The organism is Congregibacter sp. (assembly GCF_045107095.1).
GTDB lineage: Bacteria > Pseudomonadota > Gammaproteobacteria > Pseudomonadales > Halieaceae > Congregibacter.
In genome coordinates, this window is record NZ_JBGCFU010000033.1 from 1 (window position 1) to 49,526 (window position 49,526).

51 protein-coding genes and 1 tRNA gene are annotated in these 49,526 nt (G+C 55.0%); 35 read left to right on the forward strand and 17 right to left on the reverse strand.

The genetic code is table 11. From position 1 onward, the window contains the following. The coding region (locus tag AB8B76_RS05775; protein WP_405271064.1) for a hypothetical protein at window positions 1-758 on the reverse strand (758 nt) is incomplete at its 3' end. 187 nt (window positions 759-945) lie between these two features. On the opposite strand from AB8B76_RS05775, the gene AB8B76_RS05780 reads away from it, so the two are divergent. Beyond that, a complete protein-coding gene (locus AB8B76_RS05780; RefSeq protein ID WP_405271065.1) occupies window positions 946-1,944 on the forward strand; it encodes a helix-turn-helix domain-containing protein in 999 nt (332 codons plus the stop codon). Between the two features lie 165 nt (window positions 1,945-2,109). Next, the gene (locus AB8B76_RS05785) at window positions 2,110-3,471 is read left to right on the forward strand and encodes an amidohydrolase family protein (protein ID WP_405271066.1); all 1,362 of its coding nucleotides are present in this window, start codon (window positions 2,110-2,112) and stop codon (window positions 3,469-3,471) included. Between the two features lie 891 nt (window positions 3,472-4,362). Here the strand turns inward: AB8B76_RS05785 and AB8B76_RS05790 are convergent. The 7 genes from AB8B76_RS05790 to AB8B76_RS05820 all read right to left on the reverse strand — a co-directional run bounded on the left by AB8B76_RS05790 (window position 4,363) and on the right by AB8B76_RS05820 (window position 12,763). After that, window positions 4,363-5,067 carry a DUF6498-containing protein gene (locus AB8B76_RS05790; protein WP_405271067.1) on the reverse strand — a complete coding sequence of 235 codons (705 nt, stop codon included), beginning with the start codon at window positions 5,065-5,067 and terminating at the stop codon, window positions 4,363-4,365. 150 nt (window positions 5,068-5,217) lie between these two features. After that, the gene (locus AB8B76_RS05795; protein WP_405271068.1) at window positions 5,218-5,433 is read right to left on the reverse strand and encodes a hypothetical protein; all 216 of its coding nucleotides are present in this window, start codon (window positions 5,431-5,433) and stop codon (window positions 5,218-5,220) included. A 94-nt stretch (window positions 5,434-5,527) separates the two neighbouring features. Next, a complete protein-coding gene (locus AB8B76_RS05800; RefSeq protein WP_405271069.1) occupies window positions 5,528-6,862 on the reverse strand; it encodes a ribonucleotide-diphosphate reductase subunit beta in 1,335 nt (444 codons plus the stop codon). 128 nt (window positions 6,863-6,990) lie between these two features. After that, a complete protein-coding gene (locus tag AB8B76_RS05805) occupies window positions 6,991-9,891 on the reverse strand; it encodes a ribonucleoside-diphosphate reductase subunit alpha (protein WP_405271112.1) in 2,901 nt (966 codons plus the stop codon). Between the two features lie 247 nt (window positions 9,892-10,138). After that, window positions 10,139-10,339 (reverse strand): hypothetical protein, encoded by a 201-nt coding sequence (locus AB8B76_RS05810; RefSeq protein ID WP_405271070.1) that lies wholly within the window; start codon window positions 10,337-10,339, stop codon window positions 10,139-10,141. Window positions 10,340-10,661: 322 nt separating this feature from the next. After that, entirely contained in the window at window positions 10,662-11,570 is a 909-nt protein-coding gene (gene argF / locus AB8B76_RS05815; protein WP_405271071.1) for an ornithine carbamoyltransferase, read from the reverse strand. Beyond that, window positions 11,567-12,763, reverse strand: a complete 1,197-nt coding sequence (locus tag AB8B76_RS05820; RefSeq protein WP_405271072.1) for an aspartate aminotransferase family protein — start codon at window positions 12,761-12,763, stop codon at window positions 11,567-11,569. Before AB8B76_RS05820 ends, argF begins: the two co-directional genes overlap by 4 nt. A gap of 227 nt (window positions 12,764-12,990) precedes the next feature. Here AB8B76_RS05820 and grxD point away from each other — a divergent pair, with 227 nt between their 5' ends. Next, entirely contained in the window at window positions 12,991-13,311 is a 321-nt protein-coding gene (grxD, locus tag AB8B76_RS05825; protein WP_405271073.1) for a Grx4 family monothiol glutaredoxin, read from the forward strand. Window positions 13,312-13,357: 46 nt separating this feature from the next. On the opposite strand, the gene bfr is transcribed toward grxD, so the two are convergent. Next, window positions 13,358-13,843 (reverse strand): bacterioferritin, encoded by a 486-nt coding sequence (bfr, locus tag AB8B76_RS05830; RefSeq protein ID WP_405271074.1) that lies wholly within the window; start codon window positions 13,841-13,843, stop codon window positions 13,358-13,360. A gap of 300 nt (window positions 13,844-14,143) precedes the next feature. Beyond that, the gene (locus AB8B76_RS05835; protein WP_405271075.1) at window positions 14,144-14,356 is read right to left on the reverse strand and encodes a bacterioferritin-associated ferredoxin; all 213 of its coding nucleotides are present in this window, start codon (window positions 14,354-14,356) and stop codon (window positions 14,144-14,146) included. Window positions 14,357-14,490: 134 nt separating this feature from the next. On the opposite strand from AB8B76_RS05835, the gene AB8B76_RS05840 reads away from it, so the two are divergent. The 12 genes from AB8B76_RS05840 to AB8B76_RS05895 all read left to right on the forward strand — a co-directional run bounded on the left by AB8B76_RS05840 (window position 14,491) and on the right by AB8B76_RS05895 (window position 26,234). After that, on the forward strand, window positions 14,491-15,765 hold the full coding sequence (locus AB8B76_RS05840; protein WP_405271076.1) for a glutamate-5-semialdehyde dehydrogenase: 1,275 nt from the start codon (window positions 14,491-14,493) through the stop codon (window positions 15,763-15,765). Beyond that, window positions 15,762-16,445, forward strand: a complete 684-nt coding sequence (nadD, locus tag AB8B76_RS05845; protein WP_405271077.1) for a nicotinate-nucleotide adenylyltransferase — start codon at window positions 15,762-15,764, stop codon at window positions 16,443-16,445. Before AB8B76_RS05840 ends, nadD begins: the two co-directional genes overlap by 4 nt. 63 nt (window positions 16,446-16,508) lie before the next feature. Beyond that, entirely contained in the window at window positions 16,509-16,892 is a 384-nt protein-coding gene (rsfS, locus tag AB8B76_RS05850; RefSeq protein ID WP_405271078.1) for a ribosome silencing factor, read from the forward strand. Next, on the forward strand, window positions 16,892-17,362 hold the full coding sequence (rlmH, locus tag AB8B76_RS05855; protein WP_405271079.1) for a 23S rRNA (pseudouridine(1915)-N(3))-methyltransferase RlmH: 471 nt from the start codon (window positions 16,892-16,894) through the stop codon (window positions 17,360-17,362). Before rsfS ends, rlmH begins: the two co-directional genes overlap by 1 nt. 27 nt (window positions 17,363-17,389) lie before the next feature. After that, window positions 17,390-19,231: a penicillin-binding protein 2 gene (mrdA, locus tag AB8B76_RS05860; RefSeq protein WP_405271080.1), complete on the forward strand. Its 1,842-nt coding sequence runs from the start codon at window positions 17,390-17,392 to the stop codon at window positions 19,229-19,231. Next, entirely contained in the window at window positions 19,231-20,370 is a 1,140-nt protein-coding gene (gene rodA, locus AB8B76_RS05865) for a rod shape-determining protein RodA (protein WP_405271081.1), read from the forward strand. The genes mrdA and rodA overlap by 1 nt, the downstream gene beginning before the upstream one ends. Before the next feature lie 67 nt (window positions 20,371-20,437). After that, on the forward strand, window positions 20,438-21,436 hold the full coding sequence (gene mltB / locus AB8B76_RS05870; RefSeq protein WP_405271082.1) for a lytic murein transglycosylase B: 999 nt from the start codon (window positions 20,438-20,440) through the stop codon (window positions 21,434-21,436). Then, the gene (locus AB8B76_RS05875; RefSeq protein WP_405271083.1) at window positions 21,433-22,227 is read left to right on the forward strand and encodes a septal ring lytic transglycosylase RlpA family protein; all 795 of its coding nucleotides are present in this window, start codon (window positions 21,433-21,435) and stop codon (window positions 22,225-22,227) included. Before mltB ends, AB8B76_RS05875 begins: the two co-directional genes overlap by 4 nt. 74 nt (window positions 22,228-22,301) lie before the next feature. Beyond that, window positions 22,302-23,534 carry a D-alanyl-D-alanine carboxypeptidase family protein gene (locus AB8B76_RS05880; protein WP_405271084.1) on the forward strand — a complete coding sequence of 411 codons (1,233 nt, stop codon included), beginning with the start codon at window positions 22,302-22,304 and terminating at the stop codon, window positions 23,532-23,534. After that, the gene (locus AB8B76_RS05885) at window positions 23,527-23,826 is read left to right on the forward strand and encodes a YbeD family protein (protein WP_405271085.1); all 300 of its coding nucleotides are present in this window, start codon (window positions 23,527-23,529) and stop codon (window positions 23,824-23,826) included. The genes AB8B76_RS05880 and AB8B76_RS05885 overlap by 8 nt, the downstream gene beginning before the upstream one ends. Further along, entirely contained in the window at window positions 23,823-24,458 is a 636-nt protein-coding gene (gene lipB / locus AB8B76_RS05890) for a lipoyl(octanoyl) transferase LipB (RefSeq protein ID WP_405271086.1), read from the forward strand. Before AB8B76_RS05885 ends, lipB begins: the two co-directional genes overlap by 4 nt. Before the next feature lie 165 nt (window positions 24,459-24,623). Next, window positions 24,624-26,234: a peptide chain release factor 3 gene (locus tag AB8B76_RS05895; RefSeq protein ID WP_405271113.1), complete on the forward strand. Its 1,611-nt coding sequence runs from the start codon at window positions 24,624-24,626 to the stop codon at window positions 26,232-26,234. A 38-nt stretch (window positions 26,235-26,272) separates the two neighbouring features. On the opposite strand, the gene AB8B76_RS05900 is transcribed toward AB8B76_RS05895, so the two are convergent. Together AB8B76_RS05900 and AB8B76_RS05905 are read right to left on the reverse strand one after the other, a co-directional pair. Then, window positions 26,273-26,755, reverse strand: coding sequence for a glutathione peroxidase (locus AB8B76_RS05900; RefSeq protein WP_405271087.1), 483 nt, complete (start codon window positions 26,753-26,755; stop codon window positions 26,273-26,275). Window positions 26,756-26,843: 88 nt separating this feature from the next. After that, the gene (locus AB8B76_RS05905; protein ID WP_405271088.1) at window positions 26,844-28,022 is read right to left on the reverse strand and encodes a fatty acid desaturase; all 1,179 of its coding nucleotides are present in this window, start codon (window positions 28,020-28,022) and stop codon (window positions 26,844-26,846) included. A 75-nt stretch (window positions 28,023-28,097) separates the two neighbouring features. On the opposite strand from AB8B76_RS05905, the gene AB8B76_RS05910 reads away from it, so the two are divergent. Then, window positions 28,098-29,444 (forward strand): MATE family efflux transporter, encoded by a 1,347-nt coding sequence (locus tag AB8B76_RS05910; protein WP_405271089.1) that lies wholly within the window; start codon window positions 28,098-28,100, stop codon window positions 29,442-29,444. On the opposite strand, the gene AB8B76_RS05915 is transcribed toward AB8B76_RS05910, so the two are convergent. From AB8B76_RS05915 to AB8B76_RS05930, 4 genes are all read right to left on the reverse strand, one after another. Next, window positions 29,441-30,787, reverse strand: coding sequence for a glutamine synthetase family protein (locus AB8B76_RS05915; RefSeq protein WP_405271090.1), 1,347 nt, complete (start codon window positions 30,785-30,787; stop codon window positions 29,441-29,443). The genes AB8B76_RS05910 and AB8B76_RS05915 overlap by 4 nt on opposite strands. A gap of 96 nt (window positions 30,788-30,883) precedes the next feature. Continuing rightward, window positions 30,884-31,729, reverse strand: a complete 846-nt coding sequence (locus AB8B76_RS05920; protein WP_405271091.1) for a helix-turn-helix transcriptional regulator — start codon at window positions 31,727-31,729, stop codon at window positions 30,884-30,886. Between the two features lie 92 nt (window positions 31,730-31,821). After that, window positions 31,822-32,478, reverse strand: a complete 657-nt coding sequence (locus AB8B76_RS05925; RefSeq protein ID WP_405271092.1) for a lytic transglycosylase domain-containing protein — start codon at window positions 32,476-32,478, stop codon at window positions 31,822-31,824. Continuing rightward, window positions 32,435-34,150 carry a proline--tRNA ligase gene (locus tag AB8B76_RS05930; RefSeq protein ID WP_405271093.1) on the reverse strand — a complete coding sequence of 572 codons (1,716 nt, stop codon included), beginning with the start codon at window positions 34,148-34,150 and terminating at the stop codon, window positions 32,435-32,437. The genes AB8B76_RS05925 and AB8B76_RS05930 overlap by 44 nt, the downstream gene beginning before the upstream one ends. Window positions 34,151-34,610: 460 nt before the next feature. On the opposite strand from AB8B76_RS05930, the gene AB8B76_RS05935 reads away from it, so the two are divergent. The 19 genes from AB8B76_RS05935 to AB8B76_RS06025 all read left to right on the forward strand — a co-directional run bounded on the left by AB8B76_RS05935 (window position 34,611) and on the right by AB8B76_RS06025 (window position 49,090). Further along, the gene (locus AB8B76_RS05935) at window positions 34,611-35,033 is read left to right on the forward strand and encodes an HU family DNA-binding protein (RefSeq protein ID WP_405271114.1); all 423 of its coding nucleotides are present in this window, start codon (window positions 34,611-34,613) and stop codon (window positions 35,031-35,033) included. Window positions 35,034-35,325: 292 nt separating this feature from the next. Next, on the forward strand, window positions 35,326-35,637 hold the full coding sequence (locus AB8B76_RS05940) for an FmdB family zinc ribbon protein (RefSeq protein ID WP_405271094.1): 312 nt from the start codon (window positions 35,326-35,328) through the stop codon (window positions 35,635-35,637). A gap of 56 nt (window positions 35,638-35,693) precedes the next feature. After that, entirely contained in the window at window positions 35,694-37,475 is a 1,782-nt protein-coding gene (aspS, locus tag AB8B76_RS05945; RefSeq protein ID WP_405271095.1) for an aspartate--tRNA ligase, read from the forward strand. Window positions 37,476-37,501: 26 nt separating this feature from the next. After that, entirely contained in the window at window positions 37,502-38,248 is a 747-nt protein-coding gene (locus tag AB8B76_RS05950; protein ID WP_405271096.1) for a YebC/PmpR family DNA-binding transcriptional regulator, read from the forward strand. 125 nt (window positions 38,249-38,373) lie between these two features. Further along, window positions 38,374-38,892: a crossover junction endodeoxyribonuclease RuvC gene (gene ruvC / locus AB8B76_RS05955; RefSeq protein WP_405271097.1), complete on the forward strand. Its 519-nt coding sequence runs from the start codon at window positions 38,374-38,376 to the stop codon at window positions 38,890-38,892. Between the two features lie 45 nt (window positions 38,893-38,937). Beyond that, entirely contained in the window at window positions 38,938-39,546 is a 609-nt protein-coding gene (gene ruvA / locus AB8B76_RS05960) for a Holliday junction branch migration protein RuvA (protein ID WP_405271098.1), read from the forward strand. A gap of 43 nt (window positions 39,547-39,589) precedes the next feature. Further along, window positions 39,590-40,660, forward strand: coding sequence for a Holliday junction branch migration DNA helicase RuvB (gene ruvB / locus AB8B76_RS05965; protein WP_405271099.1), 1,071 nt, complete (start codon window positions 39,590-39,592; stop codon window positions 40,658-40,660). Window positions 40,661-40,667: 7 nt separating this feature from the next. Further along, window positions 40,668-41,117: a tol-pal system-associated acyl-CoA thioesterase gene (ybgC, locus tag AB8B76_RS05970; RefSeq protein WP_405271100.1), complete on the forward strand. Its 450-nt coding sequence runs from the start codon at window positions 40,668-40,670 to the stop codon at window positions 41,115-41,117. A gap of 1 nt (window position 41,118) precedes the next feature. Beyond that, window positions 41,119-41,829, forward strand: a complete 711-nt coding sequence (gene tolQ / locus AB8B76_RS05975; protein ID WP_405271101.1) for a protein TolQ — start codon at window positions 41,119-41,121, stop codon at window positions 41,827-41,829. Beyond that, on the forward strand, window positions 41,829-42,248 hold the full coding sequence (gene tolR, locus AB8B76_RS05980) for a protein TolR (RefSeq protein ID WP_405271102.1): 420 nt from the start codon (window positions 41,829-41,831) through the stop codon (window positions 42,246-42,248). Before tolQ ends, tolR begins: the two co-directional genes overlap by 1 nt. After that, on the forward strand, window positions 42,245-43,012 hold the full coding sequence (locus tag AB8B76_RS05985; RefSeq protein WP_405271103.1) for a TonB family protein: 768 nt from the start codon (window positions 42,245-42,247) through the stop codon (window positions 43,010-43,012). Before tolR ends, AB8B76_RS05985 begins: the two co-directional genes overlap by 4 nt. After that, a complete protein-coding gene (tolB, locus tag AB8B76_RS05990; protein ID WP_405271104.1) occupies window positions 43,012-44,298 on the forward strand; it encodes a Tol-Pal system beta propeller repeat protein TolB in 1,287 nt (428 codons plus the stop codon). Before AB8B76_RS05985 ends, tolB begins: the two co-directional genes overlap by 1 nt. A gap of 116 nt (window positions 44,299-44,414) precedes the next feature. Continuing rightward, window positions 44,415-44,960 (forward strand): peptidoglycan-associated lipoprotein Pal, encoded by a 546-nt coding sequence (pal, locus tag AB8B76_RS05995; RefSeq protein WP_405271105.1) that lies wholly within the window; start codon window positions 44,415-44,417, stop codon window positions 44,958-44,960. Window positions 44,961-44,982: 22 nt separating this feature from the next. Then, window positions 44,983-45,873: a tol-pal system protein YbgF gene (gene ybgF / locus AB8B76_RS06000; protein WP_405271106.1), complete on the forward strand. Its 891-nt coding sequence runs from the start codon at window positions 44,983-44,985 to the stop codon at window positions 45,871-45,873. 8 nt (window positions 45,874-45,881) lie between these two features. Next, window positions 45,882-46,562 (forward strand): 7-carboxy-7-deazaguanine synthase QueE, encoded by a 681-nt coding sequence (queE, locus tag AB8B76_RS06005; protein ID WP_405271107.1) that lies wholly within the window; start codon window positions 45,882-45,884, stop codon window positions 46,560-46,562. Window positions 46,563-46,579: 17 nt separating this feature from the next. Next, window positions 46,580-47,260 carry a 7-cyano-7-deazaguanine synthase QueC gene (gene queC, locus AB8B76_RS06010; protein ID WP_405271108.1) on the forward strand — a complete coding sequence of 227 codons (681 nt, stop codon included), beginning with the start codon at window positions 46,580-46,582 and terminating at the stop codon, window positions 47,258-47,260. Then, window positions 47,250-48,425 carry a dipeptidase gene (locus AB8B76_RS06015; protein ID WP_405271109.1) on the forward strand — a complete coding sequence of 392 codons (1,176 nt, stop codon included), beginning with the start codon at window positions 47,250-47,252 and terminating at the stop codon, window positions 48,423-48,425. Before queC ends, AB8B76_RS06015 begins: the two co-directional genes overlap by 11 nt. Before the next feature lie 58 nt (window positions 48,426-48,483). Beyond that, window positions 48,484-48,930, forward strand: a complete 447-nt coding sequence (locus tag AB8B76_RS06020) for a Rid family hydrolase (protein WP_405271110.1) — start codon at window positions 48,484-48,486, stop codon at window positions 48,928-48,930. An 84-nt stretch (window positions 48,931-49,014) separates the two neighbouring features. After that, window positions 49,015-49,090: transfer RNA gene (locus tag AB8B76_RS06025), tRNA-Lys, on the forward strand. Window positions 49,091-49,244: 154 nt separating this feature from the next. Here the strand turns inward: AB8B76_RS06025 and AB8B76_RS06030 are convergent. Continuing rightward, window positions 49,245-49,526 (reverse strand): response regulator transcription factor (locus tag AB8B76_RS06030; protein ID WP_405271111.1); only part of this gene is annotated, 282 nt, incomplete at its 5' end.

Below are 49,526 nucleotides of genomic sequence, written 5' to 3' on the forward strand. Positions count from 1 at the left end.
TTAAAGTACTCACCCTCATTCACGAAGTTCTCGAAGCCGTCGAAGGGCCGAGACGGGTCGCCGTTGGTATCAGTGATGCCGCCGATAAGGTAGAAGTTGTCTCCGAGCATCGTGCCGTAGGCGACGCCGACAGCCGCGTCGCTAGGCAATCCGATTGCCGCACTTCCCGTGCTGAACGCCAGATTCATAAAGTGCAGCCAGGGACTTGCCAGCGCAAAGGCATCAACATAATCCGTAGCGTCCAGGACACCGGCGATCAGTACCGAGCGGCCATCGTTCATACGCTGGCGCCAGTACAGATTCTGCGTGCGAAAATTGCTGTCGTTGAAAGGCGCTTCCTGTAGGCCCACATATCCAAGCTCACCTAAAGAGAAATCGAACGGTGATACGTCGCCATAGGCGTGCCGGTGCTCGAACTTCCAAACAAGCGTTCCATTGTCTACATCGAACAAATCAAAGGTGCCGTACGCGCGGGCAATGCCGCCTGCTCCTTCGTTGTCGCCCAGGGTTTCATTAGCGGTGAGAACAACTGAGGTGTAGTCGACGCTCACAGTGAACCCATGATCATCTTTCAGATTTTGCTTCCAGGTATCCAAAGTCACACCAAAGTCGGTGTCGGTTTGATTCTCTACAGTGTTTGGTCCACCGAACGCCGGGGTGTTTTGCTCGTTAGCTGTGGCTGTGGCTGTGGCTGACAAAAACCCGGTCAAAATCCCAACAAAGATCGCGTTTGTGTGCAGCTGATTGAATGGTTTCACGCGATCGTACTCCAAGGTACTTGAATGAGCGGCAGCTTAATCGTCTTCAGGTGCACCAGCTTGACATATTTGGCGTCAACTGGTGTCAAGTATGGCAATATCGTCAACTATGACCACGACTTTGTTGATAAGTTTGCTCCGCCGTTAAGGCAAGCCTCAAATCCTTAAAACTATCGAGACCTAGCGAATGACTGGAAGTATGCCACTGATCCGGCTCGATACGGTTAACCCGTTCTTGATGGAAATGCGCAGAAGGGGGCTTGATGCCTCTGTGGCGCTGCGTTCCATGGAGTTGCCCGGGCGAACACCGGCAAGCGAAGACTTGTTCGTCGCGCCGCTCACAGTTTATGAACTGATAGAGCGTTGCGGAGATTTGTCCAAGGACCCGTGTTTTGGGTATGCGGTGGGTGCCAAGACCAGGCCAGATGCCTGGAGTCCATTGACCGCCGCGCTGTCTGTCTCAACTACCTTGGGTGAGCTTCTGTCACGCACTGTCGTCAACACCCACGATTACTCGTCTGCAACGCATTTTTTCGTCAACACGGGAAGTGCTAGAACGACCTTTGGGTTTGACCGTGCGATGGAGCCCGCGTTCACGCCAAGTCATTGCGACGCTTTTTATGTCGGCTTGATGACGCGTATCTTACAAAACGCCTTGGGCGACAAGTGGAGCGCGCACGAGGTGCTGTTCCATGTTTGTGATCCCAGCGCTGTGCCGCGCACAGCCGAAAGGCTACGTCTCGCAAAAGCCGATCGCCTGGGTGTCAAGATGAGTTTTCCCTCGGCCTGGTTGTTTGAACAACTGAGCTTCAGCGGTGTTAAAAGTAATGAAACAGATGCGCCGGTAGATGCTATGCCGGATAGTTTGGTCGAAGCAATGCGCATTGCTCTTCGTCCGCATGTTCACAAGCCCGATCTTAGTGCGGATGTTGCCGCCAAACTCTGTGGCTACAACCGCCGGCGACTGTCGAAAGACCTGCTAGGTAAAGGCACATCGATTTCCAGACAAATTGCCTTATTGCGTGCCGATGTCGCCAAAGGGCTTCTAGCGGACTCCGATGAGCGCGTGGCAGACATTGCTGAGTCCGTTGGTTATCTTGATGCGACTGTTTTTTCCCGGGCGTTTAAAAAGTGGACAGGGCAATCCCCCAAGGAATACAGGCAGTCACACCGTCTCAGCGCTTAAGCGTTCAAATGTGTTTGATGAGTGTGCAATTTGACGCCTTCGACCACGCTCAGGCGCTAAAAGTGCAAAGTCATCGTGTCTAACTGTGCATCGCCGTTATAAGCTTGTGACGCAAAAGTAATATTTTTCGAAGTAATCATTTGGGTTTGACCTACGGAGTAGTCAATGCGATCTCAACTTAAATTAGCCCTCTCGCTGGCACAGACCGCGCTGCTGAGCTGCGCAGTGTCGGTTAGTGCTCAGGACGACACAGCAACACAGACATTGTTTAAGAACGTTAACGTGTTCGATGGCTTTGCCGACGAGCTCGCAATGAACACCGATGTGTTGATCGAGGGCAATCACATTGTCGAAGTTGCGAAAAATATATCGGCGCCCGACGCAACGGTGATTGACGGCGGGGGCCGCACCTTGACGCCAGGTCTCATCGATATGCACACACACGTGACCTTTGAGACTACGGCTGGAACAAACGGCTTTAATGAGTATGACTTTGGCGGAGCGGGCGCCATGGGTGCACAGGCGCTGCGGGATAATATGTTGATGAGGGGCATTACCACTGCCCGGGATATTGCAGGTAATTCCCGAGGCATGGCCCGCTTGATTCAACGTGGCCAGCTTGTTGGGCCGCGCCTGTATACATCTGGGGGAGTGCTTTCTCCTACCGGTGGACACGGTGACTGGGGTGGTCCAACGGATACCAAGCGGAATCTCGATTATGGCGCAATGGTTGAGCAATCCTTCATCATCGAGGGTCGTGAGTCAGTCATCGAAGCCTCGCGCAGGAACTTTCGTAACGGAGCGCACTTCACCAAAGTCATGGCGGGCGGCGGCGTTGCCAGTCTCTATGATCCATTAGAAATTCTGTCGGCAACGCAGGATGAGGTCGAAGCTGCGGTTGAAATTGCGAGCGAGTATGGCACCTATGTAGCGGTTCACGCTTATACCGACGCTTCTTACAATCGCTCCTTGGATGCCGGGGTGCGGTCCTTTGAGCACGGTTTTCTGGTTTCTGAAGACATCGTCAAAAAGATGGCCAAAAAGAAACAGGACATCGCTTGGAGTTTCCAGTGTTTTATGAGCGTTGCCACCTTCGGTGACTACGATTCCATGCCCGGCTTTTTTACCCACGAGCAGAAATTGAAAGGCGTAGCCGTAGGCAAAGGCGCCAAAAATGCTGCTGCGCTTATGCTCAAGCACGATGTGTTCATGATTGGCGGGTCCGATATGTTTACACCTACATTCGGTCCTCGAATGAAGGAAGACATCACCTGCCGTACCAGTATGGTTGGCTATCCCGCTGCGCAAGCATTGAAAATGTCGACGGGCAACGCGGGCATTGTATTGAAGTGGTCTGATGTGCTGGATCCATACCCCACTTATGAGCTCGGCACTATTCGGCCGAATGCTTACGCGGACATCCTTCTGTGGGACGGTAACCCTCTGGACAACATCGATCTGATCCTTGATGAGAGCAAGCTGTCTCTGATCATGAAAGACGGCGTTATCTACAAAGATATTATGTAAAGAACTCCTAGGTGACAGGCTTGTATTGCCCGATTCCTAGCTGTGGTCAGGTGTGCACCAGTGTATCTATTCCCTGTTTCTGCCACGGCGAAGAGCATCGGCCGAGTCTGTCGTCATACAGGTTTGGTTGTGGCGTGATAGAGAGCTAGGAGCGTTCCGACGACCGAGATGCAGACGATTGCTTCGACCAGCATGAAACCAAGGTGTTGGTTCACCCAATGTGAATACAGACTAAAAAGAACAGTGAGGCCGTCCTCCAGGGGTAGGGGGACCAGGAATATGAGTAGCCCGGCTATTGAGGGATTCAAAAAACGCAGTAAAGTTGCCGCTGTAGTACTTGTATCGCCTGTTTTGCCGATATGCGTCATTGCCGGAGACTCAAACTCGTCTCGGAGTTTAGGAGGTAGAGTGCATGCGTGAAAAACTGCGGCAGGGCGGGAGATATACCGACACAGGCACTCACGCTTTTCTTTTTGACTCCCCTCACAGATGATCCGGGCGTGGAGAGACAAACGATTGGCCCTGGCCACCAGCTCCAGTCCAGGATCAGGCCTGTCCAGCGGATCGATGGCTGTGCTTTCGGTGAACCCTTCGAGGCATGTCGCAACACTCCCCGTTTTAGTGAAAATAACAGGGTGTTGCACTGATAAGGTGAATTCGCAACCCAAAGCGTAAGCGTGCGCTATTGTCTCCGATCTTCTGAGGATCAAGCGGGGTGATTCTGCCTCATAGCTGCCAAGCGTGCCGATGCCCTGTTTAGGAAATCGTAGCCCCTATTCTCGGGTTGCGTTTCTAGTTCATCGATTACTCTATCAATGAGGTCTGATAGCAGGAGGAATACGGCGTTATTCACATGTTAGCGGAAGTTCCATGATGAGCCAGTTGCTGCGCTCAGTTACCCCTCGCCCGCTGATGCTCCCGAACATGTAGAGCAACATCCAAACCGGTTTTTAGCCCGACAAGAACAATAAGTAAAAACAACGGCTGCCCCAGTGACAGGATCGCGAAGCTCCCTGCAATGATTGTTATGTGGAGGATTACTATGCGCTTGTAAGGTGCCGACATCAGACTTGTAACTGTCGCCGACTTCCGCTCTCCGGCGATCAAAAAATTACTGACGTAGGAATATCCGTGACTAATAAACAGGCCTATAAAGGCAATGATCCACTCCCGGGGCGCGAGGGAAAATACCTGCTCAATGACATCAAACAGTAGCTGCAGGAACACAAGAAACAAGGGCCAGGGTGGATCGTCGCCAAAGGACGCAGGGGCATCGAAGAGAAGGCTTAGGATGAAGAAACCGTGCACAGCGCAAAAGCCGCCATAGTGTATGGAGAAAAACATGGAGGGAAACACGGCGCTTAGGCCGCCTACGGTAGCCATTTTGAGGATGTTGTAGGCGCCAAGAACCAGGTTTTCGGACCAGTACAGAATGATGAGAGCCCCTACGTCCCAGTCAAATAAGATCACGCCGAGTAGCGGGAGCATGTTTGCCATCACCAGTAATGTGAGGCTTAGTCTTCGGCGGTGGCCTGCGTAGGTAGGGTAGGGGAGAGCTGTGTTGGGTGGGTCGTCCCGGGCTGTCATATTTGTCATTGGACGCCCGGCCTGTGTTCGTTGTTATAAATATGGGTTACTTATACGAGGGGGACAGTGTTCTTTCATGGAGGGGTTTGCCCCCACTCTCATTGTATGCGACGAGCACTTGTCGCGAGGCTCTCTTATAAAGAGCACTCGAAAAGAGTGCTAGTGCAGCGTTCTTCCGGGGCGCATGGCGTCACGAACTTCCATGTCCTCGGTGACTTCCTGTTCCTGAACAAAGTGACGGAGCCTGCCTACGACGCTGGTCATCACGTCGATGGTCTGACTGATCTGATCAAGAGCCATAAGAATGGTCTCGTTATCGTTTTGCTCCGGTTCTTGCTCGGGTTCTTGCTTTTGATCGAACTCTTTGTCGTTCATGCCATGCCTCGCAGAGAACTGCTGGAATGCTTCAAAGAGGCTGCCGGAACACCGTCACCGGCAGCCGTGTTGGTACTCAATCTCAAGTGAGCGCTCAATCCCAGGAAAGTGCGCCACCCGTTTGATACTCAATCACACGTGTCTCAAAGAAATTCTTCTCCTTTCGCAGGTCCATAATCTCGCTCATCCACGGAAAGGGGTTCTGTACGCCAGGGAATTGCTCAGGCAGTCCGATCTGTGAGAGGCGACGATTGGCGATGAACTGGAGATACTCTTCCATCATGGCCGCGTTCATACCCAGAACGCCGCGAGGCATGGTGTCTCTGGCGTACTCGATCTCAAGCTGGGTGCCTTCCAGAATCATCTGAATAGCTTCCTGCTTGAACTCTTCGGTCCAAAGGTGTGGGTTCTCAAGCTTGATCTGATTGATGACATCGATACCAAAGTTCAGGTGCATGGACTCATCACGGAGGATGTACTGAAACTGCTCCGCTACACCGGTCATCTTGTTGCGTCGGCCCATAGAGAGGATCTGAGTGAAGCCGCAGTAGAAGAAGATGCCTTCGGTTACCGCATAGAAGCCGATGAGATTGCGCAGCAGCGTTTGGTCAGACTCATGGGTTCCTGTGCGGAAGTTAGGGTCCGAAATCTCATGAGTATGGCTGATGCTCCAGGCCGCTTTCTTAGCGACCGAAGGCACTTCACGATACATATTGAAGACTTCACCTTCGTCCATGCCCAGTGACTCAATGCAGTACTGGTAGGCGTGAGTGTGAATGGCTTCTTCGAAAGCCTGTCGCAATAGGTACTGCCGGCACTCCGGATTGGTGATCAGGCGATAGACAGCGAGGACCAGGTTGTTGGCCACTAGGGAGTCAGCTGTTGAGAAGTAGCCGAGGCTACGCTCTACGATGCGGCGCTCATCATCGGTAAGGCCTTCGGGGTTCTTCCAGGTGGCGACGTCCGCGGTCATGTTGACCTCTTGGGGCATCCAATGGTTCGCGCAGCCATCGATGTACTTTTGCCACGCCCAGTCGTACTTGAACGGCACCAACTGGTTGAGATCTGCGCGACAGTTGATCATGGCCTTTTCGTCGATAGACACGCGTGCGGCGCCCATTTCGAGTTCTTCGAGGCCAGGCGCAACATCGAGATTACGCAGGCTTTCCGCCGCCGCATCGATGTTCGCCTTAACTTCGGGTGCTACTTCTTCGGTCGCTGCCGAGCTTGTGCTCGCCGCCGTGGTGGTTGCGGCTTCCGTTGCCGCTTCTACCGCTGGTGCTTCGCTTTGTGCTACCGCCTCGCTTGCTTCAGCGACCTCGGAGGCTGCGATTTCCGCTAGATTGGCGGCAGCTGCCTCAGCCATAGCAGGCTCTGGTGTGCTTATGTTGCCACCATCTTCTGCGTGGTAATCGTCCCAATTCAACATGTTGTCACTCCCTATTCTTTCTATGCTTTCTCTGTTTTTACAGGTTTGAAACCGTTAGTTGGTCGCCCCCACAGCGACCACGGCTCTTCTTTTATTAACGGATGCGGCTTCTCGGCGCGCTCCTGTGTTTACTGGCAGGCCTCGCAGTCCGGATCATCCAGTGAGCAGGCCAGTGGTACCGGTGCAGGTGTTGGCTCGGCGCTGGAAGATACGGCGTTGAGTTGCCCTGTATCGATGGTCGACTTCTCCGTTCCCGTGGCTGCCAAAGAGCGGAGGTAGTATGTCGTCTTGAGACCGCTGTACCAGGCCATGCGATAAGTGATATCCAGCTTCTTGCCGCTCGCATTGTTGATGTACAGGTTCAGTGACTGTGCCTGATCAATCCACTTCTGACGGCGGCTTGCGCACTCAACGATCCACTTGGGCTCTACCTCAAACGCATTCGAGTAGATGGCGCGCAAGTCAGCGGGGATTCGCTCAATAGACTGCACGCTACCGTCGTAATACTTGAGATCATTAACCATCACGCTGTCCCACAAGCCGCGGGCTTTCAGGTCGTTAACGAGGTAGGGGTTGACCACGGTGAACTCACCCGAGAGGTTCGACTTCACGTAGAGGTTTTGATAGGTCGGCTCAATGGACTGCGACACGCCAGTAATGTTGGCGATAGTCGCTGTCGGAGCGATTGCCATCACATTGGAGTTACGCATACCTCGAGTTTTTACGGCGTCGCGTAATGTGGCCCAATCCAGGGTCATGGAATCGTCTACTTTGATGTAGTCGCTGCCGCGCTCTTCGACGAGCTTGCTCAAAGAGTCGATAGGCAAGATGCCCTGGCTCCACAGTGAGCCCTCGTAGCTTGAGTAAGCACCACGTTCCTCGGCCAGCTTGCTGGAAGCATCGATGGCGTAGTAGCTAATCGCTTCCATGGAAAGGTCTGCGAAGGTAACGGCATCATCTGAGCCGTAAGCTATATGTTGCTTGTACAGCGCGTCCTGAAAACCCATGAGACCTAGACCAACTGGGCGGTGACGGAAATTGGAATTCCGCGCGGTATCCACCGAGTAGTAGTTAATATCGATCACGTTATCGAGCATGCGAACAGCGGTACGTACGGTCTCTGCCAGCTTCTCCAGGTTCAAGCCATTTTCATCAACGTGCTGTGGCAGGTTGACCGAACCCAGGTTACATACGGCGATCTCATCAGCATTTGTGTTGAGAGTGATCTCTGTACACAGGTTGGAAGAGTGCACTACACCGGCGTGTTGCTGGGGGCTGCGGAGGTTGCAAGGATCTTTGAAAGTCATCCAGGGGTGGCCCGTCTCGAACAACATGCCGAGCATCTTGCGCCACAGGTTTTGTGCTTTCACGGTCTTGAAGTACTTGAGGTCACCGCTGGCCGCCATCGCTTCGTAAGCGCTGTAACGCTCTTCGAAGGCCTTGCCGTAGAGGTCGTGGAGATCGGGAACGTCGTTGGGTGAGAAGAGAGTCCAATCACCATCGTCAAACACTCGCTTCATAAACAGATCGGGGATCCAGTTGGCGGTGTTCATGTCGTGAGTACGTCGTCGATCGTCGCCGGTGTTCTTACGCAGCTCGACAAACTCCTCGATATCCATGTGCCAGGTTTCAAGGTAGGAGCAGACCGCTCCCTTACGCTTGCCGCCCTGATTAACGGCTACCGCCGTATCGTTCACAACCTTGAGGAAAGGAACGACACCCTGCGACTTGCCGTTGGTACCTTTAATGTAGGAGCCCAGCGCGCGGACAGGCGTCCAGTCATTACCCAGCCCGCCAGCAAACTTGGAGAGCATGGCGTTGTCCTGAATTGCGCCATAGATGCCGTGAAGATCGTCGGGCACGGTGGTGAGGTAGCAGGAGGACAGCTGAGGGCGCAGTGTGCCGGCATTAAACAGCGTGGGTGTAGAGCTCATATAGTCGAAGGAGGAGAGCAGTCGGTAGAACTCTATCGCCCGTGCCTCGCGATCGTCTTCTTCTACGGCGAGACCCATGGCTACGCGCATGAAGAATATCTGCGGTAGTTCAAAACGCACTTCATCGCTGTGGATGAAGTAGCGGTCATACAGTGTTTGCAGGCCCAGGTAGGTGAATTGCAGATCCCGCTCAGGAAGAATAGCGGCGCCCATACGCTCAAGGTCGTAGTCAGCCAGTGTCGGGTCGAGTAACTCGAGCTCTACACCGCGCGCGATGTAGGCTGTCAGTGCCTGCCCATACAGGCGATCCATGTCGCCTTGGGTGGCGCTGTCCGCCACGCCGAGAAAGGTCAAAGCCTCGGTCCGCAGGTTGTCGCACAGTAGCCGAGCTGACGCGTAGGTGTAGTTGGGCTCTTGCTCGATCAGGGTTCGTGCCGTAATCACCAGTGAGGTAGAGAGCTCCTGCATGCTGACCCCGTCATAGAGGTTGCGCAGGGCTTCATCAAGGATTCGTGTTTCAGAAACATCGTCGAGTCCAGCGCAGGCTTCACTGACTACGATGTGCAGGCGTTCAAGGTCCAGTGGCGCCTTACTGCCGTCGGCCTGTACAACGTTGATGCGATCTGCGGCTTCCTGAGTCTCTGCTGAGAGAGATTGGCGAGCGGCGCGCTTGGTTGCCTGCTGCTCGCGGTAGATCACATAGTCCCGAGCAATTTTGTGCTCTCCGGCGCGCATGAGTGACAGTTCGACCTGGTCTTGTACATCCTCGATGTGGATTGTGCCGCCGGAAGGCATGCGCCGCTTGAATGTTGCGGTCACCATTTCAGTGAGCTTGGCCACTGTTTCGTGGATTCTGCTGGACGCTGCCGCGGTTCCACCCTCGACGGCTAGGAACGCTTTGGTGATTGCCACAGAAATTTTACTGGCCTCAAACGGTACTACCGTGCCATTACGCTTGATGACGCGTAGTTGGCCTGGTGCCGTTGCGGTGACTTCCGCAGTGCTTGCGCCGGCGGCATTGACTGCCTGTTGGGCCGATGCAGTATCAGTTACGTTCTCTGTGAGAGTTGCTTCCCCGCCCTGGCTGGTATGCATGGTCACTCGTGTTCACTCCTATAAACTCGGCTAACACCCATTGGGTTAACGCTTTTTGGTTTGTTGTTTTACGTTCTTTGACGCTTTTTACTAATTCGTCTTCTTATCAATTGGTCTTTTTTTTTGCTTCTCAGCTCGTTTCTAATTTCTCTGCTGTTCGCGTTTCTTCAAAACTTCTTCACATCGACTGCCACAAATCGGACGTTTCCGGTATTTAGGTGGCTTTTTGGTGACAATGGGTTCTTTTTTAGGGAAATACTTTTCCTTGACGAAGCAAGCTTTGAGGAAGCATCGCTGCGCCATTTATCTCGTTTTTAATGTTTTTCAGACCACGTTCCAGGTTTTTATGCTCTTTTTCGGAGACGATTCTGGCTTTTATCGGTGCTCGTTCTTCACTCGTTTTATCCCAATGCGTTGACTGAGCAAGCTTGGCGTCCTTTCTGCTCAAGCTGCGGACCGTTTTCGAATCGCTTGTCGAATCGCTTTTGGAATCACGGTCTGACCTGAAACGCTAGATATTGGGTTTGTCGTGCCGAATGGCTACAAGATAAAGCGGTCTTGGGGGGAAAGCAAGCGTATTAGCCTGAGTTTATCTTGTGGATAACTTGTTAGTTGCCGCTGATGTCTGTGCTTACTAACCCCAGAGGCCAAATAACTATCAAAATCTGGGGGATTGCCTGGTGTATTTTGTCCGATGGGGGCTTTGGACCGATTTCTTATAAGCCGTGCTTTGGCTATGCGCACTGGTTATTTGTCGACTCTCGCCGCGCCTATTTGTTCGTCAGTAGGTGTTCGATTAGCGCTTTCTGGGCGTGCAGGCGGTTTTCTGCTTCCTCCCAGATTACCGTTCCCGTCGCGTCCATCAATTCGGCGCTGATCTCTTCCCCTCGATGGGCCGGAAGACAGTGCATATAGAGAGCGTCGGGCGCAGCTTTACTCAGAAGTTCAGCGTTTAACTGAAACGGGGCCATAGCCGCCTCGCGACGCGCCTGTTCTTCTTCTTGACCCATCGACGCCCATACGTCAGTGACTAGCAAGGACGCGCCTGCCACAGCACCGAGCGGTTCATGAAAGACGGTAACCCGGTCGCTGTTGTCACGGAGCAGCTCTTCTTGGGGCTCGAAACCCTCAGGGCAGGCAATATGGAGTTTAAAGTCGAATTGCCGCGCGGCGTTGATGTAGGAATGGCACATGTTGTTGCCGTCACCGAGCCAGCAAACCGTTTTGCCCTGAATCGAACCGCGATGTTCTCGGTACGTCTGCATATCCGCCAATAATTGGCAGGGATGAAAGTCATCCGTGAGTGCATTGATGACCGGCACGCTGGAGTTGGCGGCAAAGCGCTCCACTATGTCGTGTCCAAAGGTGCGAATCATCACGATATCCACCATGGAGGAGATTACCCGTGCGCTATCTTCGATGGGCTCTCCGCGACCTAGCTGTGTATCACTGGGCGAAAGAAACATCGCGTGGCCACCCATCTGCGCCATTCCCGCCTCAAAAGACACGCGAGTTCGCGTCGATGACTTGGCAAAGATCATCGCCATCACGCTGCCTGAGAATTGCGGTGAGGGTTCGCCGGCTCGGTGTGCCGTTTTGAGCGCTATTGCTCGATCGATGAGGGCGTCGAGTTCCTTCGGCGATAAATCCAGAAGAGTTAGGAAATGCTGATTGCTCACGCGACACCTTCTTTGCTTGGTTTGTTAGTTAGCCAGTTGTCAACGACACCGGCGAGCGTTTCGCCCAGCTGATGCCCCTGTTCGTTGCTCATTACCAGCGGTGGTAGAAGTCTGATTGTTCGTCCGGCAGTGACATTGATGAGTAGACCCGCATCGAGGGCCAATGCTACTAATTCGGCGCAGTCACGCTGTAGTTCTATACCAATCATCAATCCCGCGCGGCGGTATTGAGCTACGGCGTCATCATGATTTAGGGCTTGTCTGAAGCTTGTCTCGATGAGCTCGCCCAGCGGTTGGGCGCGCTCCTGCAGCTGCTCTTCCTCCAGGGCCTGCAGTACAGCACCTGCAGCAGCACAGGCTAGCGGGTTGCCTCCGTAGGTAGAGCCATGGTGCCCCGGCGCGAAGGTATGTGCCGCCTCGCCCCGTGCCAGGCACGCACCAATCGGCATTCCGTTGCCCAGCGCTTTCGCGGTGCTAACTATGTCAGGCGCGATGTCAATCTGTTGGTGGTAAAAGTAACTGCCCGTGCGACCGTTACCGGACTGAACCTCGTCGAATATCAGCAGCCAACCTTGCTCTTTGCAGAGCTTTGCAGCTGCGTTGAGGTAGTCCAGATCCAGGGGGTGTATGCCACTTTCACCCTGCACCGGTTCGAGCATCAACGCAGCGATGTCGCCATGGTTGTGCGCGAGTGCTTGCAGGGCATGGAGGTCGTTGCGAGGCGCGCGCAAAAAGCCGCTTACCAGGGGGCCGAAGCCTGTCTGTATTTTTTCATTGCCTGTGGCCGACAGGGTGGCGAGCGTGCGGCCGTGAAAGGCGCCCTCTAAAACAACTATCTGCGGGCGTTCGATGCCTTTTTGATGAGCATGTAAGCGCGCCAACTTAATTGCGGCTTCGTTGGCCTCGGCGCCGGAGTTACTAAAGAATACTCGCTCCATACCTGCACGACGCGTGAGCGCTTCGCCCACGCGTTCCTGTAGATCGATTTGATAGATATTGGAGCAGTGCAGCAGCGAGGACGCTTGCTCTGTAATCGCAGCGGTGACACGAGGATGCGCGTGTCCCAGATTGGTGACAGCAATGCCCGACAGCCCGTCGAGAAAGCTCCTTCCTTCGCTATCGAACAACTCGGCGCCCCGGCCGTGAGAAAAGCTCACGGGAAGCGGGGAATAGGTACTCATCAAAGCCGACATGGCATTGTCCAGGTTAGGGTCGGTTGGCAGTTCGGTGGGTCTCGCAGCTGTGCTGGAAAATTCGCGAGTCCCAAAAAGCAAAAATGGCCGCTCTGACGCAGCCACAGCAAAACTATAGCTATTCTTTTCTGGCCTGACAATTTTTGGAGTATGGGTACGCCGTGGCACTGGCTATACTAAAAGAAGTAAAATGCTCTGCTATTGAGACAACTTAAAGGATCGACAGCATGGACGTAATGGAGCAAATCAAGGAACAGGTTGAGCAGAATCAGGTTCTGCTTTACATGAAGGGGTCGCCGAATCAGCCGCAGTGCGGTTTTTCTGCGCGGGTTGTGCAGGCTCTCATGGCCTGTGGTCAGCGTTTTGCTTACGTAGACATTCTCAGCAATCCGGAGATTCGTTCAAACCTGCCCACTTATGCGAATTGGCCGACGTTCCCTCAGCTCTGGGTAAAAGGCGAGCTGATTGGTGGTTGTGACATCGTCACCGAAATGCACGAAAAGGGTGAGCTTGAGCCTTTGGTACGTGAGGCGGCCGAAGCAGCCTGATATTTGCAAATTGCAGGGCCCCTTGGGCCCTGCAAATAGTTTGCCTTCAGGCGACGGGCTTGACGGTGTTCATTGCCGTTTGCAGATAGTTTTGTATACCCACCTTATCGATGAGACTTAGCTGGGTCTCCAGCCAATCGACGTGTTCTTCTTCTGCATTGAGAATGCTTACTACCAAGTCCCGGGAGACGTAGTCCCCAACACTCTCGCAATACGCGGCTGCATCCTTTAGATCTTTATGGGCGATGTGCTCGAGCTTGAGGTCGCACTCCATCATTTCCTGGGTGTTTTCCCCGATCATTAATCTGCCAAGATCCTGCAGATTAGGGAGTCCCTCCAAAAACAAAATGCGCTCCACTAGCTGGTCGGCGTGCTTCATTTCGTCGATGGACTCGTGATACTCGTGGTCTGCAAGCTCCACAAGGCCCCAGTCCTTGTACATTCGAGCGTGAAGAAAATACTGGTTAATCGCCACAAGTTCGTTGCCGAGGATGCGGTTTAAATGCTCTATGACTGTAGGGTCACCTTTCACTGTGGGGGGCTCCTTTTTCACTCTCTGAATGATGTCGTGAATCGTGTAGTAATGGTTTAGTCACTGTTTTCGCTACTGCCTTAAAACCTGTTGCAACACCAGGATTCTGAAGCGGCGATTTCTTGCTATCTGCTGACACGCCTTTAAGCGCCGCTTAAAGTCGGCATGTAACCAACGGAGAAATTGTAGCGTCTTGTTAAGAGCGGCTACCAGCTAAATTGTCGATAACACAAATGACACGCATTCCGAATCAAGAATACGTAGCCAACACAGATCAGCAAATGGGTTTGATGCGGGTCGTTAAGCGGGTGACGCAGCGGAATAGAAGAGACCATCGCTGATGGGTGGCGGGCTAGCGTTATCCTGGAGAAGACTGAGGGCGTGGTCAGTACAGCTTCCGCATTGACTCGCTACGCCAAGCTCGTCTCTGAGAGACTGCAAGGTGTTGGCGCCGCCGGCCACGGCTGAACGAATCTGCTTGTCAGTGATGCCATTGCAGATGCAAACGTACATGCTTTTCCTGCTCTTGATATGACTGGAAGCCGTAACGTATTCCAAATGAGAATAGTTGTCAATAGTGTTTGCAAGCCATTCTTGTGTCCTGAGCTCGGGTATAATTCGTCGGTACTTTTATTGAGACAAACGTCATGAATGCCGTGACCCCTGCAGATGTGAGCACTGAAGTGCGCGATATGGCCCTTAGCGCCCGTGTCGCGGCGCGAAAGCTCGTCGCCTCTGCGAGCGATGCCCGAAATCAAGCTCTGTACGCAGCTGCTGCTTTTCTTGACGAGCGCCGGGAAGCGTTGCGCGAGGCGAACGCGAAGGATATGCAGCGCGCGCGAGAGGCAGATTTGGATTCAGCCTTATTGGATCGCCTGGAACTTACCGATGATCGCATCGACGCAATGCTGGATGGTCTGCGGCAGGTCGCTGCATTACCGGATCCTGTGGGTGAGATTCGCGACATGCGTACGCGCCCCTCAGGTATTCGGGTAGGCAAAATGCGCGTTCCCCTTGGCGTTATCGGCATCATTTATGAGTCTCGGCCCAATGTGACGGCGGATGCAGCGAGTCTGTGCGTCAAATCGGGCAATGCGGCGATTCTTCGCGGCGGTTCCGAGGCGCTGCATTCTAACGCCGTGATTGCGGCCGCTATGTCCGATGGTCTGCTGTCGGCGGGTTTGGATGGCACATCAGTGCAGCTCGTACAGACTCGCGATCGCGCGGCCGTGGGAGCGCTTCTGGGCCTTGAGGGTTTGATTGATGTGGTTATTCCCCGCGGAGGAAAGAGTCTCGTCGAGCGCATAAGCAAGGAAGCTCGCGTTCCAGTGATAAAGCATCTCGACGGCGTTTGTCATGTATACGTAGACGCTGGCGCGGATGCGGAGATGGCTCTGGCCATTGCAGTCAACGCCAAGACTCATCGTTATGGCACCTGTAACACCATGGAGACCTTGTTGGTGCATCAACAGGAGGCTGCCTCACTACTCCCGCGTCTGGCGGAGGCCTACGCTAAGGCGTCCGTTGAGCTACGTGGCTGTGAACGTACCCTGGCCTTTCTTCCCGATGCGACGCCCGCTAGTGAGGACGATTGGGTAACGGAGTATCTGGGTCCTATCCTGTCGATCCGTGTTGTCGATGATATCGATGCGGCGATGGAGCATATTGCTCGCTACGGTTCGGGCCACACCGAAGCGATTGTGACGTCCGATTATCTGCGTTCGCAGCGGTTTCTTCGCGAAGTAGATTCCGCATCCGTCATGGTCAATGCATCGACACGCTTCGCTGATGGTTTTGAATACGGTTTGGGTGCAGAGATTGGTATCTCTACCGATAAGCTGCACGCTCGAGGCCCCGTGGGACTTGAGGGGCTTACTTCGGAAAAGTATGTCGTCTTAGGCGAAGGACAGATTCGCCGTTGAGTGAAGTATCCGGGGAGACGTTGACCTATCCGGAGCGCGGTGGCGCGGTCGGGGTGTTTGGCGGAACATTCAATCCCATCCACTTTGGCCATTTGCGCTCGGCCCTGGAATTACTCGAGGCTTTGCCGCTAGCGCAATTGCGTTTCATGCCGGCGAGCGAGCCCCCCCATCGAGCATCGCCGCAGGTCAGTGCCGAAGATCGCGCGGCCATGGTGGAGCGCGCAATAGCGGGCGAATCGCGTTTTGTTTGTGATCGACGGGAGCTTGATCGTGAGGGTCCATCCTATACCGTTGCGAGTCTCGAAGAGCTCAGACAGGAGTTGGGCGATGAGCGGGGCATCTGTCTGATCATGGGCTGTGACGCACTTCTAGGCTTACCTGGCTGGCACCGTTGGGAGGAACTTTTGAGCCTGGCGCATCTGGTGATTATGGCGAGACCCGGTTGGATTTTTCCCGACCAGGGGATTCTCGGATCGCTTATGCGGGACCACGCAGGCGCTGCAGAAGATCTTGTTCGCGAGCCGGCGGGAAGCTTGGTTACACAGACACTGCGTCCGCAGGATATCTCGGCCACAAACATTCGCGCCCTGTTACAATCAGGGCTTTCCGCACGCTATCTCCTTCCCGAGAGCGTGCTTGCATACATCGCCGAGCGTGGTCTCTACGCAAAGCAGGAGTAACGGGCTATCACCCCTAAAGACAAAGCAACAGATAAATCCACAGCGCTCTCCACACAGGAGATCATGGGCCTGGTGGCGGAAGCCTTGGAAGACCTTAAAGGCGTTAACCCGGTAACCCTTGATGTACGTGAGCTCAGCAACGTCATGGATTACCTTGTTATCTGCAGCGGAACATCGAGCCGCCACGTGAAGTCTCTCGCGGATAACGTGTCCCGCATGGCCAAGGCTGCCGGGCATATGCCCATGGGCGTGGAAGGCGAAGACGCTGGAGAGTGGGTGCTCGTGGATCTGGGCGATGTCGTCGTGCACGTTATGCAGCCGGCGACGCGTGATTTCTATGATTTGGAACGACTTTGGGTGCACAGTGCCGCTGCTGCCGATGACAACGGCGACAGCGATAACAACAAAGTTTGGGGTGGCGACAGTTCGGACAGCGACTCCGACTGATGCGCGTTAATGTCCACTCGGTGGCAGGCAAGATGCCGCGCTGGGTCGACACAGCCGTCGGTGAATACGAAAAACGCCTCCCCCGAGAACTCAAACTGCAATGGCGCGATGTACCGCTTGCCGCGCGCGGCACTAACTCCAATGCCGAGCAGTTAAAGGAGCGCGAAGGGGTGGCGATGCTAAAAGGCGTCAGCACCTCGGATCATTGCGTAGCTCTGGACGGTCGGGGGAAGCCCTGGACCACCGAAGAACTGGCAAAACAGCTTGAGCAGTGGATGATGCAAGGACAGGACTTGAGTCTCCTGATAGGCGGTCCAGACGGCTTGTCTGATGCTTGTTTTGCCGCTGCACGTCAGCGTTGGTCCCTAGGCCCTTTGACCCTTCCGCACCCCTTGGTGAGAGTAGTTTTAGCTGAACAGTTGTATCGCGCTTGGACAATCACCATTGGACACCCCTATCATCGCGCCTGATATCTGCGACGTCTCTAGCATGGACCTATGGCCTCCCGCGTAGTTCTTAAAGATACCCAACGCGAACAGCGCATTTTTGGCGCCCGTAGTCTGGTGGCTCTGGTGTTTGTAGTGGCGTTACTGGGAGTGTTGCTGGCGAGATACTACAGCCTGCAAATCAACGACTTCGAAGCCTACAGCACGGCGTCCGAGCGCAACCGAGTGCAGCTGCAACCGCTGCCGCCCAAACGCGGTCTTATCTATGACCGCAACGGTGTGCTGCTGGCGGACAATCGTCCCAGTTACACACTCTCGCTGATCGTAGAGCGCGTCGACGATCTGGATGAGACTCTCGCCGCTCTCGCAGAGCTTGTGGTTATCGAAGAGAGTGATCTCGAGAAATTTCACAACCGTGTACGGCAGCGCAGACCCTACGACCCAGTGCCCCTGCGTTTTCGTCTCAATGACGTGGAACAGGCTTACATCGCCGTCAATAAGCATCGCCTTCCCGGGGTAACTGTCGAGGCTCAATTGCAGCGCTTTTACCCTCATGGTGAGCTGTTCGCCCATGCCCTTGGCTATGTGGGGCGTATCAATGCACAGGAGATGGCGAGCATTGATCAGGCGGACTACCGGGGCACCTTTCATATTGGAAAAATCGGTATCGAGCGACGCTACGAAAATGAATTGCACGGTACCGTGGGTTATCAGACTGTAGAGACAAACGCCCATGGCCGTGTGCTTAGGGTGTTGGAGCGATTTGATCCCAGTCCCGGCGAGGACCTGATTCTGCATCTCGACTACGACTTGCAGCGAGTGGCCCACGAGCAGCTGGCGGGGCGGCGTGGTGCGGTGGTGGCAATCGATCCATTGACGGGAGGCGTTCTGGCCTTGGTCAGCACGCCGTCTTTTGACAGCAATTTGTTTGTTAATGGTATTAGTAGCCGCAACTACAATGCTCTGCGGGATTCACCGGATGTGCCGCTGTTTAATCGCACGGTGCAAGGTCAATATCCGCCGGGCTCTACGGTCAAACCGATGATCGCCATGGCTGGTCTTGAAGCCGGCCTCATCGATCCCTTGTTCACGGTGCCGGACCCCGGCTGGTATCGATTACCCGGCGATCGTCGCCGCTACCGGGACTGGATTCTGCGTATCCGCGGCACCGGTCACGCCCCGGAAGTCGATTTGAAGATGGCCTTGGCTGAATCTTGCGATGTGTACTTTTACGATCTTGCACGGCGTTTGACCGTTGATGGTATTCACGATTATCTCGATCACTATGGGCTGGGTCGTCGCACAGGCATAGATACCACCGCGGAGCGCTCGGGAGTCTTGCCCTCAACCGCGTGGAAGCGTTCGACGCTCAGCGAGACCTGGTATCCCGGTGAGACGCTAAGTGTCGGTATCGGTCAGGGGTACATGCTGGCGACTCCGCTTCAGCTAGCTGTGGCAACTTCGGTGCTTGCGACCCACGGTGAGCACCGCGAGCCGCGTCTGGTGCAATGGCTTGGTGATGAGCCTCTGGAAGCTCCCATGGTGGAGCCGCTTATGGCCGATGGCGCAAATTGGGACGCGGTGGTTGAGGGTATGCGGGAAGTCGTGCATGGCCGTCGCGGTACTGCCAAAGCGATCGCAAAAGGTATGGATTACGAGATGGCCGGAAAAACCGGCACGGCTCAGGTGATCGGCATCGCACAAGACGCTGTCTACAACGAAGACGAAATTGATGAACGCCATCGCAACCACGGTTTGTTTATCGCCTTCGCGCCTCTCGATGCCCCCACTATTGCGGTGGCGGTGATCGTTGAGAACGGTGGCGGCAGTAGTGCGGCCTACCCTATTGCCAGAGCGGTGGTAGATGCCTGGCTCGATAGGGAGCCGAGCTAGTGTCTGAATACGTTCGCCAGATGCCCGAGAACGTCGGGCCTCTGACTCGATCAACAGGGGTTGCCACAAAGCTTCACGTCGACGCACCGCTTTTGGTTTTACTGATGCTGCTCACAGCCTATGGGCTGGTTGTGCTTTACAGTGCTTCGGGGCAAAGCGTGGATGCCGTGGTACGCCAGGGTCGGTACTTTTTATTGGCCTATGTAGTGATGTTTGTGATGGCCCAGTTCAGTCCCGTGCGTTGGTCGCGCTGGTCTCCCTGGGGGTACCTTTTGGGCGTATCTTTCTTGGCGGCGGTGGCGGTTGCCGGTGTCGGCGCCAAGGGTGCTCAGCGCTGGCTCGAGCTTGGTGGCTTTCGTTTTCAGCCCTCAGAGATCATGAAATTGGGCGTTCCTATGACCATAGCCTGGTATCTTGGGTCTCGCGTGTTACCGCCGGCTTCACGCCACATTGCTGTGTGCCTGCTGCTCATCGCTATCCCCTGTGGCCTGATTATTCGCCAACCGGATCTTGGGACCTCTCTGTTGATCGGCGCTTCGGGGCTGTTTGGCATATTTATGGCGGGCATCAGCTGGCGCTTCATTTTTGGCACGGTGTTAGTGGCCATTTTTTCTGCCTGGCCAGCCTGGATGTTTCTTCTCGAGGATTATCAGAAGCAGCGGATCCTGACGTTACTCAATCCCGAAAGTGACAAGCTCGGCGCCGGATGGAACATCATTCAATCCAAAACGGCGATTGGCTCTGGCGGCTGGACCGGTAAGGGTTGGACCCAGGGCACGCAATCTCAGCTGGACTTCCTCCCCGAGAGTCATACCGATTTCATCATTGCCGTGCTTGCTGAAGAGTTTGGACTCAAGGGCGTGCTGTTGCTTCTTGGTCTGTACATTTTGATCCTGTTGAGAGCGTTTTGGATCGGTCTGTATGCACAAAGTAGCTACGGTCGCATACTTTGCGGGAGTATTACGCTGACTTTCTTTGTCTACATCTTTGTTAACATGGGAATGGTTGCCGGCCTGCTCCCGGTGGTGGGAGTTCCTCTGCCGTTGGTGAGCGCAGGCGGTACATCGGTGGTGACCCTCATGGCTGGATTTGGGCTGCTCATGGCAGTCAGTACCGAGAAGCGTGTGGTGGGGCAGTAACAGATGGCTATATCCCCCAGTTCGCCCTTCGAACCCCGTCACGACGTATTCACAAAGGACTTTTAAGGTGAAGCAACGCCAAAAATTTGGATTTCACGTTTGCGCCAGCTTGCTCGGTGCATTGTTTCTCACAGCACCGGTACACGCGGATTACTCGAATGCCCCGGGCGCTCAAACACTGATCGCCGAGATGGTGGCCGAGCATGATTTTTCAGCGGAAGAGCTGCAGACGCTTTTTATGGGCGCTGAGCGGCAGCAGAGCATTCTGGATGCTATATCGCGACCGGCAGAGAAAACCAAACCCTGGCACGAATACCGAGAGATTTTTCTCACAGAGCGCCGAGAGCGAGAGGGCGTTGAGTTTTTTCGGGAACACCGCGAGGCCCTTTCCCGCGCGCAGGCAGAGACAGGCGTTCCCGCAGAGGTCATCGTCGCTATCATTGGTGTAGAGACCTACTACGGTCGGATCGCCGGTAGTTATGACGTGATTGACGCGCTATCGACTCTCGCTTTTGATTACCCCAAGCGTTCGAAATTTTTTACCAGTGAGCTCAAGAACTTTTTGCTATTGTCCCGCGAGCAAGGCATGGATCCGCTCTCCTTAAAAGGATCTTACGCAGGCGCTATGGGTTACGGACAGTTCATGCCCAGCAGCTACCGAGCCTATGCCATAGACTTTGACGGAGACGAACTCGTCGACATCTGGAACAACCCCACCGATGCCATTGGAAGCGTGGCTAATTATCTGGCCAAGCACGGGTGGCGGGGCGGAGAGCCCGTTGTCAGCGCGGCTACTGCCTCCGACGCGGCTCCACAGGAAGCCTTTGAGGGCGGACTAAAGCCCTCACGATCGGTCCAGGCCTTTATCGACATGGGCGTGACTCCCGAGCAGCAGGTGGATCCCGAGGCGATGGCGACGGCAATGAAGTTTGAGTTGGCGGATGGCTACGAATACTGGCTGGGCTTGCAGAACCTCTATGTCATTACTCGCTACAACCACTCGGCTATGTATGCGATGAGTGTATTTTTGTTGAGCCAGCGCATTGCCGCGGGCGTGCAAGCGTGACGCGATCCAGCTTAGGACTCCTGTGTGTCCTGACTGCAGTTACTGCGCTGGTAGCGTGCTCGAGCTCTGATCCCAAGGTCGCTTGGGAGGGCGATGGCGCTCCGGTAACCAGTATGGAGCCGGACGCCGTGGCAGACGCGGTTCCTCGTCCTGATCCTATTCTTCGTGCAGGGAATACTTCGCCTTACAGTATCGATGGCGTTGAATATCGCGTACTCCCGAGCGCCGAGGGATATAGCAAGAAAGGTGTCGCCAGCTGGTATGGCACCAAGTTTCATGGCAATAAAACGGCCAATGGTGAGGTCTATGATCTGTATCTGGCGACGGCTGCCCATCGAAGCCTTCCCATACCCAGCTATGCAACGGTAACCAACCTTTGGAATGGCCGTCAGGTGGTGGTGCGGATCAACGATCGCGGGCCGTTCCACCCAGACCGATTGATCGACTTAAGCTACGCCGCCGCGGTAAAGCTGGGTTTTGTCGATAAAGGAACCGCTGAGGTTCTGGTTGAGACCATTACTCTGGCAGGGATAGATGACCTTCGTGATAGCGAGACGGGCGAGTATCGCTATCTTCAACTGGGCGCCTTTGCTAATCCGGATACCGCTGATGGTCTCCGGGAATCTGTCGCTGCGATGGTGGATGCACCTGTGAACGTTACCCCTGTTGATGCTGGTGGTCAGCGTTTGCATCGCGTGCGTGTGGGCCCGGTTGCCGACGGAGAGCAGCTTCGCTACCTTCGTGATTTGCTGATGAGCCGCGGGTATTCACCCGGTCTGGCCCTGCCATAATGGCCAAACTATTAGGGAGTACCTCCCGCTTCAATTTTCGCCGCGATTTTTCAGTATTGAGAGCTTGCGGTACCATGCTCCGCCTCCGCACATCTGACCTGACTTTTATGCCAAATTCTTTACGTTTTTCCTCCATTCTTGCGCGCATCGCTTCGCACAGTCTGGCCCTGATCCTTGCTGCTTTAACTGTATCGGCATCTGCGCAGAACATCGTACCGGCCGCCCCGGAGATCGCTGCACGGGGCTACCTCCTTGTGGATGCGAACAGCGGTGCGGTACTGGTCGAGTCCAACGCGGATGAGCAGCTGCCGCCGGCCAGTCTGACCAAGCTCATGACCGCTTATGTGCTGGCCTCGGAGATCGCTGCGGGTCGCGTCACCCGTGACGATCAGGTTACCGTCAGCCGAAATGCCTGGTCGCAAAACCCGGTTTTTAATGGCTCTTCGCTTATGTGGATCGAGCCTCGGATGCCCGTCACCATCGGGCAGCTGGAGCAGGGGGTAGTTATCTCCTCAGGTAATGACGCGACGGTCGCCGTAGCTGAGCACATCGCTGGCAGTGAGGCGGCCTTTGCCGATCTCATGAACAAACATGCCGCTGAACTGGGCCTCCACGGGACCTACTTCGCTAATTCCCATGGCTTGCCTCATCCTCAGCACCTGACCACCGCGCGGGATCTTGCGGTACTTGCCAAGAACATCATTCAGCGCTTCCCTGAGCACTACAAAGTCTACAGTCAGCGCGAATACACCTATAACGATATCAAGCAGTACAACCGGAATAAGCTCTTGGGTGAGGACCCTTCCGTAGATGGCTTGAAGACTGGTTATACCCGTGAGGCAGGGTACGGGCTGGTCGCTTCTGCCGAGCGCAACGGCATGCGCCTGATCTCTGTGGTCATGGGAACAGACAGCGCCCGTGCGCGAGCTCGGGAAACTCGCAGCTTGTTAAATTACGGATTCCGGTTCTATGAAACCGACGTGATGGTCGCGGGTGGGGAAGAGCTTGAGAAGCCACGAATTTGGAAAGGCGAACTTGATTACGTACCGGTAGGTATTGCCGATGACGTAGTGATGACCTTGCCCCGAGGCAAGCGCAACAGTCTCGTGAGTGAATTGGTGCTCATGGACCCTATTAGCGCGCCTTTGGCTGTTGGCGATGCGGTGGGCGAGTTAACCCTGACGCTCGATGGTGAGGTACTGCAGCAGATTCCCTTGGTGGCTCTGGAGCCCGTCGAAGCGGCTGGCTTTTTCGCCCGGATCTGGGACATGGTCTTAATGTGGTTGGCGAAGCTCTTCGGTGGCTGAGCTCATTACAGGTGCGCAGGGAGAAGGTGGTGAAGAGCCACCCAAGATTGAATTCCCCTGTGATTACCCGGTAAAAGTACTCGGGCGTAACGTCACAGAGTTCCGCCCTTTAGTGCTTGAGATATTTGAGCGCCACGCCCCCGGCTTTGATCAGGAGACCATCACCGTCCGCGATAGTCGCAAGGGTAACTTCCTCTCCATGACAATTATCATTACCGCCACCGGCCCCGAGCAGCTAGAGGCTCTTCACCAGGATCTCCGGGCTACGGGTCTGGTGCAGATGGTGCTGTGAACGCTGCTACCGTGCCGGAGCTGGTTGTTCGGCGTTTTGGGGAGTGTGATTACCAGCAAACCCTGGACAAGATGCGTAGCTTTACTGACACGCGAATCCCTGAAACTCCCGATGAGCTTTGGTTACTTCAGCACCCTCCAGTTTTTACCCAGGGGCTTGCAGGACGAGAAGAGCATCTTCTGGCACCGGGTGATATTCCGGTAGTGCAGGTGGACCGGGGTGGACAGGTTACCTATCACGGCCCCGGTCAGTGGGTCGTTTACCTATTAGTCGACTTACGCCGCCGGCACTTCGGCGTCCGTGGGCTGGTTGATGTTATCGAACAATCGATTGTCACAACTTTGGAAGCCTTTGGCATCGAAGCTGCACCGGACCCCAAGGCTCCCGGGGTCTACGTGAATAGCCAGAAAATTGCGTCACTGGGATTACGAGTGCGGCGCGGCTGTAGTTACCACGGATTGTCGCTGAATTCCGATATGGATCTTGAGCCCTTTACGCGTATCAATCCCTGCGGTTACGCCGGTCTTGAGGTCACTTCCCTAAGGGCTCTTCTTGGCGATGCCTGCCCCGATATGCAGCGCATTGGTGACCGGTTGTTACAGTCTCTTGAAGTTCGTCTAAGCGCGCGCTGACGTTTTATCCGAGCCTCTGCATCGGCTATGATGCGCGCCCTCAGCGACCCAAGTCCCAAAAATTCAGTAAAGAGTTTTGTAACAAGTTTTCTACAGAAACCAGCGACGGGATGCTTGGATTTTTGCTACCGAAACAATGATGACGGATCTCCCATGACCGACCCTATGCCTACAGCAGGCGCCGATTCAGACAAAGTCACTGGCGGCCTCGCGACAAAAGTTGCCCAACGACGCACCTTCGCGATTATCTCTCACCCGGATGCGGGTAAGACGACGATTACAGAGAAGCTCCTTCTTCTTGGCAACGCCATCGCAATAGCGGGCAGTGTTAAGGGTAAAAAAGGCCCTCATGCGACCTCTGATTGGATGAGCATGGAGCAGGAGCGTGGTATCTCCGTGACTTCTTCGGTGATGCAGTTTCCTTATCATGATCGCGTTGTAAATTTGCTGGATACCCCGGGGCACGAGGACTTCTCCGAGGATACCTACCGCACCCTGACCGCCGTTGATTCGGCGCTCATGGTCATTGACGGTGCTAAAGGTGTCGAGGACCGCACGATCAAGCTGATGAACGTTTGCCGTCTTCGAGATACGCCCATTATCAGTTTTGTTAACAAACTCGACCGGCCGACTCGGGACCCTATCGAACTCCTTGATGAGATTGAGGAAGTTCTTGGCATTGCCGCCGCGCCCGTCAACTGGCCCATGGGAATGGGTGAACACTTTCAGGGGGTGTACAACCTGTACACGGATACCCTGCATTGCTTTGAGCGCGGTCATAACGCGGTACTTCCTCCCGATACGCGCATACAGGGATTGGACTCTGATGCGGCCCGTGACTTGCTCGGTGATGAGTACGATGACTTCGTTGATGAGATCGAATTGGTTAAAGGAGCCAGTCACGAGTTTGAGCTTGAAAAGTTCCTTGCCGGCAAGCTCTCCCCGGTGTTCTTTGGCACGGCCTTGGGTAACTTTGGCGTGCGCGAAATGCTCGATAACTTTGTTGAGTGGGCGCCTCCGCCTCAGGGACGGGGCAGTAATGAACGTGAGGTCGAAGCGGGGGAAAGCACCTTTAGTGGCTTTGTGTTCAAAATCCAGGCAAACATGGATCCCCGACATCGCGATCGCATCGCATTTATGCGTGTCTGCTCCGGCCGTTATGAGAAAGGCATGAAAATGCGTCACGTGCGTATGGCGAAGGACATTAAAATCGCCGATGCCGTGACCTTTAAGGCTGGGGAGCGCGTTTTGGTAGAGGAAGCCATCGCCGGCGACATCATCGGTCTGCACAATCACGGCACAATACAGATTGGAGATACTTTTACCGATGGTGAAAACCTTGGCTTTACAGGGATTCCGCACTTTGCTCCCGAGCTCTTTCGCCGGATTCGGCTGCGTGACCCCATGAAGTCAAAGCAGTTACAGAAAGGGCTCCAGCAGTTGTCGGAAGAGGGCTCGACGCAGGTGTTCGCCCCCATAAGTTCCACGGATCTTATTGTGGGCGCGGTGGGTCAACTCCAGTTTGATGTGGTCGCCTATCGGCTGAAGGACGAGTACAAGGTGGAAGCCATGTATGAGCCGGTCAACGTGTATACCGCGCGATGGGTGTACTGCGACGATGAGCGAAAACTGGAAGAGTTTCGGAAAAAGGCCGCTGATCAGCTATCCATTGATGGCGGTGGTTTCCTGAGTTATCTGGCGCCGACGCGGGTGAACCTAGCGCTCATGGAAGAGCGGTGGCCGGATATCCAGTTCCGTGCAACGCGAGAGCATTAAGCTCCCGCATCACGGCAAGTCCTTATAACGGCTCGATTCTATAAAAGCGCTTGAATGTCTGAGGCGATTGCCTCTGGTTTGGTCGTAGGCGCGTAGCGCTTGACCACATCTCCGGCACGATTCACGAGAAACTTCGTAAAGTTCCATTTGATACGCTGGCTGCCCAGAGCGCCTGGTGCCGCCTGCTTCAGGTGGGCAAACAACGGATCAGCGTCGCCGCCATTCACGTCGATCTTCCCAAACATCGGGAAACTCACCCCGTAGTTCAGCTGGCAGAACTCCTGAATCTCATCGTTGCTGCCGGGATCCTGGCTACCAAACTGGTTACAGGGGAAGCCCAAAATAGTAAAACCCTGATCCTTGTACTGTTCATAAACAGACTCAAGGCCAGCAAATTGAGGGGTAAAGCCGCACTTGGATGCGGTGTTCACAATAAGCAGTACCTGTCCGCGATAGTCTTCTAAGGATTTTTCATTGCCCTGCTTGTCCTGGGGGGCGAAGCCGTAAATGCCATCACTCATGGAAATACCTCTTAGCGGCGATTCTCAGGGAATCGCCATGAATTTAAGATCTCATTCACGAACTATACGCCGACCGTCAGGTCGTCGATCATCCTGCAACGGCTTGTGGCTGCCATTGGTTTATCAGAGTGCGCAGGCGTTTACGCTGCACCCGAAGTGAGAATTCCAGCTCACGGAACTGACTGCGGAGTTTTGCCTGTTCCCAGCGCTCCTGAAACTGTTGATAGCGCTCAGCAACGGCACCCTCAAGCTGCTCCCTGTGTCGCTCGTAGCGGTCAGCTTGTAGCTGCGTCCACTGGTTAACCGAGTCCGTAAACAACTGGTACTCGCGTTCAAGAATAGCCGTCAGCGCCGTTTCTTCTTGATCCGCAGCGAAGTCTTGAGCGCGCTTGAACTGCATATCTAGCAGCGCGCGCTGGATTCGAAAATCCGGAACGGTCTGAAGGTCCGTCGCCAAGCCCACTTTTGCTAATCCCGCAATCATCCACTTGGTGGGATCCCACTGATACCAGCGGATACCGTTTCGGTAGTCTTTTTGGAAAATGTGGTGGTAGTTGTGATAACCCTCACCGTAGGTCAGGAATGCTAGAAACCCATTGTCCCGAGCGCTGTTTTCTTCGGTGTAGGGTCGGCTTCCCCAGTAGTGAGCAAGAGAATTGATAAAGAAAGTTACGTGATGATTCACTACCAGACGCAATAGGCCGACCAGAAGCACGGTGCCAATTACGTCGCCCAAGGCTAGGCCGAGGAGAATCGGCACGCCCAGATTCATAAATGTCGTGATCGCGACGTAGTGTTTGTGCTGCCACATCACGATAGGGTCACGCATTAAATCTTGCGCATTGCTGAAATCCTCTCCATTGGTGGCATACTCGCGCAGCATCCAGCCCATATGGCTAAACCAGAGGCCTCGGCCAGCGGAATAGGGATCTTCAGCGTTATCGTCGACATGTCGGTGATGGCGGCGGTGATCCGCGGCCCAAATGAGTATGCTGTTTTGTAGCGCGCCGGCGCCCCAGAGGGCGAACCAAAGGCGAACGCTCCAGTGAGCTTTGTAGGCCTTGTGGGACCATAAACGGTGATAACCACCGGTAATGGAGAGGCCGTTAAGATATAAAAATACCACTGCCCAGACCCACTGGGTGGCAGTGAATCCGGCGTAAATGCCCCACAGTGGCACTAAAATAGCGGCCAAAATGGGAAATCCAACGAAGATCACGGCATTGACGCGGATCAGTGGCGGTTTAGGAGATTGTTCTTTCATCATGCAGGTGCCTAGTGTACGAGCGGCGATTTTAACGGGATCGGCGCCCGAAGTCTTGACCCGTTTAAAGGATGTATTTTGAGCGGTCCGGTGTTCCTGAGCGGCTCCCCCATGCGCCACGTGTTGGTCATGACTGGCGCATCTTCTGTGGGGCTCATTGCGATGTTCACCGTGGACGTCGTGGACATGTTTTTTATTACCTTGCTAGGGGACCAACGCCTGGTTGCCGCGGTTGGTTTCGCTGGCACCTTGCTATATTTCCTCCTGTCTCTGGGTATCGGACTTCAGATAGCGCTGGGTGCGTTGGTTGCGCGAGCAGAAGGCAATCAGGACCGAACTCTGGCAGGGCGTTATTGCAGCTCAGTACTGTGGTTTAACGCCCTTACCGTGGGTCTGGTGGCGGCCGTAGCCTGGATCTGGTTGCCTGAGCTGCTGCAACTCTTGGGAGCATCGGGCGACACTCTGAATTTCGCTTTGGCGTACAGTCGAATCCAACTTCCTGCGGTCCCGTTGCTGGTTCTAGGTATGAGTCTGTCGGCCGGGCTGCGCGCTGTGGGAGATGCGCGGCACAGCATGCTTGCGACGCTCGCGGGTGCATTTGCAAACGCTGTGCTCGACCCGATTTTGATTTTTTACTTTGAGCTTGGCATCGAAGGCGCGGCTTGGGCTTCTGTCGCTTCCCGAGTGGTCGTTGTGAGCTACGCTGGATACGTGCTGTTTTTCAGGCATCGCCTACCCAGTCGCGTGTCACCGAGCATGATCGTGGCGGACGCCCCCGCAATCATGGTGATCGCAGTGCCTGCGGTGCTCACGAATCTCGCCACACCCTTTGGCAACAGTTTGGTATTGCGCATGATGTCTCAGTTTGGCGACAGTGCGGTGGCGGCCACCGCAGTGATGGGGCGTTTGGCGCCGCTGGCGTTTGCCGTGGTGTTTGCGGTGTCAGGAGCGGTAGGCCCCATCGTTGGCCAGAACGCGGGAGCCTGTCGCTATGATCGTGTGCGGCAAACGTTGTTAGACGCTTCGAAGTTTGTAGTGGCCTATGTTGCGGTGGCTTGGTTGATTCTTTGGTTGGTTGCGGACCTCGTAATCGCGACCTTTACCGCGAGCGATCTTGCCGCGGACTTACTCGGTTTTTACTTCCAATTTCTGGTGGGCGCTTTTGCTTTTAACGGCCTTCTGTTTGTATCCAACGCCAGTTTTAACAACCTCGGCCGCGCCTACCTCGCCACATTGTTTAACTATGCCAAAGTCTTTTTGGGGGTTGTGCCTGCAGCTTACTTTGGTGCGTCCCTATATGGCGCGCGGGGTTTGATGGTGGGGGAAGTGTTGGGAGCTTCGCTCTTCGGCGTCTTGGGCATGCTAAGTGCCCTGGCATTGGTTAGCCGTCTTCAGCGCGATTACCCACCGCTCGAAACGGGCTAAAGCCTCTCGACGTAGGCGTGATACTCAAGGCTCGTAATGTGGCGCTGGAACTCCGCGAGTTCCTGTGCCTTTGTGAGGCCAAAGTTGCGCTGCATTTCAGGGCCTAGGGCTGTACTGACAAAACTGGATTCTCCAAACAGGTGGAGAGCATCCTGCATGTAAATGGGGAGCACTTCCGCGTCCAGCTGGCTATAGCCATCGCCGCTAATTGGAGCTTTGGGGGTGAGCTTGCGTTCGATCCCGTCGAGTGCAGCAGCCAAAATGACCGCAAAAACTAAATAAGGGTTGGCATCCGCGCCCGCCACTCGATGCTCTAATCGCCGAGCTTTGTTGTTGCCCGCGGGTACTCGTACGGCAACGGTGCGGTTTTCGTAACCCCAGTTTGGAGTGATGGGCGCATGGCTACCTTTCTGGAAGCGTCGGTAGGCGTTGAAGCTCGGTGCGAAGATCGCAAAGGAGTCCGCCATATGCTGCAGGCAACCGCCAATAGCGTGGCGCAGTTTGGGCGTTCCAAACTCTGTGCCGTCGTCAAAAACGTTTTTGCCATCGCGATCAATCACGCTGCAATGCACGTGAAGGCCATTTCCTGCTTCATCGGCAAACGGCTTAGGCATAAAGCTGGCGACAAGACCGTGTTGCTTGGCAATCTCCTTGATGGCGTGTTTCATCATGAGGATCTGCCGGGCTGCGAGCACCGGATTGTCCACATGCTGCATGTTGATTTCGTACTGCGATGGCGCCGATTCTTTGACGACACCATCAAAAGGCAAACTCTGTAGATGGCAGGCACGGTGAATTTGCTCAAGCATTGCGTGATTTTGCTGAAGCACATCGAGGCCATAGAGGTTGCCGCCTATGGGCTCGCCTCGGTAAGGCTTCTCCCCGCTATGGCTTGGATGTTTCCCGTCCCATTTCACCAGGCTGAATTCCAACTCCGCGGCTACGACGGGGCGCCAGCCTCGGGCGTGATAGCGAGACACAACCCGTTTGAGAACCTGACGGGGATCCCCCAGATAACCTGAGCCGCCGGGGCGGAACATGGTGAGCATAAGTTGACCGTGGCGCCCGCTGGGGGACCAGGGAGTCGGTAGGAGAGAGCCCTCAACGGGAAGGCACACGCCGTCCTCGTCACCGGTGGCAAACACCAGTTCTTCAACGTCGCGGCCCCAGATATCTAGCGCAAGGGCAGTTTTGGGGAACTTTAGCTCCCCTTTATAAACCTTGGCCAGCTTGTTGCGCGGCAGCCATTTACCCCTGAGAACACCGTTGCTATCAGGCAGCAGCGCTTCGATCATCGATACCTTGGGATAGGCGCGTAGAAACCAGTCTACCTCCAGCGCCATAAGTTATTTTTCCCGTGTTAAAAGATCCCCAGACCGCACTATTACTAGATGGAACACATCAGGCAATACCCCAAGTTGGGCACGCGGAGCCCTAAACTATGCCGGACCCATGTAAATGGTCAGGGGGTCTTCTCCAGCGGCTTCTCCCAGGCAGGACATGGTGTTGAGGAATAGGGAGAAAAGGTCGGTTTGGGAGTTCACGTCGAGCTTGCGATAGATACTCTTGCGGTGACGGCGCACGGTCTCCCGGGCAATGGATAATCTGTCCGCCGTTGTGTCGGTACCGTAACCGCGGAGCATTAACTCCAGTACGCCTCTCTCTCGAGGGGACAGCATGGATGTTCCGAAGGTTTTAAACGCCAAATCAATTTGGTGGTCTATGCCCGGTTGAATAAGGTTCTCTACGGCAAAGGCATCGAACTCACTGTGGATGCGCAGGAGCTCGGAAACCGGATCCGCAAGAGAGTAGAGCAGCTGATACTCATCATCGCTGAAAGTGCCTTGCTCGGGCAGGCGCATCATCGAAATATTGATCACACTGCCGCCCTGAAGCTGGGATAAAAAGATCGCCTCGTCTACGGTCCCCGTGTCGCCATAATAGTTGTTGTAATAGCTTGAGGACTCGAGACGCCCTGCCGTAAGTCGCGATAGCCGGTAGATGCGATTTTTGGGGCGGTCGATGGATGTCTGAAAAAACGGATCTTCGCGATAGGGTCCTTCCAGGTAAGCATCAATCTGCGAGGGAACCGCCGCTGGAGGAATCTCATGGTAGAGCACGCTGGGCGGAAGATCCCGGTGGTAAAGCCAGACCTGAGGGTAGGCAATAGGCACTCTCTCGCGCACCGCGGCGATGAGGGCCGGAAAGAACTCATCGCGACCTAATGCGCCGACGGCGCGGGCTAAGTCGCGATTCCACTCACTCAGTAGTGCCAGTGTGCTCATGTTAGCGGAGCCGGTTTGCGTGCTTCACAAAAGAAACGCCGTTTACAAGGAGTGGGGAGAGTGTGTTGTGGGTGCTCTGCCATGTCAAACCGCTAGTCGCTCCAGTCCAGGTTGCTCGTACGCCAATGTTGCCGCCAGGCAAGTTCCACCTTGTCGCTGTAAACCCGTCTGCCGCTGCTGCCGTTATAGGCTGCGAGAGCCCGGGGCAGGACGCCGTCTTCCCGTTGCAGGTAAAACTGCAGAATTCGGCAGCCATAGTCGAGATTGGTGAGGTTGTCGGTAAGGTTGTCATCTGGCCGTCCGATCTCGTTCTTCCAAAACGGCATGACTTGCATAAGCCCTTGAGCGCCTACTCGCGACACCGCAAAGCGATCGAAGTGGCTTTCGACCTCTATTACCGCCAGCACCAGTTCGGGAGCGAGGGCGCTACGGCTCGCCGCCGCGTGGACCTGTCGCAGGAGTTGGAGTCTGCTGTCCGCATCGGGTACGTAACGTGTGAGCCGGGCACTCATATCGACTAGCCAGACTTCTGCGTCGAACCTGTCGTCAAAGCTCTCACTGGCAGCTATGTTGGACTCAAGAAACTGCCGCAGCGCTTCCCGTTGCGCGTCAACGGAAGAAAGCCCTTCTTGGGCAGCAATATGCCCCGCCGCGATAAACAGTAGCGCACTCGAAAGGTAGGCCAGACGCTGCAACAAGTGGGTCTCAGCTTCCCGGCTGGAGCTGCGAAGCAATAAAACCCATGGCATCCGCTAGAGCCACTCGCTGTGATTCGGCATCCCGTCGACCCTGATACTCAATCTCACCTTCGGTCAGAGAGCGATCTCCAACAACAATCCGGTGGGGAATTCCCAGTAACTCCATGTCCGCGAACTTCACACCAGGCCGCTCGTTTCGGTCATCCATGAGAACTTCGATTCCCTGTTCCTGACATTGCGTGTGCAGGGCTTCGGCAGCTTCCGCTACGGCAGCCGATTTGTGCATGTTGAGGGGGACAATCGCGAGCTGGAATGGAGCCATGGCGCTTGGCCAGATGATGCCCCGCTCGTCGTTGTTCTGCTCAATGGCGGCAGCGACAATGCGGCTAACGCCTATACCATAGCAACCCATGCTCAGGGTCACATTGCGCCCGTTCTCATCAAGGACTTTGGCGTTCATCGCTTCACTGTACTTTGTGCCGAGCTGGAAAATGTGACCCACCTCGATGCCACGACGTATCTGCAGCGTGCCGCTGCCATCAGGGCTGGGGTCTCCGGACATGACACTGCGCAGATCGGCAGTCGCATAATCGCTGATATCCCTGTCCCAGTTAGCGCCCTCGAAGTGTTCATCCGGGCTGTTGGCCCCACAGCAAAAGTCCGCGCAGGCCGCGGCGCTATAGTCCGCCACGACCGGGATAGAAAGACCAACGGGCCCAAGAGAGCCAAAGCCTGCGCCACAGGCTGCTTTAGCCTCATCTTCGGTCGCCATTCTCAGGGGCGATGCAACCAGAGGGTGTTTTTCGGCTTTCACGGTGTTGAGTTCATGGTCACCGCGAATTACCAGCGCTACGAGGCCGCCTTCTGCAGCCTCCACCAGCAGAGTTTTTGTCGTGCTCTCTGCGGGCAGTTGCTGAGCCTCGCAAAGATCTGCGATGGTTTTTACTCCTGGCGTAGCAATTCTGTTTAGCTCTCTGGACGGTGCGGGCCGCTGATCGCTTTGATCAAGGCTCTCGGCCCGTTCCACGTTGGCGGCATAGTCACTGCCATCACTAAATGCGATGGCGTCCTCTCCAGAGTCCGCCAGCACATGAAATTCGTGAGAAGTGTTCCCGCCAATGCTCCCGCTATCGGCCATAACCGGTCTGAAATCTAGTCCAAGGCGCTCAAAGATCCTGGTGTAGGCTCGATGCATCACCTGGTAGGTGGTCTCCAGAGATGATTGGTCGGTGTGAAAGGAGTAGGCATCCTTCATGAGGAATTCCCTGGCTCGCATAACACCGAAGCGAGGGCGGATCTCATCTCGCACCTTGTTTTGAATCTGATAGAGATTCAGCGGCAGCTGTTTATAGCTACTGATTTCATTGCGCACGATGTCGGTGATGACCTCTTCATGAGTGGGTCCCAGGCAGAAGTCGCGTTTGTGTCGATCCTGTATACGCAGTAACTCTGGGCCGTATTGCTCCCAGCGACCGGACTCTTCCCACAACTCAGCTGGCTGAACCATCGACATTACTAATTCCAGCGCACCCGCTGCATCCATTTCTTCGCGGACAACGCGTTCGACTTTGCGAAGGACTTTTAAGCCCATGGGCATCCATGTGTAGAGCCCGGAAGACAGCTTGCGGATCAGCCCTGCACGGAGCATGAGGCGGTGGCTGACGATCTCCGCATCTGCTGGCGTTTCTTTGTGCGTAGTGATGAGAAACTCGCTACTGCGCATTGGTTTTTTCCTCGTTCCTGCGATGGTGGGGGAGTGTAAGACGCAATCGCGCGGTGGTACAGAAACGAATCAAATAACTTTTGCGGTAGCGTCCGGCAAATCTTGCAGGAAATACCTAAAAAAATAGGGTTTTTTTGCCGCGCATTGCGATAAACGCTTGTATTGTAGGGTTGAGTGATTTATATATGTCCCCAAGTTGTGATTAACGCTTTATACGCAGTCTTAAGGCGCTTAACGAACGTGGCCCTAGAATGTGTTTAGAGCAAAATCACGACTTGTATGCCCAGGTCATTAAATGGAGAAACGCGGCGTTTTTTCTGACAAAGCTCCTGTCGTGGGGTGCATCGGTAAGATCTATGTATTTAGATCACTGATCCACGCTCCGGCTTTTGGACCCCGGCAGAAAACGCGTCGTGATATGAAACATAAAACCCTTAAACCGCAAGGAAGGTTCATAATCATGGCGACACGCAAAGCAGCAGCAAAGAAAGCCCCAGCTAAGAAGAAAGCAGCAGCCAAAAAGGCACCTGCTAAGAAAGCAGCAGCTCCCGCTAAAAAAGCAGCACCCGCTCTGAAAGACAAAATGACGAAGACTCAGGTCATGGCGAGCATCGCTGACAGCACAGGCCTGACTAAAAAGCAGGTGGGCGATGTGATGACCGAGCTCGAAACACTCATCGAGCGCAGCATCAAGAAGCGTGCTGTTGGTGAGTTCACGCTGCCAGGCCTGATGAAGATCACCACAGTGAAGAAGCCAGCAGTCAAGGCGCGCAAGGGCATCAACCCTTTCACTGGTGAAGAGACTATGTTCAAGGCGAAGCCAGCAAGTGTTGCTGTAAAGGTTCGTCCTCTGAAGAAGATGAAGGAGTTTGCTCAGTCCTAAGTTAGGACAGAGCAGAGTAGGGCGACTCGAAGAGACGCCCCTCTTTCCAAGCTTCTAATCTGAGCCTGTCCGGCATAATTCTCCGCCGGATAGGCTTGGATTCTCGCGTCCCCCGATTTTCAGGGTTGACGTTCTCCCATTGGTTCGCATCGCGAGCTGAGGTAGAATCCGCGCCGCTTTTTAAAATGCCTCTCGCTTGTCGTCTCAGAGTACCGCCTCAGGGTTCGGGTCGGAGGTCGAAACGGCCCCATCCATCGGCGACAGAGCCTTTGCGTTGGAAGGATTTACTACCATGCCCATATACGAATACCAGTGTAATGAGTGCGGCGCACTCCACGAAGCTCTGCGCAAGATCAGCGATCCACCGTTGACTGATTGTCCTGCTTGCGGCAAATCTGCGCTACGCAAGAAGGTCTCCGCGGCGGCTTTTCGCCTGGCGGGCAACGGCTGGTACGAAACAGATTTTAAGAGCGGTAAGAAGAAAAATCTGGCCGGAGACAGTGGTGCCAGCTCTAGTGATGCCTCGGCCGGAAGCTCCGACAAAGGTGCGCCTGCGGCAAAACCATCGAAAACTGATACAGGCAGCGGTAGCTCCGCGGCTTAATTTTTGTTGAAGCAACGCAATGAGCGTGCAACTTAACCCCACACATAGGTACCACCATGCGCAGCCATAACTGCGGCCTTCTTCGAAGTGCCGATATTGATGAGACCGTAACACTCTGCGGCTGGGTGGACCGGCGCCGCGACCATGGCGGGGTAATCTTTCTGGATCTTCGTGATCGCGACGGGATTGTGCAGGTGGTTTTTGATCCCGACACCGAAGAGCATTTTGCAACCGCTGATCGCGTACGCAGCGAGTATGTACTCAAGGTCACGGGCCGGGTGCGCGCCCGCAGTGAGGCCACAGTGAATCCCAGCATGGCGACGGGTGAAATTGAGGTACTTGGGAAAGAAATCGAAGTACTGAATACGGCCGCTACACCGCCTTTTCAGTTGGATGAGCACACTTCCGTTGGCGAAGAGGTTCGTCTGCGCTACCGCTACATGGATTTACGTCGTCCCGAGATGCAGCAGCGTTTACGTCTGCGCTCCCAGGTAACAGACGCGGTACGTCGCTTTCTGCACGAAGAAGAGTTTCTGGATATCGAAACGCCCATCTTGACTCGTGCGACACCCGAGGGCGCGCGGGATTACCTGGTGCCTAGTCGTACTCATCCGGGACAGTTCTTCGCGCTGCCGCAGTCCCCGCAACTCTTCAAGCAGCTGCTGATGGTGTCGGGCTTTGACCGCTACTACCAGATCGCCAAGTGCTTCCGTGATGAGGATTTACGTGCCGATCGTCAGCCTGAGTTTACCCAGATTGATATCGAAACCTCGTTCATGGACGAGGCAGGCATCATGGAGATCACCGAACGCATGGTGCGCGGGCTGTTTCAGTCGGTGCTGGGCGTTGATCTACCTAGCTTTCCGCACATGACCTGGAAAGAGGCCATGGAGCGTTTCGGCTCTGATAAGCCGGATCTGCGCATTCCCCTGGAACTGGTTTCTGTGGACGACTTGATGCAGCAGGTGGACTTCAAGGTCTTCCGGGGTCCAGCTGATGACCCTCAGGGTCGCGTCGCAGCCTTGAAAGTCCCCGGTGGTGCATCAATCTCGCGCAAAGAGATAGACGACTACACCCGTTATGTCGGTAACTACGGTGCCCGCGGGCTTGCGTGGATCAAGGTCAATGATCTGGCGGCCGGTGTCGAAGGCCTTCAGTCTCCGATTCTGAAATTCATGCCTGATGACGTAGTCGCAGCGATGATGGAGCGTCTTGAAGCGGCTAACGGAGACATCATCTTCTTTGGCGCGGATCGCGCAGGCATCGTCAACGAGGCTTTAGGCGCACTGCGTATCAAGGTCGGTACGGATCAAGGGCTGGTGAGCGAAGGTTGGGCGCCTCTTTGGGTAGTCGATTTTCCTATGTTTGAAGAAGACGGGAACGGTGGTTGGACGCCACTGCATCATCCATTTACTGCGCCGGCCTGCGACTTGGCAACGCTTAGCCAGCACCCCGGTGAGGCACTATCGCGCGCTTATGACATGGTGCTTAACGGTACCGAGCTCGGCGGAGGCAGCGTGCGTATTCATAACCTGGAAACACAGGAAGCAGTTTTCGATATCTTGGGTATTGATCCTGCAGAAGCACGGGAGAAGTTCGGCTTTCTCCTCGATGCACTCAAATATGGTGCGCCCCCGCACGGTGGCTTGGCCTTTGGTCTGGACCGAATTGTCATGCTCATGAGCGGTGCCGCTTCTATTCGCGACGTTATTGCGTTCCCTAAAACGCAAACGGCTGCCTGTGTAATGACTGAGGCACCGGGTACGGTAGGTGCTGCGCAACTTCGTGAGCTGCACATTCGACTGCGAGAGCAAGAGAAGAAAGAGGGTGAAAGCTGAGTCTATTTTGACCAGGGGGATCGCTGATGGCGGGACATAGTAAGTGGGCCAATATCAAGCATCGCAAGGCGGCACAGGATGCCAAGCGCGGGAAAGTGTTTACCAAACTCATCCGCGAGCTGGTTGTGGCGGCTAAGCAAGGCGGTCCACTACCCGAGGACAATCCGCGTCTGCGCGCTGCGGTAGACAAGGCCTTGGGCTCTAATATGACCCGCGACACCATTGATCGTGCGATCGCACGAGGTGCGGGAAATAACGAAGCGGACGACGTTGAAGAGCTGACTTACGAGGGTTATGCCTCGGGTGGGGTTGCGGTGCTCGTTGAGGTAATGACCGACAACCGTAATCGCACGGTGGCAGAGGTGCGCCACGCCTTTAGTAAACGCGGTGGAAACCTTGGCACGGATGGTTCGGTCGCCTATCTATTTGAGCGCAAAGGCCAGATTAGTTTTGCCCCCGGTGCCGACGAAGAGCAGGTCATGGACGTGGCGCTCGAGGCCGGCGCCGAAGATGTCGAAGCTGCAGATGACGGCTCTATTGAGGTGACCACGGCCTGGGAGGAGCTGTCTGTTGTAAAGACGGCCATGGAGGCATCCGGTCTGGAGCCCGCAGAGAGCGAAGTCACTATGATTGCCTCAACAACTGTCGCGGTTGACGCACGCGGAGCTGAAACAGTGATGGGCCTTATTGATGCTTTAGAAGAGCTCGACGATGTTCAGAACGTTTATTCCAATGTCGATATCCCGGACGATATTCTGGATGCGATGTCCTAAAGACGGTCTCCCACCGCGCTTTCTCAGGAGATATCTAGCGTTGTTTTCAGCCCTCTCGCGCTGGAAACCCTGTATATTTATACATACTATAGGCTCTCGGCACAGCGACCGGTTGGGCGCAGCTCATGGCAATTATTCTAGGTATTGATCCCGGCTCCCAAAAGACTGGCTTCGGTATCATCAGTACGCTTAACGGCAAGAACAGCTACATCACCAGTGGCGTTATCCGTCTGCCGAAAGGCGCCTTACCTGAGCGGCTGCGGATCATTGCCGAGAGCGTTGCGGAGCTGGTCGAACTGCATGGGCCCACGGAGTTATCCGTGGAGCAGGTGTTTCTTGCGAAAAGCGCTGATGCCGCCCTGAAGTTAGGGCAGGCCCGAGGCGCTGCCATTGTGCCCTGTGTGATTCGAGGGCTGGACGTCAGCGAGTATTCCGCGCGCCAGATAAAGCAATCTGTTGTAGGCACGGGCGCCGCAGACAAGGCCCAGGTTCAGCATATGGTCAAAGCCCTGCTCAAACTTCCCGGCGCTCCACAGGAGGATGCAGCGGATGCACTGGCCGCGGCACTGTGTCATGCGCATACTCGCGATGGTCTGGTTCGAGTGGCAGGCGCCACTGCGATTCGTCGCGGTCGTATGCGCTAGCTAGCCATTTCTATGAATAAAAAGAGTTAAAAAAGGACGCCTAGGGTGATCGGTCGAATTTCAGGAACCTTACTGCACAAGCAGCCCCCCGAGATACTAGTGGACGTGGGCGGCGTGGGCTACGAACTCCAGGTGCCCATGACCACGCTTTTTCAGTTGCCGGCCCTAGGGGAGCTAGTAACGCTGCTGACTCATCATGCCGTGCGAGAAGATGCCCAAACGCTGTATGGTTTTGTTAGCGAACGAGATCGCCAGTTGTTTAGACACCTAATCAAGGTCAGTGGTGTTGGCCCCAAACTCGCACTAACGATACTGTCGGGAATGGATAGCGATCGCTTTGCCCGGGCAGTGCGAGACGATGACCTCACGGCCTTGGTTGCCTTGCCGGGAGTGGGTAAAAAAACCGCAGAACGGTTGCTCATTGAAATGCGTGATCGTCTTTCGGGATGGCTCGAACAAGCAGGCGACAGCACCTCTACAGCCGGACAGTTGCCGTCTGCATCGGATAAACTCAGTGATGCTGAGGATGCATTGGTAGCGTTGGGCTATAAGCCTGCCGAAGCTGCGCGGCTAGTGGCTCGCGTAGATAACGATGCGATCTCTGACAGTGAAGAGTTGATACGGCTTGCGCTCCGCTCCACGGTACGCGCTTAGCAATGACGGGCAGTAATAACCATCAGGCAGGGCACGATTTTCCATGATTGAGACAGACCGCCTAATAGCTCCAGAGCCTGTGGGTGTCGTTGAGGACGCACAGGATCGCGCTGTTCGGCCAAAATCCTTGGGGGAGTACATTGGTCAGCCCGTTGCTCGCGAGCAGATGGAGATTTTTCTGGCAGCGGCCAAAGGGCGTGACGAGCCCCTGGACCACACACTGATTTTTGGTCCGCCTGGTCTCGGTAAGACAACGCTTGCAAGCATTATCGCGAATGAAATGGGCGTCTCGCTCAAAACAACTTCGGGTCCGGTGCTGGAAAAGGCTGGCGACATAGCGGCGCTCATGACCAACCTCGAGCCTGGTGATGTGTTGTTTATTGATGAGATTCATCGCTTGAGTCCCTTCGTCGAGGAAATACTCTATCCGGCGATGGAGGACTATCAGCTGGACATCATGATTGGCGAAGGCCCTGCGGCTCGCTCGATCAAGCTGGATTTACCGCCGTTCACTCTCGTTGGTGCAACGACCCGTGCGGGACTGCTCACATCACCTCTGCGAGATCGCTTTGGTATCGTGCAGAGACTGGAGTTTTACGCCGTTGATGATCTTGCGGTGATTGTTGCCCGGTCAGCGCGAATTCTGGAAATACCCATGGACGAGGCGGGTGCCCGCGAGATCGCCCGACGCTCGAGGGGGACGCCGCGTATCGCAAACCGCCTCTTACGCAGAGTTCGGGACTATGCCGAAGTAAAAGGCGATGGCACGGTCAACGCCGATATTGCCGATCGCGCTCTCGACTTACTTAGCGTCGATGCGAAGGGTTTTGATCACCTTGATCGGCGTCTGTTGCTGGCAATGATCGAGAAATTTGATGGGGGACCAGTGGGTGTAGACAGCCTGGCCGCTGCCATCTCTGAAGAGCGCGGTACCATCGAAGATGTTCTGGAGCCCTTTTTGATCCAGCAGGGCTATATGATCAGAACGCCCAGAGGCAGGATGGTGACGCGCTTGGCCTACCAGCACTTCGGCGTGCCTATGCCCAGTGATGAGCGGTCTGTGGCGCCGTCGGCGGATGGCCAGGCTTCATTGCCCTTGAGTTCTGGCGAATGATCGGCCTATGAGTGACTTACCCCTCAATGGTCTTGGGGAATTTTCCCTGCCTATTCGGGTCTACATCGAAGACACCGATGCAGGCGGGATTGTCTACTACGTGAACTATCTCAAATACATAGAGCGAGCTCGCACGGAGTTCATGCGATCGCTGGGTATGGACCGGGCGACTATTTTCAATGACGAGTTAATGTTTGTTGTGAGCGATGTTTCGATCAGCTATTCCCGTCCCGCACTACTCGATGATGATTTGGAAGCGACAGCTGCGCTTATAGGCGTGGGTGGTGCTTCGTTAAAGCTTAAACAATGTGTGCGCCGGGGAAACGACCTGGTTGCCGAAGCCGCCGTGTCCTTAGCCTGCGTAAGTCCAGAAACACTGGCTCCGCGTCGCATACCCAAAGCGATGCTTGCTACACTGCGCGCCGCGCACGATCCTCAAAACGGCCTCGGAGAATGACTTGGACGAACTAAGCCTGGTGGACCTGGTAATGGATGCCGGGATCACTGTAAAACTGGTGATGGCTTTGCTTATGGCAGCGTCGGTCACCTCCTGGTACATGATTTTTCAGCGCTTCTTTTATTTCCGCAGTGCGGGCGAGGAGATGCTGGATTTTGAGGAGCATTTTTGGTCCGGCGTAGATCTTGCGCAGCTGTATCGTGAAGGTAACGAACGGGCCGCAGATGGCGAAATCATTATCGGCGTTGAGGGTGTTTTCCGAGCCGGTTTTAAAGAATTTTCACGCTTAGCGCAGCAATCAGACATGGACGCTGAGGCGATGTTGGAGGGGGCGCGTCGGGCGATGCGTGTCGCGATGCTGCGCGAAGAGGAGCGCCTCGAAAAACACCTACCTTTTTTGGCGACCGTGGGTTCCACCAGCCCTTACGTGGGCCTATTCGGTACCGTATGGGGCATTATGAATTCTTTTCGCGGACTGGCGAACACCTCTCAAGCAACGCTGGCTACTGTCGCTCCGGGTATTTCCGAAGCGCTCGTCGCTACGGCCATGGGCCTGTTTGCTGCGATCCCAGCAGTGATGGCTTATAACCGCTTTGCAGCCAAGGTGGATGTTTACGGCAAGCGCTACGATACCTTTGTGGATGAGTTCTCCAGCATTCTCGGTCGTCAGGCCTATGCTCTAAAATCGCGCCAGAGAGAGGCCAAGCAGTAATGCGCCGACGCGCCCGCTTTCGGCCGATGGCCGAGATCAACGTTGTGCCCTACATCGACGTTATGCTCGTGTTGCTGATTATTTTTATGGTGACTGCGCCGATGCTTATGCAGGGCGTTAAGGTGGACTTGCCGCAGGCCAAAACTGAGCCGGTGGATAACCAGGACGCCGAGCCCCTAATTGTGTCGATCAACGCGCAGGGACAGTTGTTTTTGAATGTGGGAGGGCAGGAAGATCAGGTCCTGTCACTCGCTACCGTGCAACAACGAGTGGGTGCGGTGATTCGTCGCAGTCCCGACAAACCTGTATTGGTATGGGGCGACAAAGCGGTGGCCTACGGCGAAGTAGTCGGGCTCATGGCGGCGCTGCAAGAAGCTGGCGCTCCCGGAGTGGGGCTGGTGACAGAGGACCCTCGGTGAATCGAGACTGGTACAGTCTGGGGCAACTCACTTTACTGCCTATCGCCGGCACGCTGGCACTGCATGTACTGATTTTAGCCGCGATCTTGCTGCGTTTTCAGCCCGATAGTGATCCTCGTACCATCGAGGCTCGGGTGCTGCCCCCCACGGCCATTAATGCAACACTCATTGACGCTTCATCTCTGAAGCCCAAGAAACAAGTTCGTAAGACTACGCCGAAGCCCACAGCAAAGCCTGCGCCCAGGCCTGTGAAGAAGGCTCCCGTCAAAACCACGACGGCTTCCACTGCCAGCAAACCTGCTCCAAGCACGACCACGCCAAAACCCCGCAGCAAAGCGCCAGCTCCGGCCCCCAAGGTCGAAGAAAAGCGCATTAGTGCCGAAGAGCTCGCCGCAATTAGTCGCCGGGAGCTCGCAGCTGCTATGGCGGCAGAAGACAGCACACAGGTGGCGGTGACCGCCGAGGAAATGTCCACAAGTTACGCCGCGCTCATTCGCGATACGGTTGTTAACTACTGGAGTCGTCCGCCCAGTGCTCGCAACGGTATGGAAGCGCTCCTGGCGATACAGCTTGTACCTACCGGCGAGATCGTCTCTGTGAGTGTGCTCCGCTCTAGTGGCAGCGTCGCCTTTGATCGTTCGGCCATGAATGCGGTAGAAAAAGCGGGGAGTTTCCCCGAGCTTAAAAACTTGCCTGGCCGGGAGTTCGAAAAAACCTTCCGGCGCTTCCAACTACTATTCAGACCCGAGGATTTGCGCTACTAATGCTTCGCTCACTACTTTTATCCCTATTTTTGGTACCGATGCTGGCAAATGCTCAGCTGGTTATTGAAATCACCCAGGGTGTGGATGATCCCACGCCGGTTGCTGTTGTGCCCTTTGCCTGGGAGGGCTCGGTTACCGCTCCTGCAGATATGGCGGAGGTGGTGCAAGAGGACTTTCAGCGAAGCGGGCAGTTTTCGCCGGTGGATCGCGCGGACATGCTGGGTTTTCCCAGTCGCGAAGAGGAAGTCTTCTACCGTGACTGGCGTGCCATAGCCAGCGAATACGTTCTCATCGGACGAGCCCGGGAGGAGGCGGGGCAGCTGTCTTTACGCTATGAGCTGTACGACGTGCTCCGTCAGACCCGCATAGCCGAAGGAACTGTTGCAGGTCCCACGGGCGAGGCAAGAATGCTGGCGCACCGCGTGTCGGACGCGGTCTATGAAAAACTTACGGGAATCCCCGGCGCCTTTGCGACACGTTTAATCTATGTGTCGGTCACTCGTAATCCTACCGGTAAGGACTATTATCGTCTGACTTTGGCAGATTCCGACGGCGCCCGTCCTATTGTACTGCTGGAGTCGCGAGAGCCCATTATGTCGCCCAGCTGGGCGCCCGATGGCAAGCAGGTCGCTTACGTGTCTTTTGAGACGGGCCGCCCAGCGATTTTTCGGCAGGTGCTGGCCACCGGTGAGCGAGAGCAGTTAACCAATTTTAGAGGCCTAAACAGCTCTCCCGCGTGGTCTCCCGATGGCAATTCTATGGCCATGGTGCTCTCTAAAGATGGCAGTCCCGATGTCTACCTCATGGACATGGCAAGCCGTCGACTGACCCGCGTCACCCGACACTACGCCATAGACACCGAACCCAGCTGGATGCCGGACGGCCGGTCCTTCCTGTTTACATCAGATCGAGGGGGGCGTCCGCAGATCTATCGCTATGACCTGCGAAGCGGTTTAACTGAGCGTGTGACCTTCGAGGGCACCTACAACGCCCGCGCTCGTGTGGCTCAGGACGGCCGAAATGTGGTTCTGGTGCATCAGCGTGACGGGGAGTTCCAGATCGCGATCCATGACTTGGTGAGTAACCGCTTACAGGTGCTTACAAATACTGATCTGGATGAAAGTCCAAGTATCGCACCTAATGGTTCCATGGTATTGTACGCCACCAAGTATGGTGACCGTGGGATTCTATCTGCGGTATCGGTGGATGGCGGCGTTAAGTTCAGACTCCCCGCCCGAAGCGGCGATGTACGAGAGCCGGCCTGGTCGCCCTATATGCAGTTTTAAGGCAGTTTTAAGTTCGCAGTATTTTTACTCCGAAAAGGCGGAAAAATTTCCGTACTGAAGGAGCAAAAAGCTGGGTTTTACATTTAGTTCAATACCATTTTTGAAGGAAGCACGTCATGAAGCAAATCCCCGTTGCCGGCAAGGCCCTAACACTGCTGTTCGCTGCGATGTTCCTCGTGGCATGTTCAGGTACTTCGACCAAGGAAGAGGAAGCAGCGGCTGCCGCAGCCGCCGCAGCCGCCGCAGCCGAAGCTGCCGCTGCTGATGCTGCTCGCGAAGCTGAGCGTCAGGCCGAGGCCGCCGCCGCTGATGCACAGCGCGAGATGGAAAAAGCTGCGATGGCAGCCGGCACCGTCTTTTACTTCGAGTTTGATAGCGCGACGATGACTCCCGCTGCTCAGGCTGCAGTTGATGCACACATCGCGTTGCTCAAGACTAACGATCGTAGCGTGCGCCTTGACGGACACACTGACGAGCGCGGTACCCGTGACTACAACATGGCACTTGGCGAGCGTCGTGCGAACGCAGTGCGCGACTACATGGTAGTCAATGGTGTTGCGAGCTATCGCATCGAGACTGTGAGCTACGGCGAAGAGCAGCCTGTGGCCTACGGCAGCGGCGAGAGCAGCTGGTCTCAAAACCGCCGGGTAGAGCTTAAGTAAGACAGGTTTTGTTGTTTAGCAAATGTTGAAAGCAATTCCGTTCTATCGAATCGGGCTGACCTCTCTGGTTGGCCCGATCTCGTTTCTGGCCGTAGCGATATCCTTCTCGGCCGCTGCTCAGGACTATATCGATGTCGAAGCCGAGCGTCGGTCGCCGCAGTCAGGATCCACGTCTGCTGCACCTGCAGTGAGTTACGGCGTTGGTACCGCGCCTTCGGCAGTGTCTTCGTCGGCAAGCAACACACGCTCTCTGCCTCCTCCGTCAGCACCCGCCGGCGACAATATCGGTGGCTTGTTTAATCAGGTGCAGCAGCTTCAGCAAGAAGTCATGCGTTTGAACGGACTTGTAGAGCAGCAAGCTTACGAGATTCGTACGCTCAAAGAGCAAAGTCTTGAGCGATATATGGATATCGATCGACGTTTGGCGTCGGGCGGTGGTGTGGCCAGCACTGGTGGCTCTGGCGGTGCGCCAGTGCCTAATCCTCCTGCTACTACAGATACTAGCGGTTCAGCGGCAGAGATCGCTGAGCAGCCGGGTGAGGGAGACGCTTACCGCGCTGCCTACGCTCTGGTAAGAGGCCAGGAGTTCGACCAGGCCGTTAGCGCGTTCAACGCCTTTTTGGAGCGGTTTCCTGCGGGGCGTTATGCTCCCAATGCGCACTATTGGTTGGGTGAGCTTTATCTGGTCACGGACCCCGCAGATCCTGAGGCATCGCGTCAGGCCTTTATGCTACTTTTGAATCAGTACCCCAACAACGCCAAAATCCCTGATGCGCTGTATAAGTTGGGTCGTGTGCATTTCATGAAGGGCAACCGAGATCGATCCCGGGAGTTTTTGAATCGGGCGATCCGCGAGTACCCAGACAGTTCAGCAGCTCGATTGGCGGGCGATTTTCTCGACCAGAATCTCTGAGGTAAGTCATGGGTGCTATCGCAACAGCGGATAGCGTGGTGACTGCCGAGACACTGCGAATTACCGAAATCTTTTACTCCTTGCAGGGTGAAGCTCGAACCGTGGGCTTACCAACGGTTTTTGTGCGTCTTACCGGCTGCCCGCTGCGTTGTCTGTATTGCGACACGGAATACGCGTTTCACGGCGGCGAGTTGATGACCTTGGAAAACATCGCCTCACAAGTGGCGCAGTACAAGCCTGCTTTTGTCACTGTGACCGGCGGTGAGCCTTTGGCTCAGCCCAATTGCCTGCCGCTGCTGTCGATGCTTTGCGATCAAGGCTATGAAGTTTCTCTCGAGACTAGCGGCGCTATGCCGGTTGCGGATGTTGATCCTCGCGTTGTGAAGGTGCTGGACCTCAAGACACCCGCGTCTGGTGAGGTTGCTCGAAACGACTACGGCAACATCAATCACTTGACCGCGAACGATCAGCTTAAGTTTGTAATCTGCGATCGTGGTGATTACGAGTGGGCGCGCTTCAAAATTGACGAGTACGCGTTGGCACCCACAGTGTCTGATGTGCTTTTCTCACCGAGTCACGAACAGCTTGCGCCCCGAGAGTTGGCGGAATGGATTCTTGCAGATAATTTGCCGGTGCGAATGCAATTGCAGTTACATAAATATCTCTGGGACGATGCTCCCGGGCATTGATGTGAGAGTCGCAATCTATGAGTTCACAGAAAAAAGCCGTCGTTCTCGTCTCCGGAGGGTTGGATTCAACCACGGTATTGGCTCTCGCAAGGGAGCAGGGCTACGAGTGCTATTCCCTGAGCTTTGATTATGGGCAGCGCCATCGGGCCGAACTTTTCGCTGCGGAGCGAGTGTCTAAAACTTTAGGTGATGTCGAACACAAGGTCGTTCGCCTCAACCTGGACAGTATCGGTGGCTCGGCACTTACTGATGACAGTATCGATGTACCCGAAGAAGCCAGCGAAGGGATCCCCGTTACCTATGTGCCCGCGCGAAACACCGTGTTTTTGTCCATAGCCTTAGGGTGGGCAGAAGTTTTGGGTGCTCAGAATATTTTTATTGGCGTCAACGCCGTGGACTACTCGGGTTACCCGGATTGTCGGCCCGCGTTTATCGACGCATTTCAGCAGTTGGCTAACGTAGCTACCCGCGTAGGGGTTGAAGGGGGTAGCTATGAGATCCACACGCCCCTGATGGACTTGGGTAAAGACGACATCGTGAAATTGGGTGCACGCCTGGGAGTAGACTACTCTCAGACAGTCTCGTGTTACCAGGCTACTGATGATGGGCTTGCCTGTGGTGTGTGTGATGCCTGTAGATTGCGACGCGAAGGCTTTGAGAATGCCGGTCTGGAGGACGTAACACGCTATGCCAATTGATCTTGAATTTTCTTTATCGACCGGTCTGTCTCGGCGAGCTCTTCTGCGCCGATCCGTTGCCGCTACCGCCGCTCTTTCTCTACCCAGTAAGCTACTCGCATTAGAAGCCGAGAGTATCAATGTCAGCCCTGAGTCTCTAGAGCGGGTCGCCGGGGTCTTTGCTACAAACCCCATTGTCGACTTTCATACGCACATCGGCATTTGGCAGAACACAGGTCTTGATAACTCGGCCAAAGGAATCCCTCCCGTTACCGCTGAAAAGTTTGCCAGCAATGTCCAGGAATACCTCGACGCCGGGGTTAATTGCATCTACCTCGATACCATCAGCGACATAGCCCGAACAAGAATCGGCCAGCCAGGTAACAAGGATCGGGACTTTGAAGGCGACGAAGCTTGGGATGAATATCAGCGACAATATGCGCTGATGATGGGTTTCCTGAAAGACTCGCCAATGAGTCCGGTAACAGCTGCAGACACCATAGAAAAGATTAACGCCCGTGGTGAGTTGGCCGTGATTCTGTCCACCGAAGGCGCTCACATGGTGGAAGATTCGCCAGCGCGTCTGAAGGTGCTTTATAAGCACGGTTTGAAACGCCTGCAGCCGATTCACTATGTAGCGTCTACCCTGGGCGATAGCCAGACTGATCCCGAGGTATACGGTGGATTGTCCTCCTTGGGACGCCAGGTTCTAGAGGAGGCCAGTGAGATGGGCATGCTCTTGGACATGGCGCATGCCAGCCAGAAGGTGGTGGAGCAGACGGTTGATCTGGTGGATCGACCTCTGGCCTTGTCCCACACCATGGTGAAATACAATTCCGCGAGTTTTGGCGATTACCGCAGCACGCGATCCCGTTGGATCAGTCCAGAGCACGCGCGCCTGATTGCTGACACCGGTGGTGTTGTAGGTACGTTTCCGATTCAGGCGCCTTATGGCGTTAGCTATTTGAATGAGTTCGTTGAAGCGCTCAAGGTCATGGTAGACACTGTGGGTGTTGATCACGTTGCCTGGTCAACAGATCTAGGGGAGCCGGTGCGGCCCGCTTTTTTGCAGAGCTACCTGCAGTTTCCCAGGGTGTGTGCGAAGTTGTTAGAGAGTGGTTTTAGCGATAGCGACCTTGCGAAGTTTGCAGGCGGTAACGCGTTACGCGTTCAGGCGGCAGCGTAACCCCAGAACTTTCATTCATCAGCGCCTTTCACGATTTTCTATTTCAGGAGTGTTTGTTATGCGCCAATTGTTTTTTGTGACACTGCTTGCTCTCACCGCTGTCTCAGCTGCGCGGGGCGCCGAAGTCAGTTTTTTGAACAGTAGCGGCTCGTTATCCGCCGACCTACCTTTCTCTGAGGCTGTGCGCGTCGGCGATACGGTTTATCTCGCGGGCCAGCTGGGTGCGCTTCCTGGCGAACTAACCGTAGTGCCTGGGGGCATCGTCCCCGAGAGCCGTCAGACGCTCGAAAATATCCGAAACACCTTAAAGGCCCATGATCTGGATATGAGTGATGTGGTGAAGTGCACGGTGATGCTCGCGGATATCAGTGAGTGGGGTGCTTTCAACGAAGTCTACGCTGAATTCTTCAGTAAACCGTTTCCCGCTCGGAGCGCTTTTGCGTCAAACGGCCTTGCCTTGAACGCCAGTGTCGAGGTGGAGTGCATCGCTGCTTATTCAGACTAATTTAGGTCTTTTGGGGGCCGTAAGAGAACTTCGTATAAGTACTTGAGTTTTCCGCCTAAATCCGTAATATGCGCCATCCCTCTGGGGCCGTTAGCTCAGTCGGTAGAGCAGTTGGCTTTTAACCAATTGGTCGCTGGTTCGAACCCAGCACGGCCCACCATTTTCCTGCTTCCGCATCCAAGACGTAGCGCGCTACAGCGCTAGACGATCTGGCACTTCCTATTTAAAAGCCCGCGGAGATGTTCACTAAGCCCCGTTAATGATGAAGAGCCGAGTGGCCTCATGAAACGCCAGGGGTCTTGGTTTCGCGTGTATCAAATCAACTGCCAATGAATCGCATACAGAACGGCCTGAGTGCGATCCCGGCAGTTAAGTTTCGACAGGACCTGCGATACATGATTTTTGACGGTGCCTTCAGCTAGATGAATCACATCCGCTATTTCCCGGTTCGAAAGCCCGCCGGCCACTAGTCGTAGTACCTCGCGCTCCTTTTTGCTCAGGATCTCTTTGTTTGCTGGCGGTGCGTCTTCAATGCCTGTACTGACCTGGGAGACCAAGCGCGGTTCAGCGATAAAGCCGCCGCCCGCGATGGTTTC

Excerpts from the sequence above, each read along its gene's own strand:
- AB8B76_RS05780 (WP_405271065.1), top strand. The coding sequence starts at position 946 with ATGACTGGAAGTATGCCACTGATCCGGCTCGATACGGTTAACCCGTTC.
- AB8B76_RS05785 (WP_405271066.1), top strand. The coding sequence starts at position 2,110 with ATGCGATCTCAACTTAAATTAGCCCTCTCGCTGGCACAGACCGCGCTG.
- AB8B76_RS05790 (WP_405271067.1), bottom strand. The coding sequence starts at position 5,067 with ATGACAAATATGACAGCCCGGGACGACCCACCCAACACAGCTCTCCCC.
- AB8B76_RS05795 (WP_405271068.1), bottom strand. The coding sequence starts at position 5,433 with ATGAACGACAAAGAGTTCGATCAAAAGCAAGAACCCGAGCAAGAACCG.
- AB8B76_RS05800 (WP_405271069.1), bottom strand. The coding sequence starts at position 6,862 with ATGTTGAATTGGGACGATTACCACGCAGAAGATGGTGGCAACATAAGC.
- AB8B76_RS05805 (WP_405271112.1), bottom strand. The coding sequence starts at position 9,891 with ATGCATACCAGCCAGGGCGGGGAAGCAACTCTCACAGAGAACGTAACT.
- AB8B76_RS05820 (WP_405271072.1), bottom strand. The coding sequence starts at position 12,763 with ATGTCGGCTTTGATGAGTACCTATTCCCCGCTTCCCGTGAGCTTTTCT.
- grxD (WP_405271073.1), top strand. The coding sequence starts at position 12,991 with ATGGACGTAATGGAGCAAATCAAGGAACAGGTTGAGCAGAATCAGGTT.
- AB8B76_RS05835 (WP_405271075.1), bottom strand. The coding sequence starts at position 14,356 with ATGTACGTTTGCATCTGCAATGGCATCACTGACAAGCAGATTCGTTCA.
- AB8B76_RS05840 (WP_405271076.1), top strand. The coding sequence starts at position 14,491 with ATGAATGCCGTGACCCCTGCAGATGTGAGCACTGAAGTGCGCGATATG.
- rsfS (WP_405271078.1), top strand. The coding sequence starts at position 16,509 with ATGGGCCTGGTGGCGGAAGCCTTGGAAGACCTTAAAGGCGTTAACCCG.
- rlmH (WP_405271079.1), top strand. The coding sequence starts at position 16,892 with ATGCGCGTTAATGTCCACTCGGTGGCAGGCAAGATGCCGCGCTGGGTC.
- mrdA (WP_405271080.1), top strand. The coding sequence starts at position 17,390 with ATGGCCTCCCGCGTAGTTCTTAAAGATACCCAACGCGAACAGCGCATT.
- AB8B76_RS05880 (WP_405271084.1), top strand. The coding sequence starts at position 22,302 with ATGCTCCGCCTCCGCACATCTGACCTGACTTTTATGCCAAATTCTTTA.
- AB8B76_RS05895 (WP_405271113.1), top strand. The coding sequence starts at position 24,624 with ATGCCTACAGCAGGCGCCGATTCAGACAAAGTCACTGGCGGCCTCGCG.
- AB8B76_RS05900 (WP_405271087.1), bottom strand. The coding sequence starts at position 26,755 with ATGAGTGATGGCATTTACGGCTTCGCCCCCCAGGACAAGCAGGGCAAT.
- AB8B76_RS05905 (WP_405271088.1), bottom strand. The coding sequence starts at position 28,022 with ATGATGAAAGAACAATCTCCTAAACCGCCACTGATCCGCGTCAATGCC.
- AB8B76_RS05915 (WP_405271090.1), bottom strand. The coding sequence starts at position 30,787 with ATGGCGCTGGAGGTAGACTGGTTTCTACGCGCCTATCCCAAGGTATCG.
- AB8B76_RS05920 (WP_405271091.1), bottom strand. The coding sequence starts at position 31,729 with ATGAGCACACTGGCACTACTGAGTGAGTGGAATCGCGACTTAGCCCGC.
- AB8B76_RS05925 (WP_405271092.1), bottom strand. The coding sequence starts at position 32,478 with ATGCCATGGGTTTTATTGCTTCGCAGCTCCAGCCGGGAAGCTGAGACC.
- AB8B76_RS05930 (WP_405271093.1), bottom strand. The coding sequence starts at position 34,150 with ATGCGCAGTAGCGAGTTTCTCATCACTACGCACAAAGAAACGCCAGCA.
- AB8B76_RS05935 (WP_405271114.1), top strand. The coding sequence starts at position 34,611 with ATGGCGACACGCAAAGCAGCAGCAAAGAAAGCCCCAGCTAAGAAGAAA.
- AB8B76_RS05940 (WP_405271094.1), top strand. The coding sequence starts at position 35,326 with ATGCCCATATACGAATACCAGTGTAATGAGTGCGGCGCACTCCACGAA.
- aspS (WP_405271095.1), top strand. The coding sequence starts at position 35,694 with ATGCGCAGCCATAACTGCGGCCTTCTTCGAAGTGCCGATATTGATGAG.
- AB8B76_RS05950 (WP_405271096.1), top strand. The coding sequence starts at position 37,502 with ATGGCGGGACATAGTAAGTGGGCCAATATCAAGCATCGCAAGGCGGCA.
- ruvC (WP_405271097.1), top strand. The coding sequence starts at position 38,374 with ATGGCAATTATTCTAGGTATTGATCCCGGCTCCCAAAAGACTGGCTTC.
- ruvB (WP_405271099.1), top strand. The coding sequence starts at position 39,590 with ATGATTGAGACAGACCGCCTAATAGCTCCAGAGCCTGTGGGTGTCGTT.
- ybgC (WP_405271100.1), top strand. The coding sequence starts at position 40,668 with ATGAGTGACTTACCCCTCAATGGTCTTGGGGAATTTTCCCTGCCTATT.
- tolR (WP_405271102.1), top strand. The coding sequence starts at position 41,829 with ATGCGCCGACGCGCCCGCTTTCGGCCGATGGCCGAGATCAACGTTGTG.
- tolB (WP_405271104.1), top strand. The coding sequence starts at position 43,012 with ATGCTTCGCTCACTACTTTTATCCCTATTTTTGGTACCGATGCTGGCA.
- pal (WP_405271105.1), top strand. The coding sequence starts at position 44,415 with ATGAAGCAAATCCCCGTTGCCGGCAAGGCCCTAACACTGCTGTTCGCT.
- ybgF (WP_405271106.1), top strand. The coding sequence starts at position 44,983 with ATGTTGAAAGCAATTCCGTTCTATCGAATCGGGCTGACCTCTCTGGTT.
- queE (WP_405271107.1), top strand. The coding sequence starts at position 45,882 with ATGGGTGCTATCGCAACAGCGGATAGCGTGGTGACTGCCGAGACACTG.
- queC (WP_405271108.1), top strand. The coding sequence starts at position 46,580 with ATGAGTTCACAGAAAAAAGCCGTCGTTCTCGTCTCCGGAGGGTTGGAT.
- AB8B76_RS06015 (WP_405271109.1), top strand. The coding sequence starts at position 47,250 with ATGCCAATTGATCTTGAATTTTCTTTATCGACCGGTCTGTCTCGGCGA.
- AB8B76_RS06020 (WP_405271110.1), top strand. The coding sequence starts at position 48,484 with ATGCGCCAATTGTTTTTTGTGACACTGCTTGCTCTCACCGCTGTCTCA.